This is a genomic window from Riemerella columbina DSM 16469 (assembly GCF_000374405.1).
In the GTDB taxonomy this organism is placed as follows: domain Bacteria; phylum Bacteroidota; class Bacteroidia; order Flavobacteriales; family Weeksellaceae; genus Riemerella; species Riemerella columbina.
On the sequence record NZ_KB894222.1, the window covers coordinates 1 to 56,485 of the forward strand.

Genomic DNA, 56,485 nt, shown 5'->3' on the forward strand with positions numbered 1-56,485 from the left:
TTTCGACTTTCCTTTAGAAATCCGTAAAATTATTTATACCACTAATTTAATCGAAAATCTTAATGGAAAAATCCGTAAATACACCAAAAACAAGATGTCTTTTCCTACCGATGAGGCGGTTATGAAGTCAGTATATCTCTCTATAAGAGAAGCCACTAAGAAATGGTCGATGCCTATTAGAAATTGGGGGTTGGTTTTAAACCAATTTATGCTTATATTTGACCAAAGACTAAGACTCTAAAAACCTAAGCATCTCTTTTTAACTTACACACTTTAAGGGATAGTGTCGTTCAATATGACCAAATGGACTGTGGACCAGCTTGTCTCGCTATGGTAGCTTCATATTATAACAAAAGTTTTGGCTTACAGTATCTTCGTGATAAAGCTTTTATTACTCGGGAAGGAGTATCTTTATTGGGAATAAGTTTAGCAGCTACTGAGATAGGTTTTAATACTTTTTCTGCAAAGCTAAAAGTGAATGATTTTAGTAAAGACTTTTTACCCTGTATTTTACATTGGAATCAAAATCATTTTGTTGTTTTATATAAAATAACAAAATGTATATTTACGGGGAAAATAATATATAAAATAGCTGATCCTGCTCATGGTTTTATCACACTTTCTGAAGAAAAATTTAAAAATTCTTGGATCTCAGATGGGGAAAAAGGTGTTGCTTTGTTTTTAGAGCCTACTGACAATTTTTTTTCCCAAGAACCACCTAAGGAAGAAAAGGTGTCTATAAAATATCTTTTAAACTATTTGAAACCTTATAAGAAATCAATGGGGTGGATGTTTTTTCTACTCAGTTTAGGAACATTAATAACTTTGATATTTCCTATTCTTACTCAAAAACTAATAGATGATGGGGTTAATCAAAAGAATTTATCTGTTATCACTTATATTTTATTAGCTCAATTGGCTTTTTTCATTGGGAGTATTGTAATCAATATCTTTCGAAATTGGATAATGCTAGTAGTAGGTACTAAGATTAATATACAAATCATTTCAGATTTTCTGAGAAAAATGCTTCGTCTTCCTATTCGGTTTTTTGATACGAAATTAATGGGCGATTTTAACCAGCGCATACAAGATCATGAGCGAATAGAACATTTCTTAACCTCTCAGAGTCTTCTTACAGTATTTTCTGTCATTACTTTTACTGCTTTCTTTGGCATATTATGGTATTATGATTTTAGAATATTATTGACATATATGACGTTAACGGTGACGTCTGTATTGTGGTCGTTCTTTTGGATGAGAAAAAGAAAAGTCCTAGATTATCATCGTTTTCAGCAGAGAAGTGAAAACCAAGAATCTATATATGAAATAATCAATGGTGTATCAGAAATGAAACTTAACCAGTTTGAAGATTTCAAACGTAGAGAATGGGAAAAAATTCAGCAAAAACTTTTTACAATCAATATCCGTATTTTAAAACTTGATCAAGTACAGTTATCTGGCTTTGAGTTTATTAATCAATTTAAAAATATTTTAGTAACTTTTTTGTCCGCTTATTTTGTTGTTCAAGGAAACATGACCCTTGGGGAATTATTAGGGGTATCTTACATCGTAGGGCAAATGAATTCTCCAGTGGGACAGCTAATTTCTTTTTTTCGTTCTCTTCAAGATGCAAAGTTAAGTTTAGCAAGACTTAATGAAGTTCAAAATCATCCAGAGGAAGAAAAAGAAAATCATAAGCCTTTTGATAATCACGAACTGGCTTCAGAAAAAGGAAGTATAATAATAGAAAATGTATCTTTTCAGTATGAAGGCCCTCAATCACCTTATGTTCTTAAAGATATAAATCTGAATATTCCGAAAGGAAAAGTAACAGCTATTGTAGGGGCAAGTGGTAGTGGAAAAACAACGCTTTTAAAGATGCTTTTGAAGTTTTATGAGCCCACAAAAGGAAAAATAAAAGTCAATGGATTAGATATAGAAGATATTTCGCCTATCGAACTGAGAAAAAATTGTGGAGTAGTAATGCAAGATGGATTTATATTTTCAGATACAATAGAAAGAAATATTGCCACTAGTGATGAAAAAATCAATGAAGGTCAGCTAAAAAAAGCATTGAAAATAGCTAATATAAAATCTTTTGTAGAAGAATTACCATTAGGTTTGAATACTAAAATAGGAGCTTCTGGTAATGGTATTTCAGGAGGACAAAAGCAAAGAATTTTAATAGCAAGATCGGTATATAAAAACCCTCAAATGATATTTTTTGATGAAGCAACATCTGCTCTTGATGCAGAAAATGAACGTGTTATTCATGATAATTTACAATCCTTTTTTAAAGGTAAAACTGTGATTATAGTAGCTCATAGACTTTCTACAGTAAAGAACGCTGACCAAATTATAGTCCTTAAAAAAGGACAAATAGTGGAACAAGGTAATCATAACGAATTAGTTTCTAAAAAAGGAGAATATTTCAACTTGGTTAAAAACCAGTTAGAATTAGGGGAATAATTTCATTTTTGTCGATCATATCTAAATTATGTTTAACTTACACAGTTTATGAGACACTACCTGTAGTGCGTTTGTCTTTACCCCAAAGCAGTTTCTGTCGCAAGGTTTCGTAGAAATTAATGCGTTTGGTCATCATTAAAGAAACTTCAAAATTTGCCTTTTTAACGGTAATAGGATCGTCTGTACTCACATTATACAGTCTAGAATCTAAAGACAATAAAAATTCTGGCACTCTACTTTCTACATTCAGTTTTATTTCCACATCGTCTTTTAAAATGATGGGTCTTACATTTAGATTATGCGGTGCAATAGGCGTCAGTACAAAATCGTCTGTCCTTGGCGAAATAATAGGACCACCACAGCTTAGGTTATAAGCCGTAGATCCTGTAGGGGTAGAAATCACCAAGCCATCACCCCAAAATACGGTAAGAAACTCATCATCAATATAAGAATCTATGGTAATCATAGAGGTGGTTTCCTTTCTGGTAATACTGAGGTCGTTTAAGGCATAGGGAAAGTCTATTTTGGAATTGCCCGCAGAAACTTCAATCACCGAACGGCGACTTAAAATGGTTTCCCCTGCTAAAATTTTATCAATATTTTGAAATATTTCCTCCTTAGAAAAACATGCTAAAAAGCCTAAGCGCCCCGTATTAACCCCCACAATAGGAATTTCTAAATCTTGAACGAATATCAAGGCGTTGAGTATAGTTCCATCGCCCCCAAAACTAAAAAATAAATCTACTTCTAGTGCTTTGAGTTCTTCTTTGTCATTAAAGGTTTTAAAATGCTTAGAAAAAGCTAAATCTACCGAAAGCCCTTCATACAATACAGATTCTACCCCTCTTTTTTCTAGTTCCGAAATAAACTTACTTAAATATAAAAAGGTGTCTAAATCTTTTTTTTGTGAATAAATCGCCGCTTTCATAGTGTAATGCTTTGTCTGTATAGAGTTTCAAAAATACAACTTAAATTTTAAACTTATGGCAAAAAATGGCTCCCATTTTTTAGGACACCCATTTTAGACTAAACTTTTCTTGTCTGCATAGTTGAGTTTAAAGAAAATAGCCGTCATCATAGAAAATGCCAATAGCGAACTTCCCCCATAGCTAAAATAAGGCAAAGGAATACCCACCGTAGGAAACAGCCCCATGACCATTCCGATATTAATCCCAAAATGGATTAGCAAAATAGACGCAAAGGAATAGCCAAATACCCTATTGAACACCGTTTTTTGTTTCTCTGCGAGGTAGTAAATTCTACCAATAAAGACGGCATAACATAAAATCAGCAATGCGCTGCCTACAAAGCCCCACTCTTCGCCAACAGTACAAAAAATATAGTCGGTTTGTTGCTCGGGTACAAATTTCCCTTGTGTTACTGAGCCTTGTTTATATCCTTTTCCCGTAAGCCCACCAGAGCCAATCGCTGTTTTCGAGTATAAAAGATTATACCCCGAAGTATCCCTAAACGCTTTTTCCCCTTTGTATAAAACCTCTATTCTTTCGCGCTGGTGCTTAGGTAATTTTTCTAGAATATACATGGAAAATGTAGATAATAATACCACAAATGTAAATGTAAACACCACAGCCAATACACTGAATATACTCCACCTAATTTTGTTCCAATTGAATATTAAGACTACTAAAATTATAGTACCACAAAGCAATGCGACATATATTGGAGATATTTTTAAAGTAATTTCCATATACAAAGCTCCTAAAAACACCGTGGCTAAAATACCTATAACACCAAAAAACCATCCCGATAATCCTTCTCTATAAAGTGCGATCACAAACGCCATAAATACTAATAACGAACCAACATCTGGAATCATCAACACTACGACTCCGGGAATTGCGATAATGGCAAATGCGGTAAGGAAATTCTTTCTGTTCTTAATATCAAAATCAGGGTGTGCCACATAGTTGGCGAGCATTAATGTAGTTCCAATTTTAGCAAACTCAACGGGTTGCATGGTAATGCCTCCAAACTTATACCAGTTTTTCTGTCCTAAAATTTCGGTGCCAAAGGGAAATAATCCAATCAATAATAATACTCCAAAGATATAAACCAACCCCGCTATACCCTCAAAAAATTGGGCTCTCATCGAAAAAATCCCCCCTCCGACCAATAGAGAAATAATGAAAAAAATTAATTGTTTCTGTCCCAATGCTTCATTTACACTATAAATATTAAATATAGCAAAGACACAAATGATGAGGTATAACCCAATGCCAATTTTATCTATGCCCTCTGTCTTATTCATAATCTATTTATTAGCGTTGATTTTAAGCATTATAGAATCTCTATCTTTTTTTATTCTATTAAGAATACTAGGGCTAAGTTTCATTTTTAAACTGTCTTCTAATTTCGCTAAATAGAGCGAATCTTTATTTGCTTTTTTATATAGCCCTTTTCGTTTTAAATCTGCTTCCCATTGTCTTCGATATTCCGATATAAAACTAGCATTCACCATTTTTTTATACAAATGCTCTCTTTTTATTTCACCCGTCAAGTATTTTTCTGCAATAATCGTACACGCTGGTCCTGCCCATGTGGCACCAAAGCCAGCATGCTCCATCACCGCAGCGACTACAATTTTGGGGTCTTCGGCTGGGGCTATCATGGTATAGATAGAGTTGTCCTTACCTTGGGGTACCTGCGCAGTTCCCGTCTTGGCAAGTTGGGTAAATTCATTGGTTTTTAGTGAGCGTCCCGTACCATGCAATACTACTGCTTCCATGCCTTTTAGTACCGCATCGTAATAGGCCTTATCTTTAACTAAAGTATAATGTTTCTTTTTGAACCTCGGGTCTGGATTGGGTTTTCCATCTATTGATTTCACGATATGTGGTGTATAGAACCAGCCTTTGTTTGCTATCGCCGCTGTATAGTTTGCCAATTGCAGCGGGGTTACCAATACATCACCTTGTCCCATTCCATTAAACACAGCTCCCGTAGCCAATGGATCCCATTGTTTAGGGTTTGCCTTACTGCCACTGGCTTTATAAATATTTGCCATTCTTTTTTCATAATATTCTCCACTTGGAATCCTCCCTTTAGCACCTACGGCTAAGTCATTATTTAGATAAACACCGAGCCCAAAGCTATTCATAATCTCCTTCCATTCGTCAACCCCTTTAGATGGATTCCCCGGATATTTGTTCACAATAGCAAGATAAGCGTAAGAAAAATAGCAGTTACTCGATACTTGGATTGATGGGATAAGTGGATCTGCTCCCCCATGTCCTTTAATTCTAAGCCCTCTATAATTAAATCCTCCACCACATGGAAAAATCGTTTGGGGTGTCATCACGCCCATTTGCATAGCTGCTAAAGCGGTCACTAATTTAAAAGTAGAGCCTGGAGGGTATGCGGCTTGAATAGAGCGGTCGAACATCGGCATATTAAACTTATCCGTTTGCAATTGATAAATCTTTTTATTTTTATCCGAACCACTAAAGGTTTCCATAGGGTCTACATCAGGCCCCGAAGCCATCACGAGTATTTCTCCAGTTTTAGGGTCTAATGCCACAATCGCCCCTCTTTTGTTTACCAACATTTCCTCAGCAATTCTTTGAAGGTCGTAATCAATAGTGAGGGTAAGGTCTTTACCTGTAACCACTTCTTTATCCAGTTCTCCATTTTTGTATGGCCCTACACTTCTTAGCTTAATGTCTTTTTGGATATATTGCACGCCTTTTTCGCCTCTCAATTCTTTTTCATAGCCTTTCTCAACCCCTGATTTTCCGATGATATCCCCCGGCAAATAGTAAACCGAATCTTTTTTAATATCGTATTGATTCACTTCATTGGTAAACCCTAAAAGATTTCCCGAAGTACTGACTTCATACTCTCTTTGAGGTCTTTTCACAATATTGAAGGCTGGATATTTAAAAATAATTTCTTGGATTCTTGCCATTTCCTCACGGCTAAGGTTTTTCATAAACGTCATCGGCTGAACCTTAGAATAATATTGGTCGGCTTTTATGGCTTTTATTCTAGAAATAAAATCTTGCTTAGAAATACGCATCAAATTACAAAACCCAAGTGTATCAAAATCTGGTTTCATTAGTACCTGCGTGAATGCAATTTCGTACGCGGGTTTATTTCCTACTAAAATTTTACCGTTCCTATCAAAGATAATCCCCCGCTGTGGAATGATGTATTCTGTTTTGATGGAGGTATTGGCTGCATTAAGTGCATACCTATCGGTAAACAGTTGCAAATACGCCAACCTTGCTATAAAGATTATAGCAATAATCGCCAATACCACATTGATTTTGAAAAACCGTTTCAAACTTTTTGCTTGATTTTGAAAATTAATACATACAGAAGTACAAAAATAAATGATACTACTGAAGTAATCAAAATATTAAGTGAAATTTCAAGCACTCTAGAAAATTTGAAAAACTCAATGAATTGAACTAAAAATTGATGAATGAATAAACTGAAAAATATAAAAAATAAAAACTGGCTCCACCGAATGGATTGAAATGAAAAGCTATCGGTCGCGCCACTGTCCACAGAAGTCCTAAAGATAAGGGTTCTAAAGTAAGCAATAATCGTTGTGGCAAAGGCATTAATCCCCCATGTTCCTAAAAACGCATCTACTCCCAGCCCTAACAAAAAACTAATGCCTAAAAACACATACTGATTTCTATAAAAGGGATAAAACAACACCAATACAGGATAGATGATAGGCGTATAGCCTCCTGCAATTGCAAAACGATTGAATAAAAAAATCTGTAATGCAACCAAGAGTGTTGAAAATACTAAATCTGTAAATATATTTCTACTTATCATCTCTTTTTATCGTAGCACTTAGTGAGTCTTGTACTTGCTCAAGTTCTTTTCTTTTAAGGTTTTGAACCACATATACTTTCTTAATATTTCCCATCTTTTGGCTAAGTTCTACACTAATATCCCAAAACCCAGTTTTAGTATCTACCTGATAGCCAGAAATAGTTCCTAATGGAATATTAGCAGGAAAAATATCCGACTTCCCGTCTGTAATTACCGTATCGCCCACCTTAATAGGAACATATTTTGGAACATCTGCCAAGTGCATTATTCGAGCATCGTCGCCCCGCCAAGTTAAAGTTCCAAAATAACCCGAGTTCTTTAGTGAGGCATTGATACGCATTTTATTAACACTTAAAATAGACTGAACCAAAGCATAATTGTTCATACTATTGATGACAATTCCTGCCACGCCATTGGGAGCAATTACGCCCATTTTTGCTTTAACGCCTTGTCTACTGCCTCTATTTATGGTAAAATAGTTATCTTTTCGAATGATGGTATTATTCATCACTTTAGCGTCAATAATGGTGTAGTTTTGTCCTCCCTTAATAGAATCTGAAACCTTATAAATTTTGGGCTGACTTAGAGATTGCTTCCCATACAATTGCTGCATGAGGTATTTATTTTGAGCCACCAACTCCTCGTTCATTTCCTTTAAATTAAGATAATTCGTCCCTTCATCTATATAGCCCGAAACCCATGAATTAAATCCCGCAACTTGCGCTGCTAAGAATGATCGCTGAACGCTATTTCTCGTAAAAATAAGGCATAAGGCTAACAATTGTAGTCCCAAAAAGAAAACAAATAAGGCATTTTTAGAGAAAAACCTCAGCATAGACCCCATTGGTGCGGCTCTAAATTATTTAATTAAGAAATTGAATTTGTCCATATTTTTTAGTGCAATTCCCGTCCCTCTTACTACAGCTCTTAGCGGGTCTTCGGCAACAAATACGGGTAAACCTGTTTTTTTGCTTAACCTATCTGCAAGCCCTCTAAGCAATGCTCCACCACCCGCTAAATAAATTCCTGTTTTGTAGATATCTGCGGCTAATTCTGGCGGCGTCATAGAAAGGGTTTCCATTACGGCATCTTCGATTCTAATGATAGATTTATCCAAAGCGCGCGCGATTTCCTTATAGCCCACCATAATTTCCTTAGGCTTACCCGTAATTAAATCTCTACCTTGAACCGGAATATCTTCTATATCAATATCCAACTCTTCTACGGCAGAACCAACTTCAATTTTGATTCTTTCTGCAGTACGCTCTCCTACAAACAGATTGTGATGGGTTCTTAGATAATATGCAATATCGTTAGTAAATACATCTCCTGCAATTTTCACCGATTTATCACACACAATTCCGCCTAAAGCCACGACTGCAATTTCGGTGGTTCCTCCACCGATATCGATAATCATATTTCCTTCTGGTTTTTGAACATCAATGCCTACCCCTATTGCGGCTGCCATTGGCTCATAAATCAACCGCACCTCTTTGGCATTCACTTTTTGAGCAGAGTCTCTTACCGCTCTTTTTTCCACTTCTGTAATTCCTGAAGGAATACAAATCACAATTTTAAGGGCTGGTTGAAATAATTTACCTTTAATCCCCGGAATCTTTTTAATAAACTCCTTGATCATATGCTCCGAAGCTTGGAAATCTGCAATAACACCGTCTTTTAATGGACGAATGGTTTTAATATCTTCGTGGGTCTTCCCTTGCATATGTTTGGCTTGTTCCCCTACGGCGATAGGTTTTCCCGTTTGTCTTTCTACCGCCACGATAGAAGGTTGGTCTATTACAATTTTGTTGTTATGTATAATTAGGGTATTGGCAGTCCCTAAGTCTATGGCTATTTCTTGCGTGAATAAATCAAATAATCCCATTTTTTCTGTATAAATTATTTTAGTCTACAAAGATATGAAATTAGACTTATTATAAGATAAATAGTTTTTAAAAAATTGTTAAAATTGAGAAATAAGTTTATAATCTGCCTATTAGATTTATATACATATTTTTCCATAATTTTGTAAATTAATTAATATCAGTTTTATTATAAATGGACAAGCAACTATATTATACAGGAAAAAGAGATCAACCTAAATTTTACTTATTTTTAATTTTGGTTACTTTATTAATCAAGACTCCCTTTTTATTCACACACCATATTCAGGAGGACGCCTTTATTACTTGGAATGTAGCACAAAATTTATTAGATTATGGAGTAATAGGTTTTAACGGAACTGAACCTATTTCAGCATCTACTACGCATTTATATGTGTTCATTTCAGCACTGATTCAATGGCTTTCTGGTGATGCATTCGTGTATACTATACAGCTATTTAATAGTTTAATGTTTGGGCTAGGGAGTTTATTTTTAGCTCAAGTATTTTTCAGCGAGCGTTCAAAAATATTTTTATTTGTAGTTTTATTAAATTTAATACCACCAGCCATTATGGCTTCTGTATTGGGAATGGAATATGGTATATTATTTCTATTGTATTGTATTTTTATAAAATATGCTATAAAAGAAGGAACCAAATTATGTTTTTTCATCTTACCTATATTGTTAATATGGACGCGTTTAGATACAGTTATATTTTTAGGGATTTTTGGACTTTATACGATAATTATCACTAGAAGAATTAACCCATATTTCTTTTTTGGAGGAGTCATTGGGATATTGAGTGTGCTTACATTTAACTATTGGTATTTTGGAGATATTGTAAACCATACCATAGTTGCTAAAAAAATTGCCTATCCTAATAATAAAGGGTTTGATTTTAATGAGTTTATCAATCAGTTAGCGTATTATGGTGGTTATTTAAGAATGTCAGGAACCATTACTATGGTCTTATTTTACACTTATTTTGTATTGACCCTTTGTTTATTATTTTTTGTACTAAACAAGGAGGTCTACAAGAAAAGAATTCATATCATCATTACTATTCTATCATTTGCAACAGCCAAGATCTTAATTTTTGTATTTCTAAGAGCCTATTTTGACTGGTATTATTGGCTTCCGAGAGTCTTTATGGCGAGTATTTGGATCTATGTGTTGATAGAATTTGTCTTAAAAACTAAAACCCTTAAAATATTATCAGTATTTATATTTATAGCCTTTGCAAGTTTTCAATATATTCAGTCTCTAAGTATTGGGTATATGGAAAATACGCAAAGAATGCAGATTGTAAGGGATCTTAAAAGTTTAAATGCTAATAAAAACCAAAGTATCGTCCTAGAGCCTGCAGGAAAAATTCCTTTTTACACCAGACTAAAGACATGGGATGAGGTAGGCTTAGTGGATAAAAAAATGACTAACGAAATGATTGCCAACTTTGATGAAGCTTGGATCAACCTAATTAATCATAACAACCCTACCTATGTACTAACTATTGGTGCTAAAGCAGGAGAAAACAAGTTATATAAAATGACTCCAGCTCAACAAAATGATTTCAATAAAAAGTATAAACTAATTAAAAGTTACCCAATAGACCAAGTACATAAGTCTGCACCCTACCCTATAAATATTGTGTATTCAATTCGGGCTATTGGACAGGACTATTACCTTTATAAAAGAGTAGAACATTAAACTCGTTGTAAAGGTGATTAGAATCATTAATTAAAAAGTTCATACTTTTGCAAAAAACAAATCCGCATGCCAAAGAATTTAGTCATCGTTGAGTCACCAGCGAAAGCCAAAACCATCCAGAAATATTTAGGTAAAGATTATGAAGTGAAATCCAGTTTTGGACACATCAGAGACTTACCCAAAAAAGAAATGGGTATTAATTTGGAAACCTTTACGCCAGATTATGAAGTTTCTAGCGATAAAAAGAAAATAGTATCCGAGTTAAAAGCAGCGGTAAAAAAGGCAGATACCATTTGGCTCGCTTCCGATGAAGACCGCGAAGGAGAAGCTATTGCATGGCACTTATCCGAAGAACTAAAACTAAAAAAAGAACAAACCAAGCGTATTGTATTTCACGAAATTACAAAAAACGCAATTCTAAAGGCTATAGAAAACCCCAGAGATATTGACAAAAACTTAGTGAATGCCCAACAAGCCAGAAGAGTGCTAGACCGTATTGTAGGTTTTGAGATGTCACCTGTACTTTGGAAAAAAATAAGACCAGGACTTTCGGCAGGTAGGGTTCAGTCGGTAGCGGTAAGGCTAATTGTAGAAAGGGAAAAAGAAATTCAAGCCTTTGAACCGCAATCTAACTTCAAAATTGAAGGTATATTTTCTACCAGCCATTCCCAAGAAATTTCAGCAAAACTAAAAAAAGAGTTTAAGAAAGAACAAGACGCGGAGCAATTTTTAAAATTAGCACAATCTGTCAACTTTAAAGTTTTAAATGTAGAAAAGAAGCCAGGCAAAAAAACTGCTTCAGCACCGTTTACCACATCTACTTTGCAGCAGGAGGCCTCTAACCGACTCGGCTATGGTGTAGCAACCACTATGAGAATAGCGCAAAGGCTCTATGAAGAAGGTTATATCACTTATATGAGAACCGACTCTGTCAATTTATCCAAAGAAGCAATTGATGGGGCAAAATCTCAAATTATAAAAGAATTTGGCGACGATTATTCCAAGCCGAGAAATTATACTACAAAATCTTCTTCTGCCCAAGAAGCCCACGAGGCCATTCGACCAACAGATTTTGGGGTTAAAACAGTAAGCGACAGTCAGCTTAATAGTCTTTATAAATTGATTTATAAAAGAACTTTAGCCAGTCAGATGGCGGATGCCAAGATAGAAAAAACAATAATTGAAATTGGCGATAAAACACTACCTCAACATTTTGAAGCTCAAGGTGAAGTTATCATATTTGATGGATTTTTAAAAGCCTATGGTATCCATACAATTGAAGACGAGGACACAGAAGACAATAGCAAACTCCTTCCTAAAGTATCAGTAGGTGAGGCTCTAGACTATAAAACTATTACCGCTACCGAAAAATTTAGTAAGCACCCTTCTAGATTTACAGAAGCGGGGTTAGTTAAAAAATTAGAAGAATTAGGTATTGGTAGACCATCTACCTATGCCCCTACAATTCAAACTATACAAAACAGAGAATATGTAGACAAACGGGAGATTCTACCTCAGGAGCGGGAAATTATGAAAATGACTTTAACACCTAAAACACTAGACAAAGCCATTTTAAAAGAAAACTACGGTGGTGATAAAAACAAGTTTGTCCCTACAGATATTGGTATTGTCGTAAATGATTTCTTAACAGAAAACTTTGCCGAAATATTAGACTATGGCTTTACCGCAAAAGTAGAACAAGATTTTGATGATATTGCTCACGGTGATGAAAAATGGAAAGAAATGATGTCTGGCTTCTACGGAAAATTCCATACGAATATAAAAGATGTAGAAGAAAATGCCGATAGAGCTTCAGGTGAGCGAATCTTAGGGAAAGACCCTAAAACTGGAAAAGTCATTTTGGTGCGTATAGGGCGCTATGGTCCTATGGCACAAATTGGAGATAGTGAAGATGAAAATCAAGTCTTTGCATCACTAATGGCGCATCAAAATATCAACACCATTACTTTAGAGGAGGCTTTAGACTTATTTAAAGTGCCTTTCGACCTCAAAGCGGTAGATGGGAAACCTGTATCTGTTGCCGTAGGTAGATTTGGACCTTATGTTAAATGGGGAGATACTTTCATTAGTATTCCTAAAGGCGAAGACCCATTAAGCGTTAACCAAGAAAGAGCAGAAGAGCTTATCAAGGAAAAAAAATTAGCCGATGCTCCAATTGCAAGTTTTAAAGGAGAGCCTGTAACTAAAGGTGTGGGAAGGTTTGGACCATTCTTAAAGTATAAAAATATCTTTGTGAATGTCCCTAAAAAATACGATTTCGATAATCTTTCCAATGAGGATATTCACGAATTAATAGAAGCAAAACTTGAAAAAGAGGCCAATCGCTACATCAAACAATGGGATGAGGAGGGCATTTCTATTGAAAACGGTAGATGGGGACCATTCATTAAGTTTAAAAAGAAAAACTTCAAAATACCGAAAACAAAATCAGACGAAAAATATACGGCTGAGGAGCTGAAAGACATTGCTTTAGATAAGGTAAAAAAATGGATTACCGCACAAGACTCCTCTGCTTTTTCGGCAAAGAAAACAACAACCAAAAGAAAAACAACTAAAAAGAAATAATAACTTTCTTCACATTAGTATATGAATTTAGATGATGTTTTAGTTGAACCTGATCGTCCTAAAGTTAAAGCTTGGCAATTAGGGCATATCATTTCCAAAGATATTGCAAAAGGCGGCGTGACGCTGATGTTCTGCTCGGACGAACGGGGCTATGGTGGTGATGCCAAAATGAATGATTTTAGCAGTATTAGAAGTCAGTTGTACCAATTGTCTCAACATGACTTGCAGATTACTATTGGGGATTTGGGCGACATCATTACGGGGCGTACTTTAGAAGATACGCATTGTATTATTGAAGAATTGGTTTTAAAATGTTTAGAAGAAGATAGTATTCCCGTTATTATTGGAAGTGGGAAAGATATGGCTTACCCTATGTACAAAGCTGTGGGTAAGACTAATAATACCGTAAACTATACCCACATTGATGCGTTTATCCATCTAGGTAATGCTGAAAAACCACTTTCCGAAAAGAATGTATTGAGTAAAATACTAACTTCTAATGAAGCCCAACTCAAAACTTACTATCATTTAGGCTATCAGAGACATCTCAATGAAAAACCTTCGGTAGAATTACTTAATAATATAGATGCCGAAGCCCTGAGCCTATCCGCTATGATGCAGCATATTAATAATGCGGAACCTTTTTTAAGACGCTCTAATTTAGTAACTTTAAGTTGTGATGCTATACAAAGTATTGGAGGGAGTTTTTCTCAGAATCCTCAAGTTAATGGACTCAACTCTAGGGAGGCTTGTGGATTAGCCAAAGAAATTGGAATGGGGCAAGAATTTGCTGCACTAGGGATATTTAATTACAACTTTAGTACAGATGATGATAAGCAAAGAGCCTTACTATCTCAAATGCTATGGTATTTATTTGAAGGGATAAGCATCCAAAAATCACATCCCAAAGAGCAACAATTAGAGCGTTATGTTGTGCTGATAGATTCAAAATCACTGGAATTTAAACGCGAAGCATTTACCAATCTCTGGTATTTTGGAGAAAGCGATTCTGTAAATCAATGTCTGCCATGTACAGAACAAGATTATAAAAATGCTAAAAAAGGATATTTATCCAAAAGACTCGCTAAATTTTTAAGTCGATGAAAATAAAACAAATTGTCTACATATTTGTATTAATTGGGATAATCTTTGGTAGTTATAGAATTTTCAATAAGTATTCTTATTCTAAAAAAGAAAAATATAAAACCGCAATGTCAACTACTAAAAATAGAATAATCGCTATTATTGGAGATAGTTGGGCAAGTAGGTTTCCCGCCGAAAAATTAGCTTTAAAAATGAAAAAAGATTCATTTGAGGTTAATAATTTGGGGCATCCAGGAGCAACTACAAAAGAAATTTATTCTGATTTTTTCAATAAAAATGACGACACATTTTCTTTTCAAAATATTTTTGATAAAAATCCTCAATATTGTATTGTTTTAGCAGGAGTAAATGATTCTGCAAGACATACTGGGAAAAAATTTTATGCCTATCATATGACACTGATCATTGATTACCTGCTCAATAAAAATATCACTCCAATTATATTGGAACTACCTAAAGTAGGCTTAAAGGAAAATAATGACCAAAAAAATATTATCAGCAAATCTGCAAATATAATTTTTGAAGAGCTTGATGACAATGGCAATATTTATAATACTATTTCTTATAGAAACGAACTAAATCAGTATTTAAAAAATCAGCATTTAGATAAAAAAATTATCTTTATTGATTATGAAAAAGTATCCGAAGGATATAACGAATCAAAGAAGCTATATACCGACCCTCTTCATTTAAACGACGAAGGCTACGATAGGTTGATAGAAGAGATAGCCAATGTAATACATAATGACTTGAAACAGCATCAACAATGAAGAAAGTATCCATCATAGTTCCTGTTTATAATGTAGAGCAGTACCTTTCAAAATGCTTGGATTCTTTAGTAGCACAGACTTTAGAGGAGATAGAAATATTGGTTATAGATGACGGTAGCACAGATGGTTCCAAATCTATTATGGAGCTGTATCAGAAAAATTATCCAGAAAAAATTGTAATCTATTCAAAAAGCAATGGTGGACTGAGTGATGCTAGGAATTACGGGCTGGATAGAGCACAAGGTGAGTATATAGGTTTTGTAGATAGTGATGATTTTGTTACGCCAACCATGTTTGAAGAAATGTACACCTTAGCTAAAAAAAATGTCGCTCAAATGGTTATTTGTAATTTACAAAAGGTAAATGAGCATGGTGAAGTTACTCAAAAATTAACTCAAATTCCACATTTACCAGAGAACATAATTTTAAAAGAACATTTTTCAGTATTTTCGGACATCAGTTATTTTGCGTGTAATAAATTATTTCATAAAGATTTATTTAGGAGTAAAAGATTTAAAAAAGGAATTCATTTTGAAGATATTGAATTGATTCCTAGGTTATTATTAGAATGTGATACTATTGCCCAAACCCAAAATTACCATTATCAATATTTGGAACGCTCGGATTCTATTACCAAAACACATACAGAGCGGGGGCTAGATATTTTAAATGCGGTAGAATCCGTAGAAAAGCAATTTTATAACTCCAAATATAAGTCCTTTAAAAAAGAACTTAATGGGTTTCAGATTTTAGAAGGCGTCTATACGTTTTTAGCTTATTTAGCCTTTGTAAAAGACGAGTCCACTTACAATATGATGTCCAATAGACTCGAAAGGTTTATAAGCGATAGAAAAATTAGTTTTAAAGAAATTCTTATGTATAGAAGATTTAATAAGAATTATCTTTTATCTTTGCCTTTGAAAAAAAGAATCTACTATATGATTTATTTTTTAGGTTTGGGTAAAATTATTAGGAAATTTATGTAAGTAAATCATATGATTACATTTCTACATCCTGTTTTCACAATAGTTACTATTGTTCTTATTTTTTTTAGCTTTATGGAAGTTAATAATTATAAGAATTATAAGGCTGTATGGGTGATAGTATTTGTAATGATTCTTTTAGTGGGTTTTAGAGAATGGGTGGGCGCCGATTATCCCCAGTATTTTAGGATGTACCAATACTTTGGAAAAAAAACCGAATATTCTACTATATTTAATAAAGCAATATTTGGGAAAAAAACTTTAGAGATTGAATGGCTGTATGTATTAATTGGTAAATTATTTTATCAAGCTCAATTTCCATTTTTTTTATTCACATTCTTTATCGCCTGTTTATCAATTCTGCCTAAATATTTTACTTTTGAAAATTCTGTAGTATACCCTTCATTGAGTTTATTGCTATATATGTTCCCTTCTTATTTTTCTGCAGACGGAGGTCATATGAGGCAAGCGGTAGCCATGTCTATTTTGATATTTTCTTTCTATTTTATAAAAAAGAGAAAACTTCTTCCTTTTTTATTGATGATATATTTGGCTATGGGGTTTCATAAGTCCGCTTTTGTATTTATATTTGCATACTGGGTTGCCATTATCCCTATAAATAGGACACATATGATCGTATTGTTAATCATTTGTATAATATTATCTCCTTTTCAAATCTATAATTACATTTCATTACTAGACAGTATCGCTCCCGCTGAAGTTTATGAAGGTTTTTCAAATTACGAAATGATAGAAGGAAATACCAATAAAATAAGTTTTTCGGATTTAATATGTTTGATGTATTCTTATTTTTTAATTTCTTATAATAAAGAAGCCTGTGAAAAAATCCCCTATTATGAATATATGCGAAATATAGGTTTTATAGGGATTTGTTTATATTTCATTTTTAGAGGGAGTCCTATATTTTCTTCAAGATTAGCAATGATTTTTATGATTTTTATGGTAATGGTTATTCCTAATATCATAGCATCAATAAGAAGTATTAAACTAAGAGGATTTTTGCATATTTTTTTGATTGGATATATAATTTTTTATTATTTTGTATATGCTGTAATGCAATCTAAGGTGGGGTATACATTTGAAAGATATCATAATTTTCTTTGGTAATAAATATTAAATCTAATGCAGTTTATTGACTCTATCATAATGAATTTTGGTGTTCCTTTATTTTATATAAAGGCCATTTTATCATTGGTTTTATCATTAGGCCTATCGTTTTATGCTATTCCTACCATTTTAAAAATTTCTAAACGAAAAAATTTAATGGATGAACCCGGAATTAGAAGCTCTCATCAAAGGAAAGTTCCTAATCTAGGAGGTATCGCTTTATTTTATTCTATTGGTATCTGTACCCCTATATTTGCCTATGAACTCTTTGACACTTACAAATTTTTATTTCCTACATTAGTCATTTTGTTTTACATCGGAGTGATGGATGATATTATCATTATGAGAGCCTATAAAAAACTCTTTGCACAAATATTAGTTGCGGCTCTTATGGTTATAGGTTCCGATTTAAGGATTAGAAGCTTATTTGGACTATTTGGGATATATGAACTTCATTATTTAATAAGTGTAGTATTTAGTATTGTTACTATTATTATTATAGTTAATGCTTTTAACCTAATTGATGGGATTGATGGGCTTGCCGCCTCCTATGCCATAGCTTGTTGTACAATTTTTGGAATCAGTTATTATCGATTAGGTGCACCAAACTATCCAATGGTTGTATTATGTATGATTATTATTGGAGCATTACTTGGCTTTTTATATTATAATCTATCGGATAAAAACAAAAAAATTTTTATGGGGGATACAGGCTCTATGCTAATTGGTTTTTTACTCAGTTTTACTGCCATATATTTTATTGATTTATTTATAGAAAATGATTATCATGCTTCTAACATCCATTATCATCTTAAAACGACCCCTGTAATTGCATTTAGTATACTAATACTACCAATGGTGGATACATTAAAGGTTATTGTTCAAAGGATAATTAATAAAAGATCTCCATTAGAGGCAGATAAAAACCATATCCATCATCAATTACTTAAACTTGGACTTACCCATAAAAGAGCCACCTTATATATATTATTATATTATTTTTTTATTATTATGGTTGTCTACTACCTGAGACATATCAATATAAATCTTTTATTATTTGTTTCTCTTTTATTAGGTTTCTTAGGTACTTTTATCCCAACCATTATATTGTATTTGAAACAAAATAAATAAACCGTACTTTTGCAAAAAGACTTTTTATGAAAAATTTAAAATTATATTTTCTATTCATATTACTTGCTATTATTAATGTCAGTTGTTTAACAACTAAGGAGGTAAGGTATCTACAACCCAATGAACATTTAGCCATAAACGAATATGGTTTGATTCCTTATAGTGATCAACCTTATAAAATCAATAAAACCGATATGCTTTCTCTTAGTATAGTTACAACACCCAAAGGTGATGCAGCACAGTTTTATTCCTCTTTATATGGCTCTTCAGAAGGTCAAAGTGCAAACCAGAATGTAGTAACTAATAGTGGAAACAATGGCATTAGGACAGGTGGTGGAAATGCTACTATTTACTTCAATGGATTAAAAATCAATTCAAATGGTAATATAGATATCTTTGGTATTGGTGAAATTCCAGCAGTGGATAGAACGATAGAAGACATTCAAAAAGATATTCAAGATAAAGTTAATGAAAATTTTTTAGTGGGTAAATCACAGGTTAGATTAAACTTGGATGGGTTAACCTACTATATGCTAACCGATGTAGAAACTGGAGGCAACTTATCTGGTGAAAAAAAATCTTATACCCCCATGCTAAGCATCACAGAAGCTATTGCTCAAAATGGAGGATTGGATAGAACCATTGATAGAAAAAATATTATTCTCCAAAGAAAATATCCAGAAGGTATTAAGCGGGTCAAGTTAGATTTAACCAGAGACGACATTATGAACTCTCCTTATTTTTGGCTACAAAATGGTGATATGATTTACCTTAGTACTAGATCTAAGAGTCTTTACGGATTCGGTAAAGAACCAATACAAACTTTAACCACTGGAGTATCTTTAATTACAACGGCGCTATCTGTATATTTATTAATTTCAAGATTTTAAACTCAATGATTCCAGAAAAGATAAATAATAGTAAAAAAGATTCTCAAGAAAAGAGTGAGGTAGGTAATTTTAGCCTTTTCAATATAGAGTTTTTTCTTAGAAGACTAATTAGAAATTGGTATTGGTTTGCCCTATTGGGTATTATAGGATACGCCATTAATTATTATTACCAAAAATATTATATTCAGTATATATACCAATCAGAGCTTACATTGAGTATTTCTAGTAATTCTGCCAATTATTTGGCTCCTACACAGCAGTCTATTAACTTTATATGGGGGCAGTCTGGTAACCAACAAGGTTTATATCTTAAAAAATTAATTCTCTCAAGAACGCATAACGAGTTTTTGGCTAAAAAACTAGATCTATATATAAATTATACTACCAAGGGTAAAATTAAAGAAACAATCTTAGATAAGGAAGATGTACCATTTTATATAGAAATTGATAAATCTCATCTACAAGCTACGAATAGCCCTATAACAATTATTCCAAAAAAAGGGGATTTATATGAAATTCAACTTCAAGAAATGCTACCTAGCAAATTGTATAACTATCAATCTGAAGCATTTTTTGATGTTCCTACCCCCCATTCGCCATCGAAAAAAACACTAAAAGTAGGAGAATGGTTTGTTTCACCTTATTTTAAATTTAGATTGGTGAAAAATCCAAATCCAATTTCTATAGATTATGATAATATCATCATCACACTCAAAAGTATAGACCAAACAGTAAAAGAAAATACCCGAAATATAGATGTTTCTTTTGACAATGAATTAGAGTCTATTATGATGATTGCGAAAAAGGATTATAACCTTAAATCTACGATTAATTTTCTTAATAATAGTGTAAAAGCTTTGATTGAAAAAAGAAAAGAAGACCAAGGGATGGTGGATAGAAATACCATTGCTTTTATTAAGAAAAACTTAGACAGTGCAAAGGTTAAGCTAGACTCCTCTGCCACAGGTCTAAACAATATTAAAATTAATGAAAATATTGTACAGACAGATGGTGATATAAGTGGAATGCTTCAAAAAATTAAAGATCTAGAAACTAAAAAAGCAGAACTCTTAACACAAATTAATGCGCTTAACAATATTCGTTCTTCAATGAATAAAGATATTGAAAGTGTAATTAATATCAATGCTGCGGGGATAGAGGATGGAAATTTTATGGCCTCCGTATCAGAACTAAAACTCCTTATAGAAAAAAGAGAACTCTATAAAACCATATATACGCCTCAGTCTGAGCCGATGAAAGAAATCAATCGCTTAATTAGGGAAGCTAGAGGGAAATCATCAGGAACTTTGGGTAACTACTATTCAATCTATGCTGACGAGATTAATAAAATCAACTCACAACTCGGCCAATTAGAATCTGAACTCAGAAAATTCCCTATCAAGCAACAAAAACTTATTGATGCTGAACGAGGTTATACAATCAACGAAACAACCTATAATACATTATTAGCAGAGCAAGCCAAAGCGGAAATGAGATTGGCTGTAGGACAATCTGAAATTAATGTAATTGACTGGGCAAAAGACCTGGGACAAGGTCCAGTAGGCCCTAATACTTCTATGTTTAAAATGACAGTGATGGGAGGACTACTATCTATTCCATTATTAATTATTTTGCTTAGTACCTTATTAGATAGTAAAGTAAGAAATATTAAAGAAGTAATTAATGCTACTAAAATACCTTTATTGGGAGTTATTGGTAAAAATACCAATGAAAATAACTTAACGGTTATAGATCAACCAAAATCCTCTGTATCAGAGGCATTTAGAGGGGTTAGGGCCAATCTTAGATTTCTCTACAAAGATGAAAATGATGGTATCGGAAAAGTTATTCTTACTACCTCTTCTATTAGTGGGGAAGGAAAAACTTACGCTTCCATTAATATTGCTTCTGTATTGGCTTTAAGTGGTAAAAAAACAATTCTTCTTGGAATGGACTTAAGAAAGCCTAAGATTTTTGGTGATTTTAAAATCAATAATCAATATGGTATTTCTAATTTTTTAACTGGAGAAATATCCATGGAGCAAATGATTAATAAAACGCAAATTCCAACTTTAGATGTGGCAACGTCAGGACCTATTCCTCCTAACCCGTCCGAATTGTTAATGAGTGATAAAAACATCCAATTTATTGAAGACTTAAAAAGCATCTACGACTTCATTATTATAGACTCACCCCCTGTAGGACTTGTAGCAGATTCGTTTGAATTGATGAAACATACAGATGCCAATATCTATGTCGTAAGACACGAATACACTGAAAAGTACATGCTGAAAATGCTAATTGATAAATATCATAACCATGAAGTAAAAAATTTAGGACTTATCTACAATGACTATAGCCAAGAAAAAGGTTATGGTTATGGTTATGGTTATGGTTATGGTTATGGTTATGGCTATGGCTATGGCTATGGCTATTTCGATGAAGATAAAAACTATAAAGAACCTCTAATCATTAAGATTAGAAATAAAATTCAAAGTTTATTTAATAAAAACTAACCCTACATAACCCTTCTTTTCAAAACAGAGAAGGGTTATTCATTTTTATAAGCCACTAGGTTTTAGTATTTTTGCTCATTCAATTAATTCCTTATGGCAAAAGCAAAGAAAACCACACCTCTAATGCAACAATACAACAGTATAAAAGCTAAATATGCTGATGCTATTTTGCTATTTAGAGTAGGAGATTTCTACGAAACCTTTGGTAATGATGCTATTAGAACAGCTCAGATTCTAGGCATCGTACTTACAAAAAGAAATAATGGCGGCGATGGGCAGAGCATTGAACTTGCAGGATTCCCCCATCATTCTCTAGATTCTTATTTGCCAAAACTGGTTCGTGCTGGACTTCGCGTTGCCATATGTGACCAATTAGAAGACCCTAAAGCGGTAAAAGGGATTGTAAAAAGAGGCGTTACAGAATTGGTAACACCTGGGGTAACCTTCAATGACCAAGTTCTTAATTCTAAAAAAAACAACTTTCTTCTTGCCTTGCATCGCGAAAAGGAAAAGTACGGAATGGCTTTGGTGGATGTTTCAACAGGAGAATTTTTGGTTGCAGAAGGCAATTTAGAGAAACTTTACCATGTCATCAATTCATTTGAGCCAAGCGAAATTATCCATCAACGCACGCAGAATTTTCCAGAGAAAATAAAGGCTAAAAATGTCTTTAAAATGGAAGATTGGGCATTTCAATATCATTTTGCCTACGAAAAACTAACCCAACACTTTAACACCAATTCTTTAAAGGGCTTTGGTATAGAAAATCAAAAGTTAGCCATTACCGCTGCGGGGGCTATATTTGCCTATTTAGTGGAGGATACGCACCATAACTTGCTGAACCATATTACCAAAATACAGCCGATTCCTCAGGAAGATTATTTGATGATGGATCAGTTTACGCTCAGGAATTTAGAAGTGGTATTTCCGTCACATCCTGACGGTAAAAGCTTACTTAATATTATAGATAGAACTTCTACACCAATGGGTAGCAGACTATTGAGACGCCGACTGATCCTTCCGCTTAAATCCGTTAATGATATCAACAGAAGATTATCATTAATAGAGTTCTTGAATAAAGAAGAATTGCTAAAGTTTGAAATTCAATCTCGATTAAAAGGAATTTCCGACTTAGATCGATTGATGGGTAAACTAGCGGCAGATAAAATCTCACCGAAAGAATTAGGTTATCTTCGACAGAGTTTAATTTATATTGATGAAATTAAAGCACTATTGCATCAACATCCCGAAGTATTAGCATGGCTGAATCCATTAAATAATTTAGAAGATGCCATTCAAGATCTTTTACAAAGTCTAAATGAAGAGCTTCCCGTAAGTTTGGCAAAGGGCAATGTGATAAAAAATGGAATTTCTGAAGAGCTAGATCGTTTAAGAAATCTACAAAGTAAAGGCAAAGACTTTTTGGATGAGATGTGCCAAAGAGAAATAGAACGCACGGGAATTTCTAGTCTGAAAATTAACTTTAATAATGTCTTTGGTTACTACATAGAAGTGCGAAACACGCATAAAGATAAAGTGCCACCCGAGTGGGTAAGGAAACAAACGCTGGTAAGTGCCGAGCGCTATATCACCGAAGAACTTAAGGAATACGAAGAACAAATTTTTGGTGCGGAAGAGCGAATTGCTATTTTGGAACAGACCCTCTACCGTGAGGTATGCCAAAGAACCATGGTGTACATCGACCAAATCCAAGAAAACGCTCAACTCATTGCTCAATTAGATGTCGCAGTAGGACTTTCGGAACTGTCTATTTCGGAAGGCTATACCAAACCTATCCTTAATGAAGGCTACGGTATTGATTTAAAGGAGGCAAGACATCCCATTATAGAAGAGGCTTTACCTTTAGGCGAGAAATATATTCCCAATGATATTTTCCTAGACCGAGACAGTCAGCAAATTATTATGGTAACTGGTCCAAATATGTCGGGTAAGTCGGCTGTGCTAAGGCAAACGGCAGTGGTGTGTCTCTTAGCTCAGATTGGAAGTTTTGTACCTGCTAAATATGCCGAAATAGGTATTTTAGATAAAATATTTACACGCGTAGGAGCTACGGACAACCTTTCTGCAGGGGAATCTACTTTTATGGTAGAAATGAATGAAGCGGCGAATATCCTTAACAATATTTCGGATAGAAGTTTAATTTTATTAGACGAAATTGGGCGAGGAACTTCCACTTATGATGGGGTGTCTATCGCTTGGGCAATTGCGGAGTATTTACATCAGCACCCTACACAGCCTAAAACTTTATTTGCCACCCACTACCATGAGCTGAACGAAATGGCAATGAATTTTGAACGCATTAAAAATTTCCATATCTCTATCAAAGAGCATAAAAACAACATTATTTTTCTTAGAAAATTGGTATCTGGAGGGAGCGAACACAGTTTTGGTATCCATGTAGCAAAATTAGCAGGTATGCCATCCAAAGTGGTAAATCGTGCAAGTACTATTCTTAAAACTTTAGAAAACAACCGTACCCAAAACGATAGCAAAGAAGCGATAAAAAAAGTAACAGAAGAAAGCCTTCAACTCTCGTTTTTTCAGTTAGACGACCCTGTTTTGGAAAGCATTCGAGATGAGCTAACAAAAATAGACATTAATACTTTAACTCCTATTGAAGCGATGATGAAACTCAACGCTATTAAAAGTATGATTGGTAAATAACATGCAAAAACTTCAATTTCATAAACGATATTTTATCATTGCTTTAGCCTTGTTTCTGGTTGAGGTACTGATTGCTACGGTATTTAAGGATTGGTTTATTCTTAGAGCCTATATCGGCGATGTTTTAGTGGTAATATTGCTGTATTATTTGATAAAAGCTTTTATTAAAATTAATAACAATGGGCTATTAATTTTAGGAGTTTTTATATTTTCTATAATCGTAGAGGTTTTGCAACTATTGCATATTGCAGAGTGGCTGGGCTTTCAAAAAGGTAGCGTTGCCTATATTGTAATTGGCAATTCTTTTTCTTGGGTAGATATTGCGTGCTATGCTGTGGGGTGTCTTGTACTCTTAATCATAAATAGATTCCCAAAGCTTTGTTAATTATTCAAAATTCTGAAGTTCTACCAGTTTTTTGTACACGCCATCTTTAGCCATTAATTCTTGGTGGTTGCCTTGTTCTACAATTTGTCCTTGCTCCATTACGAGAATCGTATCGGCTTTTTGTATGGTTGAAAGTCGGTGGGCGATAATCAGAGAAGTTCTATTTTCCATCATCTTATCTAAAGCATCTTGTACGAACTTTTCACTTTCGGTATCTAGGGCAGAAGTCGCCTCATCTAAAATCATAATCGGTGGATTTTTGAGTACCGCTCGGGCAATAGAAACCCTTTGTTTTTGTCCTCCAGATAGTTTGCCTCCATCATCACCAATATTCGTGTCATAGCCTTCTGGCAAACCTTCTATAAATTGATGGGCATTGGCAATTTTAGCCGCTTCAATCACTTCCTCCCTCGTGGCATCAGGTTTTCCCATTAGAATATTATGATAAACGCTATCGTTAAAAAGTACCGACTCCTGAGTGACCATACCCAATAGCGTACGATAATCTTTTATATTTAAGTCTTTAATATTAATGCCATCTACTTTGATGCTACCTTCATTAACATCATAAAATCGGGCTAGAAGATTGGCAACCGTTGTTTTACCACTTCCTGATTGTCCTACCAATGCCACAGTTTTTCCTTTTGGAAGCACCATAGAGAAGTTGTTGATAATCTTATTATCGGTATCGTAATAGAAACTGATATTTTCAAAACGAATACTTTCGTTTAGTCCTTTGATACTAATCGGATGCTCTACCTCTTGAACTTTTAAATCGTAATCCAAAACTTCCGAAACTCGTTCTAAACTTGCCATACCCCCCTGGATAGAAGATATTGCGCTAGACAATTGCTTGGCAGGGTTTAATATTTGGTAGAAAATACCTAAAAACCCTAAGAAAGTAATAGGGTCATTATTCGTTCCATTGATAACGGCGACGCCCGAAAACCAAGCGATCAAAAGCATGGTAACCGAGCCTAAAAACTCACTCATAGGCGACGCCAACTCTCGTCTACGGCTCATCGCAATAGAATGTTTTTGCCATAGATTGGTGGTTTGTTCAAAACGCTGACTCAAAATTTTATCGGCATTAAAGATTTTAATCACCTTAGAAGATTTTAAGGTTTCATCAACCAAAGAAAATAAATTCCCAAGTTCTGCCTGAGCGTAATGCGCTTGTCTTTTAAGGCTTTTACCCACCCAAGAGATAATCCAGCCCATCAAAGGAAATACGATGAGGGAAAACAAAGTCAACTGGGCATCAAGTAAAAACAACATAATCAGCGAGAAGATAATCATAAACGGTGCATTGATAATATCCACCAAAGCGCCCATAATACCGCCCTCTACGGCACCCACATCATTAGAAATTCTGGACATCATATCGCCACGGCGTTGTTCAGTAAAGAAGGAAACGGGTAATTTTAAAAACTTATGGTATATTGCCGTACGCAGGTCTTTAGTAATCCCTACCCTATAATTTACCAAAAGGTAAGACCCTAGATATCTAAATAAATTCCTTAGGAAAAATGCCAAAGCTGTAATCACACACAGCCATGCCAATACAGTAGTCCCTCCATAAATATCATTATAAACTTGTATTTTATAATACAATAAATCTTTAGCATAGCTGAAAGAACTACTTATATACCCATCATACATGGGGTGAGTAGTGGTATCTACCTTGTCCAAATTAAGAATAATCCTTAGTACAGGTAGCATAGACAACACCGAAAATATTTGAAGTAAAGAATATAAAATATTAAAAATCATACTACCCCAAAGGTATTTTTGGTGAGGTTTAGCAAAATTAATGATCCTTCTAAGTGGTTTCATAAACTGAAATTAAGGCACAAAGATAGAGAATTTTATAGAGATTAGAATTTGTGATGTACTAATGTATGAATGTATGAATGTACCAATGTAAAAAGTATTAATGTAAAGGTATAAAGATGTACTGATGTAAAACCAGTGATTTAGAGATTAGAGGCTAGAAATTAGAATTTAGACAAGAACAGCAATAGGCAGTAGGCTTTAAGCAATAAGCTACTCAAAACTCTTAACTCTTCACTTTTAATTTATAATTTATAATTTAGCATTTATAATTCTTCTAAAATCTAATTTCTAAATCCTCTTGCACAATAAAAAAATTATTGTACCTTTGTCGCCGTTATGACACGCAATACCAGCAACATAAAAATTTCTCAAAAAAACTACCCCAATAATTTGGTGGTTTCAGAAAATTGTGTAAACACACACACACACACACACACACACACACACACACACACACACACAAGTTAAATCCCGCGTAACGCGCGTATTATACAACCTTTTTTCTAAAAAAACAAACAGAAGTCTTTTAGATTTTACGGCTATATGCCGTAGGCTAAAGGCTTCAGGCAATCACTCAATATTTGCTTTAGGCAATAAGCAGAAGGCAACAAGCCACTCAAAACTTAAAATTTATCACTCCTTACTCGCTTTAGGCAGTAAGCCGAATGCAGGAAGCCACTTATCACTTAACTCTTTTCACTTTTACCTTGCTGAAGGCAGTAAGCCGAAGGCTATAAGCCACTCAAACCTCGTCGTAGGCCATAAGTTGAAAGCCACAAGTTACTCAAAACTCATCACTCAAAATTCAAACCTTGCCTTAGGCTTAAAGCCTACGGCTTACAGCCAAAATATTGCAGCCCTTTCTTTGGCATTCCTTGCCATGGGCTGTAGCCCTGTCCTCATTTTCTTTAAGTTGTGTGTTATATATCTGGGGGCAGGGCGTTTTTTCTATGCTTTAAGCCGTAAGCCGAAGGCGGTAGGCAAAAGTANAGAACTTAGAGATGAGAACTTAGAAATTAGCTTTTTGAGTGTAAGTTACTCACCATTTAAAACCTATTAAACATACTCAACTTTTTAAATTTTATAAATTATGAAAAAACACATTTTTATTCTATCTATGCTAGCAATGGGCAGTAGCCTCTATGCACAGCAAGACAAGGGGCGTGTAGGGATTAACACCACGGCGCCGAAAGCTACACTAGATATTTCTAGGAAAGACGGGCTGCCTGCTACGCAGGTGCAGGGTGCTATCTTGCCCCACATTAGNTCNGAAGAGCGNAACNAATTTACTAATGTAGAAAAAGGNACGATGATTTANAANACNACCAAAAANTGTATTGATTGGTTNGATGGNACCACTTGGCNGTGNNTNGATGGNANNCNAANAGATNNGNCNCCATTGGAAATACCAACAAGCCTTAAGATATTGGAAGATAAAACCTTTATAGCCTCTGCCTATGATACTAATTATAGACCTTATACCAATCCCACTAGCGTTGCAACTTGGGACACCAATGTAAATCCTGACACAACAGGAGAGGATGTAATAAATTATCAAGGAAAGATCACCACCGAGGGCTTCTGGGTGCGGATTCCTGTAGAGGCTACCGCCAGTGGCNACCTGCCAGCCTATGCTACCAGCACAAAGGTAGATGCAAGTAAAACCCAAGATGGGCAAAGTAGGATGCTTGAGTTGTCTTGGTCGGCGCAGTCCTATGATACGACTACAAAATATATTTTAGCTCACATTAAATCTGTAGGAGGAGATTTGTTGGTAAAGAAATTAGATACCAATGCAGGTATAGGTGTAGACGCTCAGGGGGTTTCTTTAGCAGATTTTGCGATTAACATAAAAGACAATAGCGCTATTGCTTATCATATAAGAGCCATAGGCGTAATCCCAGACCGATGCTATGGGAAAACCACGCTAGAATGCGTAGGCTATGGAGCGGCGGTGAAAGAACACCAGTTTTTATATGTTCCAATACAAGGTCCAGATGGTGCAATCTGGCTCAACAACTATCTGGGAGCTGACTACACTAAAATAGAAAATAGTTATTTTAACCCTATCTATACGAGTGGAGCATTGGATGAAGAGGATCAACCTATAATAGACCCTAATACCATACAAATATACGATGATCCACATGCTTACGGATCCGTTTTCCAGTGGCAGCGTCAACCTGATGGTCACGAACTTGTCCGTAAAGTATCGGGAAGTTTCCGTCTGAAATATACGGGGAAGGGAGCTATTTCTAGTTCATGGGAAAATGCCGCAACAAATAGGAATATTCGTCCAAGTAACAATGGGGCTTGGGTTCATTCTAGCTTAGCAGATCAAACTTCCGGAAAAAATTTATGGCAGGCTAAAGGTTCGACGAACCCATGTCCGACTGGTTTTCATGTGCCAACAGGATCAGAATTCGATGTACATTATATTAAATTGCGAAAAGCGGGCTTAATCAAGTACGAGGCTTACCCATTTATATCGCGTAACGTCTCCTTGCGAGTGTCTTCTGATAATGGAGACCTGACTAGGGAAAAGGTAGCTAGTGTTACGGCTTGGACGAGTACCGAAACGTTTGACACCGTCGCCGGTACACGAAAGTATATGGCGCGAGCGTTTGGGGAAAAATATTTGAACAGCCATGAAGTGAGCCTGTGGCCGTATTTACAGACGACCGGGAATAATGTGTTATGCATCAAAGATTAAGCGTGCGTTCACAGCGGTTTGCCGCCAGCAAGCCTAAGCTTGTAAGTAAAAAACAGGTGGGTAAGGCTAAGTATGGCGGTACCCCTATAGGGTAACATAATGTAACCCTATGGGTTCGCTAAAAAAGGTACAAACTAACCACCATATTCCCAAAAGCCTGCAAAGGCTTATCCACAAAGACTTTGTAGGCTTTTATAATTAATAAAATAACCTAACTAATATTTTAAAAATAGTAAAAAAACTAAGACATTATGCCTAAAATCTTCCGCAAACCCGCTCCCTATATGGTGTTGCAAGATTTCTACCCTACTAAAATGTACTAATGTAAAATGTACTATTGTAGAATGTACTAATGTAGATATAAGCCTAAAGCCTCCTGCCTACGGCTTACACTTACAGCCAACTAATCTCTAACTTCTAAAATCTAAAAAATATGAACAACTTAAAAGCATGNAGCCCTTTCTTTGGCATTCCTTGCCATGGGCTGTAGCCCTGTCCTCATTTTCTTTAAGTTGTGTGTTATATATCTGGGGGCAGGGCGTTTTTTCTATGCTTTAAGCCGTAAGCCGAAGGCGGTAGGCAAAAGTACAGAACTTAGAGATGAGAACTTAGAAATTAGCTTTTTGAGTGTAAGTTACTCACCACTTAAAACCTATTAAACATACTCAACTTTTTAAATTTTATAAATTATGAAAAAACACATTTTTATTCTATCTATGCTAGCAATGGGCAGTAGCCTCTATGCACAGCAAGACAAGGGGCGTGTAGGGATTAACACCACGGCGCCGAAAGCTACACTAGATATTTCTAGGAAAGACGGACTGCCTGCTACCCAAGTGCAGGGGGCTATCTTGCCCCACATTAGNTCNGAAGAGCGNAACNAATTTACTAATGTAGAAAAAGGNACGATGATTTANAANACNACCAAAAANTGTATTGATTGGTTNGATGGNACCACTTGGCNGTGNNTNGATGGNANNCNAANAGATNNGNCNCCATTGGAAATACCAACAAGCCTTAAGATATTGGAAGATAAAACCTTTATAGCCTCTGCCTATGATACTAATTATAGACCTTATACCAATCCCACTAGCGTTGCAACTTGGGACACCAATGTAAATCCTGACACAACAGGAGAGGATGTAATAAATTATCAAGGAAAGATCACCACCGAGGGCTTCTGGGTGCGGATTCCTGTAGAGGCTACCGCCAGTGGCAACCTGCCAGCCTATGCTACCAGCGTAAAGGTAGACGCAAGTAAAACCCAAGATGGGCAAAGTAGGATGCTTGAGTTGTCTTGGTCGGCGCAGTCCTATGATACGACTACAAAATATATTTTAGCTCACATTAAATCTGTAGGAGGAGATTTGNTGGTAAAGAAATTAGATACCAATGCAGGTATAGGTGTAGACGCTCAGGGGGTTTCTTTAGCAGATTTTGCGATTAACATAAAAGACAATAGCGCTATTGCTTATCATATAAGAGCCATAGGCGTAATCCCAGACCGATGCTATGGGAAAACCACGCTAGAATGCGTAGGCTATGGAGAGGCGGTGAAAGAACACCAGTTTTTATATGTTCCAATGCAAGGTCCAGATGGTGCAATCTGGCTTAATAACAACTTAGGCGCAGGCTATGCCAAGGTAGATGAAAATTATTTTAACCCTATCCATCAGGGTGGAGCGTTAGACGCTGGGGGAAGTCCTTTAATGGATCCTACGGCAGACCAGATTAAACAAGACTGGCGTGCTTATGGTTCACTTTTCCAGTGGCAGCGTAATCCAGATGGTCATGAACTCATCAATTGGTCTAACGCAACTAGTGGTACACCGAAATATAATAGCCCTACATCAACTTTATCCAGCTCTTGGACAAATCCAAATACTAACCAGTTTATCCAGGGTACTTATTCGTCTTACTATAGTTGGGTAAATAGCACCATAAACACTGCTTCTACAAATAAGGATTTATGGCAGACTAATGGTTCCACCAATCCTTGTCCGTCTGGTTATCATGTTCCTACGCATACGGAGCAGATGGCTTTGCATGATGCTATTACAGGTAAGTCTAATGGTAGAAATTTCACATATAGCTCTGCAATGTGGAATGAGCGAGTGCTTCGTCTGCCTGCTAGTGGTAACCGTGGATCCGATGATGCGGAGCGAAAACTTCAGACATTGAGCGGCGAGTTCTGGAGCAGTGAAGATTGGCATGATCGATCATCACGGTGGCTGTGGTTCAGCGACATCGGTAGCGATGCGGGCCGCGTCTACGGTCGTGCAACCGGCTTTAGCGTCCGCTGCCTCAAGGATTAACCATGCGTTCACAGCGGTTTGCCGCCAGCCCGCCTAAGCTTGTAAGTAAAAAACAGGTGGGTAAGGCTAAGTATGGCGGTAACCCCATAGGGTAACATAATGTAACCCTATGGGTTCGCTAAAAAAGGTACAAACTAACCACCATACCCCCAAAAGCCTGCAAAGGCTTATCCACAAAGACTTTGTAGGCTTTTATAATTAATAAAATAACCTAACTAATATTTTAAAAATAGTAAAAAAAACTAAGACATTATGCCTAAAATCTTCCGCAAACCCGCTCCCTATATGGTGTTGCCCCACGGAGACCCTATAAAAGAGGGCGGTAAGCGGTGTTTATTCCCCTCTTGTAGAGCATAGGTGTCTACACAGCAAAAAGAGCATTATGAATATGAATTATAAATAAGAATTAAAAGAAAAAACAAAAACAATATGAAATACAAATTAGTACAAAAAGCTAATCCGCAAGATAAGAGCAAAAAATGGTATGCCAATGCGGTAAATGCCGGCACCGTTAGCCAGCGTGCGGTAGCAAAAAACATTGCCGAAAAATCCTCGCTCACAGTAGGAGATATCGCCAATGTAATCGAAAACTTATTAGAAGAAATGCCCAAAGAGCTTATCGAAGGTAAGAGTGTAAAGTTAGGCGATTTTGGTACTTTTCGCCTTTCGCTAAGCAGTGAAGGTGTAGGCAATGAGAAAGACTTTAATGCCACTAAAATTAAAGGTGCTAAAGTCATCTTTACCCCAGGGATGGCGCTTAAAAAGGCGTTAAGCGACATTAAATATGAGCGAGAATAAGCCGAAGTTTATTCATTATTTCATCTCCAAAACAGAGGCTATGAGCCTCTGTTTTTTTATGTTTTTAAGCCCCAAAACATATCTATTGTAACTTATTGATAATAAGCGCCCTGCAAGGGCATAAATTTCTGTACGCATCCAGCAAAATTTCTGTGCGCATCGCGATAGATTTCTGTGCGTATGGAATTTTTTTTCTACCATTGGGATTTTTTTTACTGGGCATTCACTATATTATAACGAGGTGAAACTTTACAGTTTAGTTATTTTTAGAAACTTTTTCATATACTTGATGAATCACTCCATCAGCAACAGAAATTTTTGGAACAAATATTTTAGAAATTTTAGACCATTGCAATACATTATTAAAAATTTGTAACGCAGGGACAATTACATCAGCTCTATCCTCTCGAATTTTATATTTCACCACGCGTTCTGCCACCGAAAGACTGGAAAATTCTTTATAATATTTTTTTAGCACAGAACTCGGTAACGCCCTACCCTCTTTACTTTTACTCATAGAAAACACCTTATTGATGTTCCCCCCAGAACCAATCGCCACAATAGGTTTATCACTTACCACATTCGCTTTTATGACGTCTTTCATTTCTTTCCATTGCTTATCAGTCACCAAGTGATTAAGTAAACGAATTGTTCCGATATTAAATGAATGCTCGTATTTCGTTTTTCCATTTTCGTAGAAAGTTAATTCCGTAGAACCACCTCCCACATCTATATACAGGTAGTCGTATTCGTTATCCAAGCCCTCGGCGATATGGTTTTCGTACACCAAATTGGCTTCTTCATTTCCAGAAATAATATCGATTGTAATGCCTGAAGTTTTCTTTACTTTTTTGATGAGTTCCTTTCCGTTTTTAGCATCGCGCATGGCACTTGTGGCACATGCCCGATAATGCTCCACCTTATAAACCTTCATTAAATCGCTAAAAATCTTCATGGAGTCTAATACCATTTTGCTTCGCTCCTCCCCTATTTCCCCTTTGGTAAATACATCCATCCCTAGCCTTAGCGGAATCCTTAATAAATTAAGTTTTGTAAAATGAGGCTGACCATCGCTATTGACAATCACCTCGTTAATAAGTAGCCTAGCGGCATTACTTCCAATATCTATTGCTGCAATTCTCATAGTTCGTAAGTTTTATTTTTAAGGTAATGATAAATCTCTATTTGAGACCTCATCTTTTTTTTCTTAGAGCCTTTTACATAATGATTATTCAAATTCTTATCTAAAATTCTGGCTTTCATATTATCTTTCAGTTGGATATTCAGTAAATCCAAAACCTCTTGTTTCAAATGAGGCGGTGTAATTTTAACCGCCGCTTCTACACGATAATCCAAATTTCGCGTCATCCAATCGGCAGACGAAATATAAATATCTTCGCTGCCTTTATTATAAAAATACATTACGCGGGCATGCTCCAAATACTCATCTACAATACTGATGGCATGAATGGGAACTTTAAATTTCTTCTGCTGTACCGCACAATAAATCCCTCTTACAATCGCCTGAACTTCAACGCCAGCCTCGGCAGCTTGATAGAGTTTTTTAATCAATCCTCTATCACTTAACGAATTGACTTTTAGAATAATTTGGGCTTTTCGTCCTGCTTTGGCTTCTTCTATCTCTCGGTCGATGTGGTGTTCTATTTTTTCGCGCATATAGTGTGGGCAAACCATTAAGGTTTTACAACTTTTCAGCACCGAAACAGGATCTTGATTAGGCTTCTTAAAGAGGTTAAAAATTTTATTAATATCTGCCATTACCGCTCTATTGCTCGTCATCAATAAATGATCCCCATAAACCTTCGCTGTTTTTTCATTGAAATTCCCTGTACTGATAAAGCCATATTGAAGCGTTTTATTATCTACTCTTTTTTTAATGATACACAGCTTCGCATGCACTTTTTTATCTGGAATACCGAGTAAAATTTTTATCCCTTCTAATTCTAAGCGCTCTTTCCATTTCAGGTTGGCCTCTTCATCGAATCTTGCCCTTAGTTCAATCATTACCGTTACTTCCTTGCCATTTCTCGCCGCATTGATTAAAGCATTGGCAATTTTAGAATTTGACGCCAAACGATACGCCGTAATCTGGATTGACTTTACATCGGGATCCATAGCCGCCTCCCGAAGCAAATCGATTACGGGCATATAACTGTGGTAAGGAAAGGTAAGCAAGACCTCTTTTTGTGTAATCACATCGGTAATCCTCTGCTGTCCCACAAATTCAGGATGCAAGAATGAGGTTCGCTCAATCGGTTTTTGATAGTCTTTAAACACATCTGGAAAATCCATAAAATGCTTAAAATTATGAATCTTCTGCCCTGGGATGATGCTATCTCGCTTGGAAAGGTTGAGTTTTCTAATCAGTAATTCTAGCAAGGCTTTATCCATATCTGCATCAAATACGAAGCGGGTAGGTTTACCTTTTCTACGGCTTTTAACGCCTTTTTTTATTTTCTCTGCTAATGTGGTATTGATGTCATTATCCAAATCAAACTCCGCATCTTTAGTTACTTTGAAGGCGTGAGCTTCAAATGAATCATACCCAAAATACGAAAAGATATGAGGTAAATTATAGGCGATCACATCCTCCAAAAGCATCACACTGGTTTCCTCTTTTTCCGAAGGCAGAATCACAAAACGCCCATTAATTCTGGACGGCACTTCAATAATCGCATATTTACTTTCGTATTCCCAAGATTTTTTACGCATGGCTATCCCAAGGTACAAACTTTTATCCCGAAGATAAGGCATGGAGGTTTCCTCACGAAGCAATATCGGGATAACATTCGCTTCTACTTCTTCATCAAAATAGTTTTCTACAAATTGCTTTTGATTTTCAGAAAGGTCTTTGGCTGTTTTTATAAAGATTTGCTCCTCCCCCATTTCCTTCTGAATGTTTTCCCACGCTATATTAAACTGGTTTTGTTGTTTAATAACAATGGTATTGATTTTATCTAAAATCTTCTGTGGGTCTTCAAAAAAAGAATTGGCTCTATGCTTGGCTTTAAAGTCTAATGCGCGCTTTAAACCTGCCACACGCACTCTAAAAAACTCATCTAAATTATTAGAAAAAATACCTAAAAATTTTATTCTCAAATGTAGTGGTACACTGGGATCCATTGCCTCTTGCATGACTCTTTCATTAAAGGCTAGCCAAGTGATATCTCTAGGGTTAAATTGTGGCATACTAAAATTTTGTTTTACAAAAGTAGAAAATATATCTAACAAAAAGTTTCGTTGACCATTAAAAAATAATTAAACATCCATATTTTTAATAAAAATAAAGACTGCCCTGCTGAACAGTCTTTATGGTTTTAGTTCTTTTTATAAATTTCTTTTCCGTCTTTGATGGTGGTGAGCTCCTCAATATCCTTGAGGGGCTACTTTTAATGGATTTTTATCTAAGATGACGAAATCGGCAATTTTACCTTTTTCGAGTATGCCTTTGGAATTTTCTTCAAAATATTCGTAGGCGGTATTCAAGGTAATAACTTTCAGGACTTGGTAAGGGGTGCCTTTGAGGATCCCTAAGATTTTGCCTCATCGAATTGGAGACGGTACCAAAAGGCTATACGGATCGATAAACCCTTGTAGTAATTGTATATCCGTATAAATCTTCTTTTGTGGCATTGGGGGAATTTTCTTCAGATTTTTTAGTCAGCCTACTAATACAATTTTGCTCTCTTGCTCTATTAAGGCTTCTACACATTAGGGGTGTCGTCTTTCAGGGTGAAAATTTCGCCATCTTAGTACAAAGTACTTGAGGTTTGGATTACATGGTTTTTGCAACCTATTATTAATGTGGCTGCTAAAAGTCCTATTAGTTTTTTCATTTGGTTTTAATTTTAAGATTATGGATGCTTTAAACTCTAAAATAATCGCCTTGCCAATCGTGAATACTTTTCTTTATGGCATCCGCCGATAAATTTTCATTAATGGCTCCATTCAGCAATGACTTAAATTCTTCATCATTAGCAAATCGTAATGCCGCAATTTGAGCAAACGAAAGTTGGCGTTCTACTTCTTGGGATGAATAACCAAATAACTGATAGTACCTTAAACGAAACTCTAAACGAACAATACGATTTTGATTGCCCAATGCATAGTACTGAAGCAACATTAAAGCAATATACAATAAGAAAAAAATACAAATACTGAATAAAATCCATACTAAAGCGCCATTAGAACTCCAACTTTTCCATTACCCTACCCCAAAAGCCACTCCAAGTAATGGCAATAGAACAAAATGATGCAGTGGATAATATTTGATGTGATTTTGATAATTTTGTTTTTCCATAATTCAAATTTTATTGAAAGTGATGCTGATAAAGAATGTAAATATAAGATTTTATCACCTATAAAATAAAAAAGATTGCCTATTTAGACAATCTTTAGTGTAATACTAGTTACTAGCAGATTATTTCACTGCTTTCAAATTATAAGTTTTACCTCCTTCTGTAAGTTCTGCAATATTTTCTTGTTTTTCAGCATCTCTTTTAGAAGTAAATTTAATGGTTTTAGCCTCGTTTTCGTACTCGGCACCTTTAGCCCAAGCAGTAGTTTGAAGTAAAGTTTCAGTTTTACCATCATAACTTAAAATCACTTTAGATTCTGTTTCACCTGGTTGATAAGTAGCGATCACTTCTTTACCATCACCAACAAATTTCAAGATATTATCGTTGTTTTCTACTACCAAATGTGTGTCATCTGCTAGAGTATCTGCAGGCTGATTGATGGTGTCTACGGAAACAGCTTCCACTGTTGCTGGCTCAGCAGGTTTTTCTTTTTTACAACTTACTAAACCTAATGTTCCTGTTAGAACTAATGCTAAAAAAATGTTTTTTTTCATGTTTTAATTATTATTAATTATTTGTCTACCCGCAGTAGTTACAAAAAGTATTCCGATTTTATTTAGACGCCATAAACTCCATGAGATCCATATAATTTTTTTGATTAACGCTATGCCCACTCATGTACTCTCTAAAAGTAAAATAAGCCCCTAAATCATATAGAAAATCCGCTGCTTTTCTGCCCCATTCTAGTGGAATAATGGCATCATCTGTCCCGTGAGAAATAAAAAATCTAAGCGCTTCAATCTCGGATTTTTTTGGTTTTTCTAAAATCAATTGCTCTTCTGGGTAAGTACTTAAGCAGGCTATTTTTTCAAATAATTGAGGTTTGTTTAAAGATAGTGTATAGCATAAAATCCCACCCTGACTAAAGCCACACAAATGTGTTCTGCCCGATAGTTGATATTGTTGTTTTATCGCTTCTATTTCTCTGGCAACCATATTCGCTGCTTCTTTGGATTGAGGAATATCAATGAAATTTTCGGCATCCATTGGATTAATATCAAACCAAGAATAGCCACCATAAGGAACTTCTTTCGGCGCTCTAAAACTTACAATCAACCAATCTTTTGGTAGTGTAGGCACAAAGGAAAATAAATCTTCTTCGTTGCTTCCATAGCCATGTAACAAAACCAATAAAGGGGTTTTAGTGATCAATTGCTCGGGTTCTCTCACTAAATAATGCAAACTCATTAGACTGCTTTTACAATGAAATAATTCTTTTTCCCTTTCTGAAGTAATACAAAACTTTGGTCTATTAAATCCTTATCGGAAACTTCAAAGCTTTCGTCTACTTTGGTTTTATTTACAGATATGGCATTACCTTTCAACTCTCTTTTGGCTTCACCTTTAGATTTTAAAAACCCCGACTCCGCTAATAAATCGGTGATGTTCATTCCAATTAATGAAGATTTGTCAATCTCTTGTTGTGGTACACCATCAAAAACTTCAAGAAACGTGGCTTCATCCAACGCTACTAAATCTTCCGCTGTGGACCGTCCGAATAATATTTCTGAGGCTTTTACCGCTTTTTGGTATTCTTCTGCACCATGTACAAGCGTGGTTACTTCTTCAGCTAATTTCTTTTGTAATAATCTTTGGTGTGGTACTTTTTGATGTTCAGCAATCATTTCTTCAATCTCCTCTTTACCTAAGAAAGTGTAGAATTTAATGAAGCGTTCGGCATCTTCGTCAGAAGCATTAAGCCAAAACTGATAAAATTTATAGGGCGATGTTTTCTTTGCATCTAACCATATATTTTCGCCAGCTTCAGATTTGCCAAACTTAGAACCATCTGCTTTGGTAATTAATGGCACGGTTAGAGCAAAGGCTTCGCCTTGTGCTTTTCTACGAATCAATTCCGTTCCTGTTGTGATATTGCCCCATTGGTCAGAACCGCCCATTTGAAGTTTTACACCTTCGTTTTGATAAAGATGTAAGAAATCATAGCCTTGTAACAATTGGTAAGTAAATTCTGTAAAACTCATCCCTTCAGTACCGGCTTCGCCAGAGAATCTTTTCTTTACAGAATCTTTTGCCATCATATAGTTTACGGTGATATGCTTTCCAATATCTCTAGCAAAATCTAGAAAAGAAATAGGTTTCATCCAATCGTAATTATTGACTAATTCAGCTTTGTTAGCTTGGTCGCTTTCAAAATCTAAAAAACGAGAGAGTTGCTCTTTAATACACTGAACATAATGGTTAAGAGTCGCCTCGTCTAACAAATTTCTTTCCGCAGACTTCCCCGATGGATCGCCAATCATTCCCGTAGCCCCACCTACAAGAGCGTAAGGCTTATGCCCATGTCTTTGGAAGTGGGCTAATACAAGAATTGGAATAAGGCTTCCGATATGCAAAGAATCCGCCGTAGGGTCAAAACCGATATAGGCTTTCGTCATTTCTTTATTAAGTAAATCTTCTGTACCCGGCATAGCATCATGAATAAGCCCACGCCACTGAAGTTCTTCTATAAAACTATTCATTATTTTTTATTTAATAGTGCAAAGGTAAGAATTTAAAATCTTAATCAAATTGATTTGGATATCGGGTTTTAACCTCGTCTACCGTGTTTAAAACTTTATCTTTTAATTGTTGCTGATAATCTTCTAATTTTTTAGAAACTTCAGTATCAGAAGCTCCTACAATTTTCGCCGCTAAAATCCCTGCATTCGTCGCCCCATTTAAGGCTACCGTCGCCACAGGAATCCCAGACGGCATTTGCAAAATAGATAAAATGGAATCCCAGCCATCAATAGAATTACTACTTAAAATAGGCACGCCAATAACGGGTAATGTGGTACAACTTGCCACCATCCCTGGTAAATGTGCAGCACCGCCTGCTCCTGCTATAATGGCTTTTAGCCCTCTTTCTTTTGCCGTTTTGGCATACTCAAACATACGCTCTGGCGTTCTATGTGCCGAAACAATGGTTAGTTCATAAGGAATTTTTAGCATATCTAAAAAATCAGCGGCTTGTTGCATAACGGGCAAATCGCTTTGGCTTCCCATGATGATTCCTATCATAATCAACTATTTTTTATAATTAAAGTTAAGATTTAGCGGTTACTTTTACCATATTTTTGACCTCCACCAATTGCTTCAAAAGCTCTGCTCTATCCTCCGCTACAATATTAATGTGTCCCATCTTCCTTCCAGGCTTGGTATCGGCTTTACCATACAGATGAATATAAGTATTTGGGCGTTCTAAAACTGCTTCGATGCCTTGATATTCTACTGCACCAGAAGCCCCTTCTTCACCAACAAGATTAAGCATTCCTGAGTAACCTTTAGCATCAGTATTGGCAAGAGGTAAATTTTTTAACACTCTATAAAACTGCTCAAATTGCGAATTATAATTCCCTTCCTGACTTTGGTGACCGCTATTGTGAAGGCGTGGCGCGGTTTCATTCACCCAAACTTTTCCTTCTTTATCTAAGAATAATTCAATCGCAAATAAACCTGCTGAGTCCGCCGCTTTAATAAATTTTTCAACAATCTTATCAATTTGTTTTTGAACCTCTGCATTAATATTAGCAGGACAAATATTGAAATCTAAAAGGTTGAGTTTTGGGTCGGCAACCATTTCGGTAACGGGAAAAGTTTTAACCTCACCGCTTTCATTTTTAGCAATTATGACAGATAATTCTTTATCAATATCTACTAAGGATTCCAATACTGAAGGTGCATCCCATAAGTTTTTAAGGTCGTCTTGGGTTTTAATGACTTGTACCCCTTTGCCATCATAGCCACCAGTGTCCAGTTTTTGTACAAAAGGTAAAGGAAAGTTCGCCTCTGAGGCTTTAGAAATAATTTGAAAATCAGGGGATGGAATTTGATATTTTTTATAAAATTCTTTTTGAACCGTTTTTTGCTGAATGGTTTTAATAATCTTAGCATTAGGAATTACCTTTATGCCTTGCTGCTCTAAGGCTTCTAAAGCATCGGCATTGATGTGTTCTATCTCTATGCTGACCACATCTTTGTCTTTTCCAAAATCTAAAACCGTTTGATAATCATTAAAATCACCTTGGGTAAAGTGGGAAATCGTGGCACACGAACATTGGTCGTTTGGGTCTAAAGTATAAAATTGGTCGTCGTATTTTAAAGCTTCCTGTATCAACATTCTACCTAATTGTCCGCCTCCTAAAATTGCTATTTTCATTATGTTATTTAAAATTAAAACTCCATTTTATCTTTTACAACACCTCCATTTTGGCTATGGGGCAATAATTCACGCTCGATGAAGTCGGTAATCATTGAGGTTTGTTCATATTCTGGAAATAAAAGATGGACATTGGCACCAGCATCTAAGGTGAAGAATAATGGTAAATCTGTTTCTTTTCTAAACGCCCAAATTTTATTGATGACTTCCAAGGTTCCTGTTTTCATGAGGATAAAAGCAGGTTCACTCATCATCATCATTGCGTGTAGTGTAAGGGCTTCGTGTTCCACTAAAGTGATAAATCGTGATAAATCACCCGTTTTTAAAATCTCTTTTAAAGGAACAAAATTTTCTCTAGCCTCTTGAAAACGCCTTTCTGCATAAGGGTTGGTATTCATTAAGCCATGTCCAACCGACGAGGAAACTGTTTTTTGTCCTTCGTGAATTAGCAATACCCAATCGTTAAAGTGTTTAAAAACCTCATGGACTTCATTATCTGGATATTTTACGGCGTAATAATCCGAACTACCCGCAACTTCTGGGGTTTCGCCCCATACCACTAATCCGTTGTACAAACTTCTACACGCACTGCCACTTCCCAATCGGGCTAGGAAACTGGCTTTTTTTACTTTGAAATGTTCCGTTAATGGTTCTTCGCTAAAGGTATCCTCTAATTCCATCAAACATTTGGCAATCGCTCCAAACCCCGAGGCTGAACTGGCAATCCCCGAACTATGTGGAAAAGTATTTTCAGTCCTGATTTCGTAACTGCCTTCTAAAATCCACGGAAGATAAGTTTCTATTATTTCAAAATAGCGTTCTATTTTTTCAGAAAATTTCGGTTCGTATTTATCTGCTAAATAAGTTTTCACTCTAAAATCCTCCCCTAGATTAAACTTTAGTGTCGTTGTGGTTTTAGCATGGTTAAGGGTATAACTAATGCTTGGATTCGCAGGGATTTGTTGGTCATATTTGCCCCAATATTTTATCAATGCAATATTAGAAGGACAAGTTTGGGATACTTCTTTTGGGATTAGATTATATGCTGTTTTACCTACAAAATGATTTGTCATAAGGTTGTATTAACTTAATTGATTTTAATTAATAAGCGTACATTTCCTCGATAAGGTCGTGGTATTTGGAAAGCACTACATTTCTCTTAATTTTGAGCGTTGGCGTAATTTCGCCCGATTGAATTTCAAATTCCGTTGGGAGCAACACAAATTTCTTTACCTTCTCAAAACCAGATAGTTCTTTCTGAACATCTTGTAAAATATCGTTGTAGAAGTTTTTAATTTTTTCAGAAGAAATAATCTCTTTCCAATCCTCCGTAGAAGGAAGAGACATATTCTTAATTTTCTCTGTAAGCGCCTCAAAATTAGGGACAATCACTGCCGTAACGAAAGGTTTACCCTCTGCCACCACCATCGCCTGCTGGATATAATTACTATTGGTCAAAATATTTTCTATGGCTTGTGGGGTGATGTATTTCCCGTTAGATGTTTTCATTAAATCTTTAATCCTATCGGTAATTCTTAAAGCTCCATTTTCAATAATCCCCGCATCGCCAGTACGGAACCAGCCATCTTTAGTAAAGACTTTTTCGTTTTCTTCAGGCAGATTGTAATAGCCCTTCATTACCCCAGCTCCCTTGACGAGGATTTCGTCATTTTCGCCAATTTTCACTTGGGTATTTCCAATAGGCACTCCTGCCGTAGCATATTGGTAATGCGTTAATGGGAAACAAGTGAGCGTTGCCGTAGTTTCTGTAAGTCCATAGCCCACGGTTATGTGTATGCCCATAGCATCAAAAAACTTGAGGATATCAGGGGATATAGACGCCCCTCCACATGGCATAAACCAAAGATTACCGCCTAGTTTATTTTTTATCTTTTTGAATATTAATTGATGGGCAATTTGATTTTTCAATTTTAGCATCATCGGCACCGAATGCCCTTGGCGTTTATATTCTGAAACTTTAGTCCCTACTTCTAGCGCCCAATTGAAGATTTTTTTCTTAATCGATGAACTCTTCGCTACCATATCCTGAAGCGCCCCATAAATCTTCTGATAGAATCTTGGCACAGCACACATCATCGTAGGTTTTACTTCTTTTAAGGCATGGGCAATGAGTTTCGTATTTTCTAAAAATGTAACCTTTACCCCTTCACTCAAGCAATACAGCGTCCAACTGCGTTCAAAAATATGGCTTAATGGTAAAAAGGCTAAAGAATGTTCCTCGTTAAAGTTTTTAAACTTGAAAAAATCTGTATGCGCTTTAAAAGATTCTGTAAAATTACCATGGGTAATCATCACACCTTTTGGTGTCCCAGAAGTTCCAGAAGTATAGAGTATCGTTGCGACATCATCTTTGTCTTTAGGACAAATCTCTAAGGTTTCCTTATTGGCTTTTATTAAATCTTCCAAATGTGTACTACACGATTTATCTTTTAAGATAATCGATTTTTTAGCCGCTATGATATACCTCAGCGTAGGCACTTCTTTTTTTATGTCTAAGCAGGCATCGTATTGCTCTTGGTTCCCCACCAAAACAATTTCAGCACCAGAATTTTCAATACAATATTGGGCTTGGTTAGCACCATTGGTTCCATAAATTGGCACCGTAATCCCACCAATGGCAAGTACAGCCAAATCAAAAATAATCCACTCCGCAGAGTTATCCGAGTAAATCGCCACTTTTGAATCTGGATTTACATCTAGCGTTTTAAGCCCATTGGCGGCTTTATAAATCGTTCTTCGGAACATAGACCAACTAATAGAGGTCCACTCATCGTATTTTTTAAAACCAATCGCTGGCTTAGAAAGGTATTTATCAGCATTAATTGGTAAAAAGTGGGCAACATTCATTGTGCTATAACATTTTTAGATTTAAAGTATAAAAGTATAACATTTTTTCTAGATAAAGAAATGTTTTTTCTAGAACGCCTTCCAATATTTATGTATCTATTAGAAAGACAACACTTTAGATACAAAACAAAGGAATTACCTCACGCTGGCGTAAGCGTCACACTTGTGACTATATTTCCAAATTGATAACGACCCAACATACCGATGTTGTATTGTAATTGGTTCTCGGCGTAACCACTCAAAATTCATCACTCAAAACTTCCACCCTTTCAAATGCTAATTTTTTAATTTCATTTATAGATTGTACTTTTGTATTCACAAAAATTATTGGATTTAGAAAATATAACGCTCTCATGATAGACTACTTAAAAGGCTTAAACGACGCACAGTACGAAGCGGTAACCACCATAGAAGGACCACTTATGGTGCTAGCTGGAGCAGGCTCTGGTAAAACCCGCGTACTCACCATGCGTATCGCCCACCTGATAACCAACGGTGTAGACCCTTTTAACATCTTAGCCCTTACCTTTACCAACAAAGCGGCTAGAGAAATGAAAGAAAGAATCGCCAAAGTGGTAGGTGAAAGCGATGCCAAAAGTCTATGGATGGGAACTTTTCACTCGGTGTTTGCTAGGATTTTAAGAAGCGAAGCCCATTATTTAGGGTTTCCCTCTAATTTTACCATTTACGATTCTCAAGATTCTTTAAATATCCTTAAAAAAGTCATTAAAGACCTCAATATAGATTCCGATTTATATAAACCTAAAAAAGTACAATCGAGAATTTCTCAGTATAAAAATAACCTCATCACGGTAAGGGCATATTATAATAATCCAGAACTGATGGAGCACGATGCCAAAGCTAATATGAAATTGCTCGGACAAATCTACCAAAAATATGTAGAAACTTGTTTCAAAAATGGGGCTATGGATTTTGATGATTTACTTTTGAGAACCAACGAATTGCTTACCCGTTTTCCAGAAGTTTTGGCTAAATATCAAGACCGTTTTCGCTATATTTTGGTGGATGAGTACCAAGATACCAATCATTCACAATACCTTATTGTAAAGGCGTTGGCTTCAAAATTTGAGAATATCTGTGTAGTAGGCGATGATGCTCAATCTATTTATTCCTTTAGAGGGGCTAATATTTATAATATTCTTAACTTTAAAAAAGACTATCCCGATGCTGTTTCGGTATCTTTGGAACAAAATTATCGTTCGACCCAGAATATTGTAAATGCGGCTAATGTAGTCATTGCTAAAAACCTTCAACAATTTAAAAAGAATGTCTTTAGTAAAAATGAAGAAGGGGAAAAGCTAAAAGTTTACCGCGCTTTATCCGATGCCGACGAGGCTAGTTTTGTAGCGAGTAATATTTGGGAGCAACACCATACACAACAGCGAAATTTCGATGAATTTGCAATTCTGTATCGTACCAACTCTCAAACGCGTGCCTTTGAAGATGCGTTGAGAAGAAAAGGCATTCCCTATAAAGTCTACGGTGGTTTATCTTTCTACCAAAGAAAAGAGGTGAAAGATTTGGTGGCTTACCTTCGTCTTTTGGTAAATGAAAATGACGGCGAAGCCTTAATGCGAATCATCAACTATCCAGCCAGAGGGATTGGGGAAACCACACAAAATAAACTGATGGTCTATGCCGATAAACAAGGCTTACCCATTGCTAAAGTTTTAGACCAATTGCCCAACCATAGCCAAGGGTTAGGACTAAACAACTCCGCATTAAACAAACTGAATGATTTTTGGCAAATGATAAAAGCCTTCCAAGTGATGCTAAAAACCGAAGATGCCTACACAGTGGGGATGGAAGTGGCAAAACGAAGTGGTTTTATCAAATTGCTTAAAAATGACCAAACCCCAGAGGGGATTTCTCGTGTAGAAAATGTTCAGGAATTAATGAACTCTATGCAAGGATTTATAGAAGAACAACAGCAGTTGGAAGATGGCGACCCTAGCCTTTCTAACTTCTTAGAAAATATTGCTTTGTCTGCTGACACTCAGGATAAGGCTAACGAGAACGAGAAGCAAGTGTCCCTAATGACCATCCATCTATCCAAAGGTTTGGAATTTCCCGTAGTGCATTTGGTAGGTTTAGAGGAAAATTTATTTCCTAGTTTTATGAGCAGTAGCTCTCGTGAGGATTTGGAAGAAGAGCGTCGTTTGTTTTATGTTGCCCTTACAAGAGCCGAAAAACAAGCCTTTTTGACTTATGCCGTATCCAGATTTCAATGGGGAAAAATTACCGATGCTGAACCTAGCCGTTTCCTTAGCGAAATAGATGGCGAATATATTGAGTTTTTAAACTCAGGAATGGAAAAACGATACATCAATACTTCGGGGTTGAAGTCTAATATCTTTGACGATACACCACCATCACCCGTTTCTTTTAAAAAGAAAGCCCCTAAGAAAACACTTAACAGAGCAGAACCCGTAATTCCAGAGAAAAAGTTAAAACCTTTAGCCTCAGCAAAAATCAGTAATAATTCTGGTATTGTGGAAGATATTCAAGTGGGTGATAAGGTAAGACACGCACGCTTTGGAATGGGGGAAGTGATATTTATTGATGGGACTGATGCCACCAATATTAAAGCCCGAGTGAATTTTGAACACGAAGGGGAAAAGAATTTAATTTTAAAGTTTGCCAAATTAGAGAAATTATAATGGTGGATTAGTGAATATATCTTATTTAAAAGACCATAACCACAGTATAATTATAAAAATGCAAAATGTCATTACATAAAAATGGATATCATACCTTAGTTTTTTGTAATTTTTTTTAACTTTGCATCCGATTTTCGAGATATGAATGATATGGATAATAATGTTTATGACAATATATTAGGATTGATAGCGAACACGCCGCTCATCAAACTGAACAGAATAGTAGAAACTATCCCAGCAACGGTCTATGCTAAATTAGAATCTGCCAATCCAGGTCATTCAACCAAAGATAGGATTGCCCTTCATATTATAGAACAAGCAGAGAAAAAAGGGTTGCTAAAACCTGGTGCTACCATTGTGGAAACCACTTCGGGAAATACGGGATTTTCTATCGCTATGGTCAGTATTATTAAAGGCTATCAATGTATTTTATCGGTAAGTGATAAAACGAAGCCTGAAAAAATTGCCTATCTAAAAGCACTCGGGGCTAAAGTCTATGTTTGCCCTGCTAATGTTCCAGCAGACGACCCGCGTTCTTACTACGAAGTTGCTAAAAGAATTGCTTCTGAAACTCCAAATTCTATCTATATCAACCAATATTTCAACGAATTAAATATTGATGCCCATTACTCCTCTACGGGACCTGAGATTTGGGAACAAACTAAAGGAAAAATCACACATCTTATTGCATGTACTGGAACAGGGGGAACGCTTTCAGGGTCTGCTAAATACCTTAAAGAACAAAATCCAGATATTAAAATCATTGGTGTGGATGCCGATGGTTCTATCTTAAAAACTTACCACGAAACTGGGGAAATCAATAAAGATGAAATCCACTCTTATCAAATTGAAGGCTTAGGTAAAAATCTAATCCCTGGGGCTTTAAGATTTGATTTAGTAGATGAATTTATCCGTGTAAACGACGAAGATAGTGCTTACAGAACTAGAGAAGTTGCCATGAAAGAAGGCATTATGGGAGGCTATACCACAGGTGCAGCAACTCAGGCATTATTACAATATGCAGAGCAACACCCATTTAAAGAAGATGATGTGGTGGTAGTGATTTATCCAGACCATGGTTCTAGATACATCAGCAAAGTTTATAGTGACGAATGGATGGAAAGCCAAGGGTTTAACAATAATGAACTTAAAAGTTATCAAGACCTTAACGAAACAGTTTATATCAAATAAAAAAAACGGATAATCTTAAAAAGGTTATCCGTTTTTAGTTAGTTTTAGTCTTTATTTTTTATACGCATCCGCGTGAACTTTCGCTACGGCTCTACCTGATGGGTCGTTCATATTTCTGAAAGACTCATCCCAAGCCAATGCCGTTGGCGTACTACACGCCACAGAAGGCACAGAAGGTACGGTCAAAGCGGCTGCTTCAGATGGGAAATGCTCTTCGAAAATGCTACGATAGTAGTATTCCTCTTTAGAAGTTGGTGTTTGTTGTGGAAAACGGAACTTCGCATTGGCTAATTGTTCATCACTCACTTTTTCATTCACCAATTCTTTGAGTTTGTCAATCCAACTGTAACCCACTCCATCAGAGAATTGTTCTTTTTGGCGCCACGCTACCGATGCAGGTAATTCATCTTCAAATGCTTTTCTCAATACCCATTTTTCCATTCGTTCGGGTGTAATCATTTTGTCTTTTGGGTTGATACGCATTGCCACATTCATAAACTCTTTGTCTAAGAAAGGCACACGCCCTTCGATTCCCCACGCCATCAAGGATTTGTTAGCTCTAAGGCAGTCGTATTGATACAATTTGTCCAATTTACGAACGGTTTCCTCGTGGAATTCTCGAGCGTTGGGTGCTTTGTGAAAGTACAAATATCCACCAAATAATTCATCAGAACCTTCGCCTGAAAGTACCATTTTGATTCCCATAGACTTGATCACTCTCGCCATTAAGTACATAGGTGTAGAAGCACGAACTGTGGTAATATCATAGGTTTCCAAGTAATAAATGACATCTCTAATCGCATCCAAGCCCTCTTGAATGGTAAATTTTATTTCGTGATGAATGGTTCCGATATGCTTTGCCACTTCTTGAGCCGCTTTTAAGTCAGGCGAACCTTCCAAGCCTACTGAGAATGAGTGCAATTGTGGATACCAAGCCTCAGTAGTATCATCACTTTCTATGCGTTTTGAAGCATATTTTTTAGCAATAGCTGAAGTTATAGAAGAATCCAAACCTCCCGAAAGTAACACTCCATAAGGTACATCGGACATCAATTGACGGTGTACCGCTGCTTCTAAAGCATCTCTAAGTTCTTGAATGTTGGTTTCATTATCTTTTACATTGTCATAATCACGCCATTCACGGTCGTACCATTTTACGAGTTTCCCATCTTTGCCATGTAAATAGTGTCCCGGAGGAAAAATTTCAATTTTTGTACATACTCCTTCTAATGCCTTTAATTCAGAGGCTACATAAAAAGTTCCATCCTTATCCCAACCCATATACAAAGGAATGATTCCCATATGATCACGAGCGATGAAATACTCATCTTTTTCCGTATCGTATAAGGCGAAACCAAAAATCCCGTTGAGGTCATCTACAAAATCAACTCCTTTTTCTTGGTATAACGCTAAAATCACCTCACAGTCGGACTGCGTTTGGAAATCATATTTTCCTTCGAAAGATTTACGGATTTCTCTGTGGTTGTAGATTTCCCCATTTACCGCCAATACTAACTTTTTATCAGGGCTAAACAAAGGTTGTTTTCCTGAAGCGGGATCTACAATGGCTAATCTTTCGTGAGAGATAATCGCTTTCTCATTACTGAATATTCCGCTCCAATCGGGACCGCGGTGTCTTACTTTTTTCGACATTTCCAGTATTTGAGGTCGTAATGCCTCTTCGGGTTGCTTTAAATCAAAAGCACATACAATTCCACACATTTAAATTTGGTTTTAAAGGTTAAAAGTAGTAATTTTTAAAATGTAAAACAATAGCCTTAAGATTTATTCGCTAATTGTCCACAGGCGGCATCAATATCACTTCCACGGCTGCGGCGAATCATCACGGTAATGCCATGGCGTTCCAATTGTTTTACATAATTTTCAGTGGCTTTAGGGTTCGAGCGGTCGTATTTCCCATCACCAATAGAATTGTATTCAATTAAATTGACTTTAGTTGGCACTTGTTTACAAAATCTAATAAGTGCTTTGATGTCTTCATCGGTATCGTTAATCCCTTTCCAAATACAATATTCCAAAGTAATAATACTTCCCGTTTTTTTATACCAATATTGTAAGGATTCTAAAATATCCGTTAATGGAAATTTATCCGAAAAAGGCATAATTTCATTTCGCTTGGCTTCTATCGCCGAATGTAAGGACAATGCCAACTTTACTTTTAGTTCCTCATCGGCTAGCATTTTTATCATTTTAGGAATACCAGAAGTGGATACTGTAATTCGTCTTGGCGACATACCTAAACCTTCGGGCTGTGTGATTTTTCGGATGGCTTCTACAACATTTTTATAGTTCATCATCGGCTCGCCCATTCCCATAAATACGATATTGGACAACGGTCGATTAAAATAAGTTTGGCTTTGCTCATCAATTAGCGCCACTTGATCGATGATTTCTGCAACTTCTAAATTTCTCATTCTCTTCAACCGTGCCGTAGCACAAAATTCACAATTAAGCGAACATCCCACCTGCGAAGATACACAAGCGGTGGTTCTAGTATCAGTAGGAATTAAAACGCTTTCTACCATTAATCCATCGTGAAGTTTTACCCCATTTTTAATGGTGCCGTCCTTGCTTTTTTGGAATACATCTACTTTGGCAGGTTTAATGATAAAATCTTGGGTAATTTTCTCGCGCAAACTTTTAGAAAGATTGGTCATTTCCTCTATGGAATGTCCGTTTTTATTCCACAGCCAGTCATAAACCTGTTTTGCTCTAAACGGTTTTTCCCCTATGGATACAAAATAGTCTTTTAATTGCTCCAGACTAAGCGTACGGATATCTTTCATAATAAAAGTGGATTATTAAAAAAGGTAATGAGTATTTATTAAACGATCCTCATTACCCTAAATATTGTTTTGGATGGCTATGGCTTACAGAATAAGCATCGCGTCACCATAAGAATAGAATTTATATTTTTCTTTTACCGCTTCCTCGTAGGCGTGCATTACAAAATCTTTACCCGCAAACGCTGCTATCATCATAATTAAAGTCGATTTTGGCGTATGGAAATTGGTAATCATACTATTAGCAATACCGAAGTCATATGGTGGGTAGATAAATTTATTCGTCCAACCATGGTAAGGGCTTAGCCTCCTATTAGATGACACCGAAGTTTCAATGGTTCTCATAGTAGTCGTTCCCACGGCACAAATACGGCGATCTTCCTCAATGGCTTTATTAACGATATCTGCATTTTTCTGGTCGATGATGGCTTCCTCACATTCCATTTTATGCTTAGATAAATCTTCTACCTCAATAGGGTTAAAGGTTCCCAACCCCACATGCAAAGTCACCTCAGCGAAATTGATTCCTTTGATTTCCAATCTTTTCATCAAATGTTTAGAAAAGTGTAGCCCTGCGGTTGGAGCCGCTACTGCCCCTTCGTGTTTTGCATAGATGGTTTGGTAACGCTCAGCATCTTCTGGTTCTACTTCTCTTTTAATATATTTAGGAAGTGGGGTTTGCCCTAGTTCATTAAGTTTTTCACGAAATTCTTCATAAGAACCATCGTATAAAAATCTAAGGGTTCTACCTCTAGAAGTGGTATTATCAATCACTTCTGCCACTAAAGTTTCTTCTTCGTTAAAGAATAATTTATTCCCGATTCTGATTTTCCTTGCTGGATCTACCAACACATCCCAAACTCTGGTTTCCTTATCCAATTCTCTTAAAAGAAAGACTTCAATTCTGGCACCTGTTTTTTCTTTATTACCGAACAATCGGGCTGGAAATACTTTGGTATTATTAAAAATAAATAAATCATTTTCATCAAAATAATCTACGACATCTTTAAACAATTTATGTTCTATCGTTTGGTCTTTTCTGTTTAATACCATTAATCTAGCCTCATCTCTATGCTCAGAGGGATGCTCTGCTAATAATTCTGGTGGTAAATCAAAGTTAAAATCAGAAGTTTTCATTTTGCTCATATTATTTATAATGTTATATCGAAGATACATATTCCCCGAATTTGCAAATATACGATATTCAAGACCCCTTTGTCAAGTATTTTGTGTTTTAATTAAAAAAAAACAATGACCACTTTATAAAAATAAAAAAAATAGCTGCACAAATTTTGACAAAAAGATAATTTGGCACGATTTTTCTAATAATATTTTATATAAAAATAAAGAACAATTTAAAAAACTAAATTATTATGAGTAAGACAAAAAGAAACGGTGTATTAGCATTATTAGGATTAGGTGCATTGGCATTTTGGAAGTATAAAAAATCTACTCCTGAACAAAAAGAAGCATTGAAAAACAAATTGAATGATGCTAAAGATTCTCTTAACCGTATGGGTTGCGACTTAAAATCTAAAGCTAATGAATTAGCAGAAAAAGCTAGTGATAAAGTGGAAGATTTAAAATCTAAAGCTGGAGGTTTAGTTGATAAAGCGGAAGACAAATTTCAAGATCTAAAATCTGATGCAAAGGATAAAGTAGAAGATCTTAAAGATGGTGCTAAAGATTTAGCCGACAAAGCAGAAGATAAAGCACAAGATTTAAAATCTAAAGCAGAAAGCAAAGCAGAGGATTTAAAAGAAGATGCCAAAGATCTAGCTGATAAAGCGGAAGACAAAGCAAAAGAACTTAAAAATAAGACTGAAAGAAAATTCTAATTCTTAAGTTTTATTGAAAAATCCCTCGATATCTGATTATCGAGGGATTTTTAATGTATTGTATTAGAATTGTTATGCCAATACTTCTTTTACTTTGTTTGCTGCTTCTTCTAATGTAATCGCAGAATGTACTGGAAGACCAGAATCGTCGATTAATTTTTTAGCTTCTTCAGCATTAGTTCCTTGCAATCTTACGATTAATGGCACTGGCAGTTCACCGAAGCTCTTATAAGCATCTACTACCCCTTGTGCTACTCTATCACATCTTACAATTCCACCGAAAATGTTAATCAAAATCGCTTTTACATTCGGGTCTTTTAAGATAATACCAAACGCTTTTTCTACTCTTTCTGCATCAGCAGTACCACCTACATCTAGGAAGTTTGCAGGGTTACCACCAGATAATTTGATGATATCCATAGTTGCCATTGCCAAACCAGCTCCATTTACCATACATCCTACATTACCGTCTAGTTTTACGAAGTTTAATCCTGCTTCACCCGCTTCTACTTCTGTTGGATCTTCCTCTCTCTTATCTCTTAATTCTGCTAAGTCTTTGTGACGGAATAAAGCATTGTCATCTAAAGTTACTTTAGCATCTACGGCTGCAATTTTGTTATCCGAAGTTTTAAGCACTGGGTTAATTTCAAATAGAGACGCATCAATTCCTACATACGCATTGTATAATGAAGTGATGAACTTAACAAAATCTTTAAATGCAGCACCTTCTAATCCTAAATTGAACGCAATTTTTCTTGCTTGGAAAGGCTGAAGTCCTATGGCAGGATCTACCTCTTCGTTGTGGATTAAATGTGGTGTTTCTTCTGCTACTTGCTCGATGTCCATTCCACCTTCCGTAGAATAAACAATCATATTTTTACCTTTAGCTCTATCAAGAAGTACAGAAACATAATATTCTTTTGGTTCAGTTTCACCTTCGTAGTACATATCTTCTGCTACTAGTACAGAATGTACTTTTTTACCTTCTGCTGAAGTTTGAGGAGTAACTAATTGCATCCCGATGATGTTCTTAGCATTTTCCTCTAATTTTTCCATATTTGGCGAGAATTTAACACCACCGCCTTTACCTCTACCACCGGCGTGTACTTGGGCTTTTACAACCCATGCTTTAGTTCCAGTTTCCTGAGATAGTTTTTCGGCTGCCGCTTTGGCTTCTTCTACCGTGTTTGCTACGATGCCGCGTTGTACTCTAACACCGTATTTTGCTAAAATCTCTTTTGATTGATATTCGTGAAGATTCATAATATAGATTTGTATTTAATTTTAAAATTTAAGTTCCACAAATTTAAACAAAAAGTTTGAAAGATAGAAATATATAGGCATTCATTTTTAACAAAGCCCTAAAACCCCCAGTTTCCTTTAACAAATACCATAATTAATAACGCCCAACTAATAATCATTAAAAGTCCTCCCAACGGCGTAATAGGTCCTAAAAATTTTAAACTGGTACCCCAAACTTCTTGAAATGATAAGAAATAAATACTCACAGAAAAAAAGAAAGTACCCACCATCATCATTATAGAAGTCCACTTTTCTAAAGAAGTATCAAATTTTAAAACTGCACCAATTAAAATTAAAAATAATGCCGAGTACATTTGATATTTTACGCCTGTTTCAAAACTGGCTAACTTTTCTACGGATAGTACCTTTTTCAATGCATGAGCACCAAATGCGCCTAAAATAACCGAAGTGAGTCCATACACTCCACCTACAACTAATGTTAATGTTTTCATTTGTATTGTTTTATGATTTTGATGTTCTTAATTTTTCTAACTCTGCAATAACTTCGTGGTGGCTTACCGTTTTATCTTTAAAGTGTTCTACAAAATATTGTTTTTCTTCCTCAGTAGCATTAAACTGATTTAAAATATTAAATAAGTGCATTTTCATATGTCCTTTTTGGATACCCGTAGTAACCAAAGAACGCAAAGCTGCAAAATTTTGTGCTAAGCCAGACACCGCTAAAATACTCATCAACTCTTGGGCAGAAGGTTTACCCAATAGCGCTAAGGAAAATTTAACTAAAGGATGTAAATTCGTTAGTCCACCAACAACGCCTACCGAAATCGGCAAATCTATCCAAAATCTAAACATTCCATTATCCGTAGTACAATGCGTTAATGACGAATAAGAGCCATCTTTAGCCGCATATGCATGGGCACAAGCCTCAGTCGCTCTAAAATCATTTCCAGTCGCTATCACCACCGCATCTACACCATTCATAATACCTTTGTTATGTGTGGTTGCTCGGTAAGGCTCTATCTCAGCAATGGCTACCGCTTGTTTAAACTTCCATGCAAACTCTTCTGGGTCAATACCGCTATCGTCTTTTAAATCTTCTATTTTGCAAGATACCTCCGCCCGAACAATACAGTCTGGTGTAAAGTTGGACAAGATATTCATCACCACTTGAAGCGAATATTTTTCCTCATTAGAAAATTCGTTATAAGCCTCTACTTCGGATTTTAGGGTTTTGCCAAATTGCTCTAAACACGAATTGATAAAATTAGCCCCCATAGAATCTTGGGTATCAAAACTAGCTCTTAATTGGTAATAATTTGGGATTTGTTTTGTTTTATCTATCAATTCTATTTCTAAAATCCCTCCTCCCCTACGACGCATATTATGGGTAATGGCTTCCGTATCTTGAAACAACTTTTTCTTTAAATAAAAATTAAAAAAGTGTTTAATCTTATGAGGTTCGGCATTAAGGATAAAGTGGGTATGCCCTAATTTTTTAGTATCGATAATAGTCGTTTTAAATCCACCTTTGTTGAGCCAAAACTTCGCTGCCTTAGAAGCTGCTGCCACCACCGAACTTTCCTCTACCGCCATAGGCAATGCCAACAATTTTCCGTCAATAAGGAAGTTGGGGGCTATACCATACGGCATATAAAAATTAGAAATGGTATTTTCTGAAAATTCTTCGTGTAGCTTTTGTAACTCTGGATTCTCGTTCCAATATTGGGTTAAAATCCCTTCGTAATCTCTATTATCCTCTAAGTATTCCTTAATAATCCAATTGATTTTCTCTTGTTTGGATAATTTTGAAAAGCCTTCAATAGGTTGGTGCATCATAGCATGATTCATTTTAAATCTCAAAGATACAACAAGCCGATAAAAAGACCAAAACAAAAATAGCGACTAAAAAAAATAATTCTGAAAATCAGTTTTTTGCAATTTATGATATAAATTAATGTTATTTTTTTTTGCTTAAACAAAAAAAAGTTTTACCTTTGCACCACTCAAAAACGAGAGAATTACACAAAAGTGTTTAGACCCATGGTGTAATTGGCAACACAGCAGATTTTGGTTCTGTTATTCGGGGTTCGAGTCCCTGTGGGTCTACATATTAAGCAAAATAGAATCTATTAAGTATTTGATTTTCAGTCATTTATGGATTCTATTTTTTTTATTTGTACCCATAATTGTACCCATATTTTATTTTTACTCTTTATTGACAATCTTTATTTCTTATTAATAGTCAAGAATAAATCTATTAATTTAACTACTGTCAAAATAAAACACCGCTACAATAAAAACACATTTCAAATAAATTTTATTATGAAGTCATTTAAACTTTTTAAGGGCTATGACTATAAATGCTAAATAATTAAATCCTAGCCAACTAGCCACTGTTGTGTCAAATCTATTGAGTAAAGACCTATAACTATCCAACCAACCATTGGTTCTTTCTATTTTGTACCTTTCTTCGTAGAGAAGAGGGTCAAAATATTCATCCCTATCAGAAGTATCGTTGTTTCTTTTATTAAAGCAAATATTACCTTGTATATCTTTCTTGTTACAAGAACAACGAAACTCTTTAGAGTCAAAA

The 56,485-nt window shown here is 35.7% G+C and carries 40 protein-coding genes, 1 tRNA gene and 3 pseudogenes; 19 read left to right on the top strand and 25 right to left on the bottom strand.

Annotated elements, in window-relative coordinates; translation table 11 throughout:
- Both C237_RS12805 and C237_RS0103190 read left to right on the top strand, forming a co-directional pair.
- Positions 1-241 (top strand): transposase (locus tag C237_RS12805; protein WP_018675049.1); only part of this gene is annotated, 241 nt, incomplete at its 5' end.
- Positions 242-291: 50 nt separating this feature from the next.
- A pseudogene (locus C237_RS0103190) lies at positions 292-2,469 on the top strand (peptidase domain-containing ABC transporter); the annotation flags it as partial.
- A 46-nt stretch (positions 2,470-2,515) separates the two neighbouring features.
- Here C237_RS0103190 and C237_RS0103195 read toward each other — a convergent pair.
- The 6 genes from C237_RS0103195 to C237_RS0103220 all read right to left on the bottom strand — a co-directional run bounded on the left by C237_RS0103195 (position 2,516) and on the right by C237_RS0103220 (position 9,163).
- A complete protein-coding gene (locus tag C237_RS0103195) occupies positions 2,516-3,397 on the bottom strand; it encodes an NAD kinase (RefSeq protein ID WP_018675051.1) in 882 nt (293 codons plus the stop codon).
- 93 nt (positions 3,398-3,490) lie between these two features.
- Positions 3,491-4,738, bottom strand: coding sequence for a rod shape-determining protein RodA (gene rodA / locus C237_RS0103200; RefSeq protein WP_018675052.1), 1,248 nt, complete (start codon positions 4,736-4,738; stop codon positions 3,491-3,493).
- A gap of 3 nt (positions 4,739-4,741) precedes the next feature.
- Positions 4,742-6,772: a peptidoglycan D,D-transpeptidase FtsI family protein gene (locus C237_RS0103205; protein WP_018675053.1), complete on the bottom strand. Its 2,031-nt coding sequence runs from the start codon at positions 6,770-6,772 to the stop codon at positions 4,742-4,744.
- Complete coding sequence (locus tag C237_RS0103210; RefSeq protein ID WP_018675054.1) at positions 6,769-7,278, bottom strand: hypothetical protein; 510 nt, start codon at positions 7,276-7,278, stop codon at positions 6,769-6,771. The genes C237_RS0103205 and C237_RS0103210 overlap by 4 nt, the downstream gene beginning before the upstream one ends.
- The gene (gene mreC, locus C237_RS0103215; RefSeq protein ID WP_018675055.1) at positions 7,268-8,122 is read right to left on the bottom strand and encodes a rod shape-determining protein MreC; all 855 of its coding nucleotides are present in this window, start codon (positions 8,120-8,122) and stop codon (positions 7,268-7,270) included. The genes C237_RS0103210 and mreC overlap by 11 nt, the downstream gene beginning before the upstream one ends.
- A 15-nt stretch (positions 8,123-8,137) precedes the next feature.
- Positions 8,138-9,163, bottom strand: coding sequence for a rod shape-determining protein (locus tag C237_RS0103220; RefSeq protein ID WP_018675056.1), 1,026 nt, complete (start codon positions 9,161-9,163; stop codon positions 8,138-8,140).
- Positions 9,164-9,336: 173 nt separating this feature from the next.
- On the opposite strand from C237_RS0103220, the gene C237_RS12810 reads away from it, so the two are divergent.
- From C237_RS12810 to C237_RS0103275, 11 genes are all read left to right on the top strand, one after another.
- Entirely contained in the window at positions 9,337-10,869 is a 1,533-nt protein-coding gene (locus C237_RS12810; RefSeq protein ID WP_018675057.1) for a hypothetical protein, read from the top strand.
- A gap of 66 nt (positions 10,870-10,935) precedes the next feature.
- Entirely contained in the window at positions 10,936-13,455 is a 2,520-nt protein-coding gene (gene topA / locus C237_RS0103230; protein ID WP_018675058.1) for a type I DNA topoisomerase, read from the top strand.
- Between the two features lie 21 nt (positions 13,456-13,476).
- Positions 13,477-14,559: an arginase family protein gene (locus C237_RS0103235; protein WP_018675059.1), complete on the top strand. Its 1,083-nt coding sequence runs from the start codon at positions 13,477-13,479 to the stop codon at positions 14,557-14,559.
- On the top strand, positions 14,556-15,329 hold the full coding sequence (locus C237_RS0103240; RefSeq protein WP_018675060.1) for an SGNH/GDSL hydrolase family protein: 774 nt from the start codon (positions 14,556-14,558) through the stop codon (positions 15,327-15,329). The genes C237_RS0103235 and C237_RS0103240 overlap by 4 nt, the downstream gene beginning before the upstream one ends.
- Positions 15,326-16,315: a glycosyltransferase family 2 protein gene (locus tag C237_RS0103245; protein WP_018675061.1), complete on the top strand. Its 990-nt coding sequence runs from the start codon at positions 15,326-15,328 to the stop codon at positions 16,313-16,315. Before C237_RS0103240 ends, C237_RS0103245 begins: the two co-directional genes overlap by 4 nt.
- Before the next feature lie 9 nt (positions 16,316-16,324).
- Positions 16,325-17,440, top strand: coding sequence for an EpsG family protein (locus C237_RS0103250; RefSeq protein ID WP_033398567.1), 1,116 nt, complete (start codon positions 16,325-16,327; stop codon positions 17,438-17,440).
- 15 nt (positions 17,441-17,455) lie between these two features.
- A complete protein-coding gene (locus C237_RS0103255; RefSeq protein ID WP_018675063.1) occupies positions 17,456-18,571 on the top strand; it encodes a glycosyltransferase family 4 protein in 1,116 nt (371 codons plus the stop codon).
- 26 nt (positions 18,572-18,597) lie between these two features.
- On the top strand, positions 18,598-19,461 hold the full coding sequence (locus C237_RS0103260; RefSeq protein WP_018675064.1) for a polysaccharide biosynthesis/export family protein: 864 nt from the start codon (positions 18,598-18,600) through the stop codon (positions 19,459-19,461).
- Positions 19,462-19,466: 5 nt separating this feature from the next.
- A complete protein-coding gene (locus C237_RS14810) occupies positions 19,467-21,977 on the top strand; it encodes an exopolysaccharide transport family protein (protein ID WP_018675065.1) in 2,511 nt (836 codons plus the stop codon).
- A 93-nt stretch (positions 21,978-22,070) separates the two neighbouring features.
- A complete protein-coding gene (gene mutS / locus C237_RS0103270; RefSeq protein ID WP_018675066.1) occupies positions 22,071-24,662 on the top strand; it encodes a DNA mismatch repair protein MutS in 2,592 nt (863 codons plus the stop codon).
- A gap of 1 nt (position 24,663) precedes the next feature.
- Complete coding sequence (locus C237_RS0103275) at positions 24,664-25,047, top strand: ribosomal maturation YjgA family protein (protein ID WP_018675067.1); 384 nt, start codon at positions 24,664-24,666, stop codon at positions 25,045-25,047.
- On the opposite strand, the gene C237_RS0103280 is transcribed toward C237_RS0103275, so the two are convergent.
- On the bottom strand, positions 25,048-26,883 hold the full coding sequence (locus C237_RS0103280) for an ABC transporter ATP-binding protein (protein ID WP_018675068.1): 1,836 nt from the start codon (positions 26,881-26,883) through the stop codon (positions 25,048-25,050). It abuts the gene before it with no gap.
- Between the two features lie 3,177 nt (positions 26,884-30,060).
- On the opposite strand from C237_RS0103280, the gene C237_RS14175 reads away from it, so the two are divergent.
- Positions 30,061-30,255 carry a hypothetical protein gene (locus C237_RS14175; protein ID WP_185095098.1) on the top strand — a complete coding sequence of 65 codons (195 nt, stop codon included), beginning with the start codon at positions 30,061-30,063 and terminating at the stop codon, positions 30,253-30,255.
- 2,085 nt (positions 30,256-32,340) lie between these two features.
- A complete protein-coding gene (locus tag C237_RS0103300; RefSeq protein ID WP_018675073.1) occupies positions 32,341-32,709 on the top strand; it encodes an HU family DNA-binding protein in 369 nt (122 codons plus the stop codon).
- 256 nt (positions 32,710-32,965) lie between these two features.
- Here the strand turns inward: C237_RS0103300 and C237_RS0103305 are convergent, their stop codons facing one another.
- The 11 genes and pseudogenes from C237_RS0103305 to C237_RS0103355 all read right to left on the bottom strand — a co-directional run bounded on the left by C237_RS0103305 (position 32,966) and on the right by C237_RS0103355 (position 44,115).
- Entirely contained in the window at positions 32,966-33,853 is an 888-nt protein-coding gene (locus C237_RS0103305) for a Ppx/GppA phosphatase family protein (RefSeq protein ID WP_018675074.1), read from the bottom strand.
- Positions 33,850-35,919, bottom strand: a complete 2,070-nt coding sequence (gene ppk1, locus C237_RS0103310) for a polyphosphate kinase 1 (protein ID WP_018675075.1) — start codon at positions 35,917-35,919, stop codon at positions 33,850-33,852. The genes C237_RS0103305 and ppk1 overlap by 4 nt, the downstream gene beginning before the upstream one ends.
- Positions 35,920-36,096: 177 nt before the next feature.
- Positions 36,097-36,216: a hypothetical protein gene (locus tag C237_RS14910; RefSeq protein ID WP_018675076.1), complete on the bottom strand. Its 120-nt coding sequence runs from the start codon at positions 36,214-36,216 to the stop codon at positions 36,097-36,099.
- A 379-nt stretch (positions 36,217-36,595) separates the two neighbouring features.
- Positions 36,596-37,030: pseudogene (locus C237_RS14485) on the bottom strand (DUF6526 family protein).
- A 120-nt stretch (positions 37,031-37,150) separates the two neighbouring features.
- A complete protein-coding gene (locus C237_RS0103325) occupies positions 37,151-37,582 on the bottom strand; it encodes a hypothetical protein (protein ID WP_018675078.1) in 432 nt (143 codons plus the stop codon).
- Positions 37,583-37,640: 58 nt separating this feature from the next.
- Positions 37,641-38,276: an alpha/beta hydrolase gene (locus C237_RS0103330; RefSeq protein WP_018675079.1), complete on the bottom strand. Its 636-nt coding sequence runs from the start codon at positions 38,274-38,276 to the stop codon at positions 37,641-37,643.
- Entirely contained in the window at positions 38,276-39,568 is a 1,293-nt protein-coding gene (gene tyrS, locus C237_RS0103335; RefSeq protein WP_018675080.1) for a tyrosine--tRNA ligase, read from the bottom strand. The genes C237_RS0103330 and tyrS overlap by 1 nt, the downstream gene beginning before the upstream one ends.
- Positions 39,569-39,608: 40 nt before the next feature.
- Positions 39,609-40,109 carry a 5-(carboxyamino)imidazole ribonucleotide mutase gene (gene purE / locus C237_RS0103340; protein WP_018675081.1) on the bottom strand — a complete coding sequence of 167 codons (501 nt, stop codon included), beginning with the start codon at positions 40,107-40,109 and terminating at the stop codon, positions 39,609-39,611.
- A gap of 25 nt (positions 40,110-40,134) precedes the next feature.
- Positions 40,135-41,247, bottom strand: a complete 1,113-nt coding sequence (locus C237_RS0103345; RefSeq protein WP_018675082.1) for a 5-(carboxyamino)imidazole ribonucleotide synthase — start codon at positions 41,245-41,247, stop codon at positions 40,135-40,137.
- 14 nt (positions 41,248-41,261) lie between these two features.
- Positions 41,262-42,320, bottom strand: coding sequence for a diphosphomevalonate decarboxylase (locus tag C237_RS0103350; protein WP_018675083.1), 1,059 nt, complete (start codon positions 42,318-42,320; stop codon positions 41,262-41,264).
- A gap of 28 nt (positions 42,321-42,348) precedes the next feature.
- Entirely contained in the window at positions 42,349-44,115 is a 1,767-nt protein-coding gene (locus tag C237_RS0103355; RefSeq protein WP_018675084.1) for an AMP-dependent synthetase/ligase, read from the bottom strand.
- A gap of 353 nt (positions 44,116-44,468) precedes the next feature.
- Between C237_RS0103355 and C237_RS0103365 the strand changes: the two genes are divergently transcribed.
- Together C237_RS0103365 and C237_RS0103370 are read left to right on the top strand one after the other, a co-directional pair.
- The gene (locus C237_RS0103365; protein WP_018675086.1) at positions 44,469-46,796 is read left to right on the top strand and encodes an ATP-dependent helicase; all 2,328 of its coding nucleotides are present in this window, start codon (positions 44,469-44,471) and stop codon (positions 46,794-46,796) included.
- Positions 46,797-46,946: 150 nt separating this feature from the next.
- The gene (locus C237_RS0103370; protein ID WP_026315465.1) at positions 46,947-47,987 is read left to right on the top strand and encodes a PLP-dependent cysteine synthase family protein; all 1,041 of its coding nucleotides are present in this window, start codon (positions 46,947-46,949) and stop codon (positions 47,985-47,987) included.
- 51 nt (positions 47,988-48,038) lie between these two features.
- Here C237_RS0103370 and asnB read toward each other — a convergent pair whose 3' ends face one another.
- From asnB to queA, 3 genes are all read right to left on the bottom strand, one after another.
- Positions 48,039-49,709, bottom strand: a complete 1,671-nt coding sequence (gene asnB / locus C237_RS0103375) for an asparagine synthase B (RefSeq protein ID WP_018675088.1) — start codon at positions 49,707-49,709, stop codon at positions 48,039-48,041.
- Between the two features lie 56 nt (positions 49,710-49,765).
- On the bottom strand, positions 49,766-50,794 hold the full coding sequence (gene rlmN, locus C237_RS0103380; RefSeq protein WP_018675089.1) for a dual-specificity RNA methyltransferase RlmN: 1,029 nt from the start codon (positions 50,792-50,794) through the stop codon (positions 49,766-49,768).
- Positions 50,795-50,878: 84 nt separating this feature from the next.
- The gene (gene queA, locus C237_RS0103385; RefSeq protein ID WP_026315466.1) at positions 50,879-51,928 is read right to left on the bottom strand and encodes a tRNA preQ1(34) S-adenosylmethionine ribosyltransferase-isomerase QueA; all 1,050 of its coding nucleotides are present in this window, start codon (positions 51,926-51,928) and stop codon (positions 50,879-50,881) included.
- A gap of 236 nt (positions 51,929-52,164) precedes the next feature.
- On the opposite strand from queA, the gene C237_RS14915 reads away from it, so the two are divergent.
- Positions 52,165-52,629: a YtxH domain-containing protein gene (locus tag C237_RS14915; RefSeq protein WP_018675091.1), complete on the top strand. Its 465-nt coding sequence runs from the start codon at positions 52,165-52,167 to the stop codon at positions 52,627-52,629.
- A gap of 72 nt (positions 52,630-52,701) precedes the next feature.
- Here C237_RS14915 and sucC read toward each other — a convergent pair whose 3' ends face one another.
- The 3 genes from sucC to C237_RS0103410 form a co-directional block, all read right to left on the bottom strand.
- Positions 52,702-53,892 carry an ADP-forming succinate--CoA ligase subunit beta gene (sucC, locus tag C237_RS0103400; RefSeq protein ID WP_018675092.1) on the bottom strand — a complete coding sequence of 397 codons (1,191 nt, stop codon included), beginning with the start codon at positions 53,890-53,892 and terminating at the stop codon, positions 52,702-52,704.
- Positions 53,893-53,990: 98 nt separating this feature from the next.
- Positions 53,991-54,383, bottom strand: a complete 393-nt coding sequence (locus C237_RS0103405; protein ID WP_018675093.1) for a DUF423 domain-containing protein — start codon at positions 54,381-54,383, stop codon at positions 53,991-53,993.
- Positions 54,384-54,393: 10 nt separating this feature from the next.
- On the bottom strand, positions 54,394-55,728 hold the full coding sequence (locus C237_RS0103410; RefSeq protein ID WP_018675094.1) for a hydroxymethylglutaryl-CoA reductase, degradative: 1,335 nt from the start codon (positions 55,726-55,728) through the stop codon (positions 54,394-54,396).
- 198 nt (positions 55,729-55,926) lie between these two features.
- On the opposite strand from C237_RS0103410, the gene C237_RS0103415 reads away from it, so the two are divergent.
- A tRNA-Gln gene (locus C237_RS0103415) sits at positions 55,927-55,998 on the top strand.
- 222 nt (positions 55,999-56,220) lie between these two features.
- On the opposite strand, the pseudogene C237_RS0103420 reads toward C237_RS0103415, so the two are convergent.
- Positions 56,221-56,485, bottom strand: a pseudogene (locus C237_RS0103420) (IS5/IS1182 family transposase); the annotation flags it as partial.

What these genes read in the sequence shown, in the direction of transcription:
- mutS (WP_018675066.1), top strand. Translation starts at nt 22,071, where the DNA reads ATGGCAAAAGCAAAGAAAACCACACCTCTAATGCAACAATACAACAGT.
- ppk1 (WP_018675075.1), bottom strand. Translation starts at nt 35,919, where the DNA reads ATGCCACAATTTAACCCTAGAGATATCACTTGGCTAGCCTTTAATGAA.
- C237_RS0103350 (WP_018675083.1), bottom strand. Translation starts at nt 42,320, where the DNA reads ATGACAAATCATTTTGTAGGTAAAACAGCATATAATCTAATCCCAAAA.
- C237_RS0103220 (WP_018675056.1), bottom strand. Translation starts at nt 9,163, where the DNA reads ATGGGATTATTTGATTTATTCACGCAAGAAATAGCCATAGACTTAGGG.
- asnB (WP_018675088.1), bottom strand. Translation starts at nt 49,709, where the DNA reads ATGTGTGGAATTGTATGTGCTTTTGATTTAAAGCAACCCGAAGAGGCA.
- mreC (WP_018675055.1), bottom strand. Translation starts at nt 8,122, where the DNA reads ATGGGGTCTATGCTGAGGTTTTTCTCTAAAAATGCCTTATTTGTTTTC.
- C237_RS0103345 (WP_018675082.1), bottom strand. Translation starts at nt 41,247, where the DNA reads ATGAAAATAGCAATTTTAGGAGGCGGACAATTAGGTAGAATGTTGATA.
- C237_RS0103260 (WP_018675064.1), top strand. Translation starts at nt 18,598, where the DNA reads ATGAAAAATTTAAAATTATATTTTCTATTCATATTACTTGCTATTATT.
- C237_RS0103365 (WP_018675086.1), top strand. Translation starts at nt 44,469, where the DNA reads ATGATAGACTACTTAAAAGGCTTAAACGACGCACAGTACGAAGCGGTA.
- C237_RS0103255 (WP_018675063.1), top strand. Translation starts at nt 17,456, where the DNA reads ATGCAGTTTATTGACTCTATCATAATGAATTTTGGTGTTCCTTTATTT.
- C237_RS0103305 (WP_018675074.1), bottom strand. Translation starts at nt 33,853, where the DNA reads ATGAGAATTGCAGCAATAGATATTGGAAGTAATGCCGCTAGGCTACTT.
- C237_RS0103240 (WP_018675060.1), top strand. Translation starts at nt 14,556, where the DNA reads ATGAAAATAAAACAAATTGTCTACATATTTGTATTAATTGGGATAATC.
- C237_RS0103250 (WP_033398567.1), top strand. Translation starts at nt 16,325, where the DNA reads ATGATTACATTTCTACATCCTGTTTTCACAATAGTTACTATTGTTCTT.
- C237_RS14915 (WP_018675091.1), top strand. Translation starts at nt 52,165, where the DNA reads ATGAGTAAGACAAAAAGAAACGGTGTATTAGCATTATTAGGATTAGGT.
- C237_RS0103355 (WP_018675084.1), bottom strand. Translation starts at nt 44,115, where the DNA reads ATGAATGTTGCCCACTTTTTACCAATTAATGCTGATAAATACCTTTCT.
- C237_RS0103300 (WP_018675073.1), top strand. Translation starts at nt 32,341, where the DNA reads ATGAAATACAAATTAGTACAAAAAGCTAATCCGCAAGATAAGAGCAAA.
- C237_RS0103210 (WP_018675054.1), bottom strand. Translation starts at nt 7,278, where the DNA reads ATGATAAGTAGAAATATATTTACAGATTTAGTATTTTCAACACTCTTG.
- C237_RS0103410 (WP_018675094.1), bottom strand. Translation starts at nt 55,728, where the DNA reads ATGATGCACCAACCTATTGAAGGCTTTTCAAAATTATCCAAACAAGAG.
- rodA (WP_018675052.1), bottom strand. Translation starts at nt 4,738, where the DNA reads ATGAATAAGACAGAGGGCATAGATAAAATTGGCATTGGGTTATACCTC.
- C237_RS0103280 (WP_018675068.1), bottom strand. Translation starts at nt 26,883, where the DNA reads ATGAAACCACTTAGAAGGATCATTAATTTTGCTAAACCTCACCAAAAA.
- C237_RS12810 (WP_018675057.1), top strand. Translation starts at nt 9,337, where the DNA reads ATGGACAAGCAACTATATTATACAGGAAAAAGAGATCAACCTAAATTT.
- sucC (WP_018675092.1), bottom strand. Translation starts at nt 53,892, where the DNA reads ATGAATCTTCACGAATATCAATCAAAAGAGATTTTAGCAAAATACGGT.
- purE (WP_018675081.1), bottom strand. Translation starts at nt 40,109, where the DNA reads ATGATAGGAATCATCATGGGAAGCCAAAGCGATTTGCCCGTTATGCAA.
- C237_RS0103330 (WP_018675079.1), bottom strand. Translation starts at nt 38,276, where the DNA reads ATGAGTTTGCATTATTTAGTGAGAGAACCCGAGCAATTGATCACTAAA.
- C237_RS0103195 (WP_018675051.1), bottom strand. Translation starts at nt 3,397, where the DNA reads ATGAAAGCGGCGATTTATTCACAAAAAAAAGATTTAGACACCTTTTTA.
- rlmN (WP_018675089.1), bottom strand. Translation starts at nt 50,794, where the DNA reads ATGAAAGATATCCGTACGCTTAGTCTGGAGCAATTAAAAGACTATTTT.
- C237_RS0103245 (WP_018675061.1), top strand. Translation starts at nt 15,326, where the DNA reads ATGAAGAAAGTATCCATCATAGTTCCTGTTTATAATGTAGAGCAGTAC.
- C237_RS14810 (WP_018675065.1), top strand. Translation starts at nt 19,467, where the DNA reads ATGATTCCAGAAAAGATAAATAATAGTAAAAAAGATTCTCAAGAAAAG.
- C237_RS0103370 (WP_026315465.1), top strand. Translation starts at nt 46,947, where the DNA reads ATGGATAATAATGTTTATGACAATATATTAGGATTGATAGCGAACACG.
- C237_RS0103235 (WP_018675059.1), top strand. Translation starts at nt 13,477, where the DNA reads ATGAATTTAGATGATGTTTTAGTTGAACCTGATCGTCCTAAAGTTAAA.
- C237_RS0103275 (WP_018675067.1), top strand. Translation starts at nt 24,664, where the DNA reads ATGCAAAAACTTCAATTTCATAAACGATATTTTATCATTGCTTTAGCC.
- C237_RS0103405 (WP_018675093.1), bottom strand. Translation starts at nt 54,383, where the DNA reads ATGAAAACATTAACATTAGTTGTAGGTGGAGTGTATGGACTCACTTCG.
- queA (WP_026315466.1), bottom strand. Translation starts at nt 51,928, where the DNA reads ATGAAAACTTCTGATTTTAACTTTGATTTACCACCAGAATTATTAGCA.
- C237_RS0103325 (WP_018675078.1), bottom strand. Translation starts at nt 37,582, where the DNA reads ATGAAAAAAAACATTTTTTTAGCATTAGTTCTAACAGGAACATTAGGT.
- tyrS (WP_018675080.1), bottom strand. Translation starts at nt 39,568, where the DNA reads ATGAATAGTTTTATAGAAGAACTTCAGTGGCGTGGGCTTATTCATGAT.
- topA (WP_018675058.1), top strand. Translation starts at nt 10,936, where the DNA reads ATGCCAAAGAATTTAGTCATCGTTGAGTCACCAGCGAAAGCCAAAACC.